This is a genomic window from Nocardia sp. NPDC050712 (genome assembly GCF_040654295.1).
GTDB lineage: Bacteria > Actinomycetota > Actinomycetes > Mycobacteriales > Mycobacteriaceae > Nocardia.
The window spans coordinates 1074948-1130461 of sequence record NZ_JBFAHT010000002.1 but is presented as its reverse complement, the minus strand read 5'-3'; the positions used below and the strand labels follow the sequence as shown (position 1 = coordinate 1130461).

58 protein-coding genes and 1 riboswitch (2 of these 59 cut by a window edge) are annotated in these 55514 nt (G+C 68.2%); of the genes, 30 read left to right on the top strand and 28 right to left on the bottom strand.

The window, feature by feature from the left end; all coding sequences use genetic code 11:
• The 3 genes in view from AB0H76_RS15935 to AB0H76_RS15925 are tightly spaced (at most 1 nt apart) and all read left to right on the top strand, a layout consistent with a single transcriptional unit that may run on beyond the window.
• Positions 1-712, top strand: the 3' portion of a protein-coding gene (locus AB0H76_RS15935) for a spirocyclase AveC family protein (protein WP_357323483.1). It extends 461 nt beyond the left edge of the window; only the last 712 of its 1173 coding nucleotides appear in the window; its start codon lies off the left edge, out of view; its stop codon occupies positions 710-712.
• Position 713: 1 nt separating this feature from the next.
• The gene (locus AB0H76_RS15930; RefSeq protein ID WP_357323480.1) at positions 714-1538 is read left to right on the top strand and encodes an AAA family ATPase; all 825 of its coding nucleotides are present in this window, start codon (positions 714-716) and stop codon (positions 1536-1538) included.
• Complete coding sequence (locus tag AB0H76_RS15925; protein ID WP_357323477.1) at positions 1535-3217, top strand: VWA domain-containing protein; 1683 nt, start codon at positions 1535-1537, stop codon at positions 3215-3217. Before AB0H76_RS15930 ends, AB0H76_RS15925 begins: the two co-directional genes overlap by 4 nt.
• A gap of 8 nt (positions 3218-3225) precedes the next feature.
• Here the strand turns inward: AB0H76_RS15925 and AB0H76_RS15920 are convergent, their stop codons facing one another.
• On the bottom strand, positions 3226-4509 hold the full coding sequence (locus tag AB0H76_RS15920; protein ID WP_357323474.1) for a lipase family protein: 1284 nt from the start codon (positions 4507-4509) through the stop codon (positions 3226-3228).
• A 282-nt stretch (positions 4510-4791) separates the two neighbouring features.
• Here AB0H76_RS15920 and AB0H76_RS15915 point away from each other — a divergent pair, with 282 nt between their 5' ends.
• Positions 4792-6309: an aldehyde dehydrogenase (NADP(+)) gene (locus tag AB0H76_RS15915; RefSeq protein WP_357323471.1), complete on the top strand. Its 1518-nt coding sequence runs from the start codon at positions 4792-4794 to the stop codon at positions 6307-6309.
• Between the two features lie 123 nt (positions 6310-6432).
• Positions 6433-6993 (top strand): hypothetical protein, encoded by a 561-nt coding sequence (locus AB0H76_RS15910; protein WP_357323469.1) that lies wholly within the window; start codon positions 6433-6435, stop codon positions 6991-6993.
• A gap of 4 nt (positions 6994-6997) precedes the next feature.
• Here the strand turns inward: AB0H76_RS15910 and AB0H76_RS15905 are convergent, their stop codons facing one another.
• Positions 6998-7570, bottom strand: coding sequence for a helix-turn-helix domain-containing protein (locus tag AB0H76_RS15905; RefSeq protein WP_357323466.1), 573 nt, complete (start codon positions 7568-7570; stop codon positions 6998-7000).
• An 86-nt stretch (positions 7571-7656) separates the two neighbouring features.
• Between AB0H76_RS15905 and AB0H76_RS15900 the strand changes: the two genes are divergently transcribed.
• The 3 genes from AB0H76_RS15900 to AB0H76_RS15890 all read left to right on the top strand — a co-directional run bounded on the left by AB0H76_RS15900 (position 7657) and on the right by AB0H76_RS15890 (position 10077).
• Positions 7657-8538, top strand: coding sequence for an SDR family oxidoreductase (locus AB0H76_RS15900; RefSeq protein WP_357323463.1), 882 nt, complete (start codon positions 7657-7659; stop codon positions 8536-8538).
• 154 nt (positions 8539-8692) lie between these two features.
• Entirely contained in the window at positions 8693-9109 is a 417-nt protein-coding gene (locus AB0H76_RS15895) for a transcriptional regulator (RefSeq protein ID WP_357323460.1), read from the top strand.
• A 17-nt stretch (positions 9110-9126) separates the two neighbouring features.
• Complete coding sequence (locus AB0H76_RS15890) at positions 9127-10077, top strand: carbon-nitrogen hydrolase family protein (protein ID WP_357323458.1); 951 nt, start codon at positions 9127-9129, stop codon at positions 10075-10077.
• Between the two features lie 63 nt (positions 10078-10140).
• Here AB0H76_RS15890 and AB0H76_RS15885 read toward each other — a convergent pair whose 3' ends face one another.
• The 10 genes from AB0H76_RS15885 to AB0H76_RS15840 form a co-directional block, all read right to left on the bottom strand.
• Entirely contained in the window at positions 10141-11175 is a 1035-nt protein-coding gene (locus AB0H76_RS15885; RefSeq protein WP_357323455.1) for an MFS transporter, read from the bottom strand.
• Between the two features lie 24 nt (positions 11176-11199).
• Positions 11200-11784, bottom strand: coding sequence for a GNAT family N-acetyltransferase (locus tag AB0H76_RS15880; protein WP_357323452.1), 585 nt, complete (start codon positions 11782-11784; stop codon positions 11200-11202).
• Positions 11781-12104, bottom strand: coding sequence for a DUF1330 domain-containing protein (locus AB0H76_RS15875; protein ID WP_357323449.1), 324 nt, complete (start codon positions 12102-12104; stop codon positions 11781-11783). The genes AB0H76_RS15880 and AB0H76_RS15875 overlap by 4 nt, the downstream gene beginning before the upstream one ends.
• Positions 12105-12119: 15 nt before the next feature.
• Positions 12120-12419, bottom strand: a complete 300-nt coding sequence (locus tag AB0H76_RS15870) for a hypothetical protein (protein WP_357323446.1) — start codon at positions 12417-12419, stop codon at positions 12120-12122.
• A gap of 150 nt (positions 12420-12569) precedes the next feature.
• Entirely contained in the window at positions 12570-13409 is an 840-nt protein-coding gene (locus AB0H76_RS15865) for an ABC transporter permease (protein WP_357323443.1), read from the bottom strand.
• The gene (locus AB0H76_RS15860) at positions 13406-14332 is read right to left on the bottom strand and encodes an ABC transporter ATP-binding protein (RefSeq protein WP_357323440.1); all 927 of its coding nucleotides are present in this window, start codon (positions 14330-14332) and stop codon (positions 13406-13408) included. The genes AB0H76_RS15865 and AB0H76_RS15860 overlap by 4 nt, the downstream gene beginning before the upstream one ends.
• 131 nt (positions 14333-14463) lie before the next feature.
• The gene (locus AB0H76_RS15855) at positions 14464-15903 is read right to left on the bottom strand and encodes an ATP-binding cassette domain-containing protein (RefSeq protein ID WP_357323437.1); all 1440 of its coding nucleotides are present in this window, start codon (positions 15901-15903) and stop codon (positions 14464-14466) included.
• Positions 15900-16706, bottom strand: coding sequence for an ABC transporter permease subunit (locus AB0H76_RS15850; protein ID WP_357323434.1), 807 nt, complete (start codon positions 16704-16706; stop codon positions 15900-15902). The genes AB0H76_RS15855 and AB0H76_RS15850 overlap by 4 nt, the downstream gene beginning before the upstream one ends.
• On the bottom strand, positions 16703-17644 hold the full coding sequence (locus tag AB0H76_RS15845; protein ID WP_357323431.1) for an ABC transporter permease: 942 nt from the start codon (positions 17642-17644) through the stop codon (positions 16703-16705). Before AB0H76_RS15845 ends, AB0H76_RS15850 begins: the two co-directional genes overlap by 4 nt.
• The gene (locus AB0H76_RS15840) at positions 17629-19152 is read right to left on the bottom strand and encodes an ABC transporter substrate-binding protein (RefSeq protein WP_357323428.1); all 1524 of its coding nucleotides are present in this window, start codon (positions 19150-19152) and stop codon (positions 17629-17631) included. Before AB0H76_RS15840 ends, AB0H76_RS15845 begins: the two co-directional genes overlap by 16 nt.
• A 242-nt stretch (positions 19153-19394) precedes the next feature.
• Here AB0H76_RS15840 and AB0H76_RS15835 point away from each other — a divergent pair, with 242 nt between their 5' ends.
• The 3 genes from AB0H76_RS15835 to thrS all read left to right on the top strand — a co-directional run bounded on the left by AB0H76_RS15835 (position 19395) and on the right by thrS (position 22458).
• On the top strand, positions 19395-19736 hold the full coding sequence (locus AB0H76_RS15835) for a DUF5713 family protein (protein WP_357323425.1): 342 nt from the start codon (positions 19395-19397) through the stop codon (positions 19734-19736).
• A 142-nt stretch (positions 19737-19878) separates the two neighbouring features.
• Positions 19879-21045: a lipase family protein gene (locus tag AB0H76_RS15830; protein ID WP_357323422.1), complete on the top strand. Its 1167-nt coding sequence runs from the start codon at positions 19879-19881 to the stop codon at positions 21043-21045.
• Positions 21046-21243: 198 nt separating this feature from the next.
• Positions 21244-22458 (top strand): threonine--tRNA ligase, encoded by a 1215-nt coding sequence (gene thrS / locus AB0H76_RS15825; RefSeq protein WP_357323419.1) that lies wholly within the window; start codon positions 21244-21246, stop codon positions 22456-22458.
• A 19-nt stretch (positions 22459-22477) separates the two neighbouring features.
• Here thrS and AB0H76_RS15820 read toward each other — a convergent pair whose 3' ends face one another.
• Together AB0H76_RS15820 and AB0H76_RS15815 are read right to left on the bottom strand one after the other, a co-directional pair.
• Complete coding sequence (locus AB0H76_RS15820; protein ID WP_357323416.1) at positions 22478-23122, bottom strand: hypothetical protein; 645 nt, start codon at positions 23120-23122, stop codon at positions 22478-22480.
• Positions 23123-23169: 47 nt separating this feature from the next.
• Positions 23170-23757, bottom strand: a complete 588-nt coding sequence (locus AB0H76_RS15815; protein ID WP_357323413.1) for a TetR/AcrR family transcriptional regulator — start codon at positions 23755-23757, stop codon at positions 23170-23172.
• 105 nt (positions 23758-23862) lie between these two features.
• Here AB0H76_RS15815 and AB0H76_RS15810 point away from each other — a divergent pair, with 105 nt between their 5' ends.
• The 3 genes from AB0H76_RS15810 (at position 23863) to AB0H76_RS15800 (ending at position 26506) form a co-directional block, all read left to right on the top strand.
• A complete protein-coding gene (locus tag AB0H76_RS15810) occupies positions 23863-24831 on the top strand; it encodes a chlorophyllase (RefSeq protein ID WP_357323410.1) in 969 nt (322 codons plus the stop codon).
• Positions 24832-25013: 182 nt separating this feature from the next.
• Positions 25014-25742, top strand: a complete 729-nt coding sequence (locus tag AB0H76_RS15805) for a hypothetical protein (RefSeq protein ID WP_357323408.1) — start codon at positions 25014-25016, stop codon at positions 25740-25742.
• A gap of 152 nt (positions 25743-25894) precedes the next feature.
• A complete protein-coding gene (locus AB0H76_RS15800) occupies positions 25895-26506 on the top strand; it encodes a dihydrofolate reductase family protein (protein ID WP_357323406.1) in 612 nt (203 codons plus the stop codon).
• Between the two features lie 11 nt (positions 26507-26517).
• Here the strand turns inward: AB0H76_RS15800 and AB0H76_RS15795 are convergent, their stop codons facing one another.
• Entirely contained in the window at positions 26518-27375 is an 858-nt protein-coding gene (locus AB0H76_RS15795) for a helix-turn-helix transcriptional regulator (protein ID WP_357326197.1), read from the bottom strand.
• A gap of 116 nt (positions 27376-27491) precedes the next feature.
• On the opposite strand from AB0H76_RS15795, the gene AB0H76_RS15790 reads away from it, so the two are divergent.
• The gene (locus AB0H76_RS15790; RefSeq protein WP_357323403.1) at positions 27492-28256 is read left to right on the top strand and encodes an SDR family NAD(P)-dependent oxidoreductase; all 765 of its coding nucleotides are present in this window, start codon (positions 27492-27494) and stop codon (positions 28254-28256) included.
• Here AB0H76_RS15790 and AB0H76_RS15785 read toward each other — a convergent pair.
• Both AB0H76_RS15785 and AB0H76_RS15780 read right to left on the bottom strand, forming a co-directional pair.
• A complete protein-coding gene (locus tag AB0H76_RS15785; RefSeq protein ID WP_357323400.1) occupies positions 28228-28905 on the bottom strand; it encodes a DUF998 domain-containing protein in 678 nt (225 codons plus the stop codon). The two genes, AB0H76_RS15790 and AB0H76_RS15785, sit on opposite strands and share 29 nt — an antisense overlap.
• A gap of 65 nt (positions 28906-28970) precedes the next feature.
• Positions 28971-29888 (bottom strand): hypothetical protein, encoded by a 918-nt coding sequence (locus AB0H76_RS15780; protein WP_357323397.1) that lies wholly within the window; start codon positions 29886-29888, stop codon positions 28971-28973.
• A 193-nt stretch (positions 29889-30081) separates the two neighbouring features.
• On the opposite strand from AB0H76_RS15780, the gene AB0H76_RS15775 reads away from it, so the two are divergent.
• Positions 30082-30732 carry a TetR/AcrR family transcriptional regulator gene (locus tag AB0H76_RS15775; protein ID WP_357323395.1) on the top strand — a complete coding sequence of 217 codons (651 nt, stop codon included), beginning with the start codon at positions 30082-30084 and terminating at the stop codon, positions 30730-30732.
• A 16-nt stretch (positions 30733-30748) separates the two neighbouring features.
• Here the strand turns inward: AB0H76_RS15775 and AB0H76_RS15770 are convergent, their stop codons facing one another.
• Positions 30749-31717, bottom strand: coding sequence for a LacI family DNA-binding transcriptional regulator (locus AB0H76_RS15770; RefSeq protein WP_357323392.1), 969 nt, complete (start codon positions 31715-31717; stop codon positions 30749-30751).
• Positions 31718-31840: 123 nt separating this feature from the next.
• On the opposite strand from AB0H76_RS15770, the gene AB0H76_RS15765 reads away from it, so the two are divergent.
• Positions 31841-32929 carry an alpha/beta hydrolase-fold protein gene (locus tag AB0H76_RS15765; protein WP_357323389.1) on the top strand — a complete coding sequence of 363 codons (1089 nt, stop codon included), beginning with the start codon at positions 31841-31843 and terminating at the stop codon, positions 32927-32929.
• Between the two features lie 43 nt (positions 32930-32972).
• Here the strand turns inward: AB0H76_RS15765 and AB0H76_RS15760 are convergent, their stop codons facing one another.
• The 3 genes from AB0H76_RS15760 to AB0H76_RS15750 are packed head-to-tail and all read right to left on the bottom strand — an operon-like array spanning position 32973 to position 35438.
• Positions 32973-33971: a hypothetical protein gene (locus AB0H76_RS15760; protein ID WP_357323387.1), complete on the bottom strand. Its 999-nt coding sequence runs from the start codon at positions 33969-33971 to the stop codon at positions 32973-32975.
• On the bottom strand, positions 33968-34276 hold the full coding sequence (locus tag AB0H76_RS15755; protein WP_357323384.1) for a hypothetical protein: 309 nt from the start codon (positions 34274-34276) through the stop codon (positions 33968-33970). The genes AB0H76_RS15760 and AB0H76_RS15755 overlap by 4 nt, the downstream gene beginning before the upstream one ends.
• A gap of 58 nt (positions 34277-34334) precedes the next feature.
• Complete coding sequence (locus tag AB0H76_RS15750) at positions 34335-35438, bottom strand: YncE family protein (RefSeq protein ID WP_357323381.1); 1104 nt, start codon at positions 35436-35438, stop codon at positions 34335-34337.
• A 194-nt stretch (positions 35439-35632) separates the two neighbouring features.
• On the opposite strand from AB0H76_RS15750, the gene AB0H76_RS15745 reads away from it, so the two are divergent.
• Together AB0H76_RS15745 and AB0H76_RS15740 are read left to right on the top strand one after the other, a co-directional pair.
• Entirely contained in the window at positions 35633-35962 is a 330-nt protein-coding gene (locus tag AB0H76_RS15745) for a CHAT domain-containing protein (RefSeq protein WP_357323378.1), read from the top strand.
• A gap of 306 nt (positions 35963-36268) precedes the next feature.
• Positions 36269-36736 (top strand): hypothetical protein, encoded by a 468-nt coding sequence (locus AB0H76_RS15740; RefSeq protein WP_357323375.1) that lies wholly within the window; start codon positions 36269-36271, stop codon positions 36734-36736.
• Positions 36737-37215: 479 nt separating this feature from the next.
• Here the strand turns inward: AB0H76_RS15740 and AB0H76_RS15735 are convergent, their stop codons facing one another.
• Entirely contained in the window at positions 37216-37434 is a 219-nt protein-coding gene (locus tag AB0H76_RS15735; RefSeq protein ID WP_357323372.1) for a DUF5708 family protein, read from the bottom strand.
• A 72-nt stretch (positions 37435-37506) separates the two neighbouring features.
• Here AB0H76_RS15735 and AB0H76_RS15730 point away from each other — a divergent pair, with 72 nt between their 5' ends.
• Entirely contained in the window at positions 37507-38091 is a 585-nt protein-coding gene (locus tag AB0H76_RS15730; protein ID WP_357323369.1) for a TetR family transcriptional regulator C-terminal domain-containing protein, read from the top strand.
• Positions 38092-38354: 263 nt separating this feature from the next.
• On the opposite strand, the gene AB0H76_RS15725 is transcribed toward AB0H76_RS15730, so the two are convergent.
• Entirely contained in the window at positions 38355-40532 is a 2178-nt protein-coding gene (locus tag AB0H76_RS15725; RefSeq protein ID WP_357323366.1) for a malate synthase G, read from the bottom strand.
• Positions 40533-40760: 228 nt separating this feature from the next.
• Between AB0H76_RS15725 and AB0H76_RS15720 the strand changes: the two genes are divergently transcribed.
• The 10 genes from AB0H76_RS15720 to AB0H76_RS15675 all read left to right on the top strand — a co-directional run bounded on the left by AB0H76_RS15720 (position 40761) and on the right by AB0H76_RS15675 (position 49930).
• Positions 40761-41510, top strand: coding sequence for a glucose 1-dehydrogenase (locus AB0H76_RS15720; protein ID WP_357323363.1), 750 nt, complete (start codon positions 40761-40763; stop codon positions 41508-41510).
• The gene (locus AB0H76_RS15715; protein ID WP_357323360.1) at positions 41507-42556 is read left to right on the top strand and encodes an alcohol dehydrogenase catalytic domain-containing protein; all 1050 of its coding nucleotides are present in this window, start codon (positions 41507-41509) and stop codon (positions 42554-42556) included. Before AB0H76_RS15720 ends, AB0H76_RS15715 begins: the two co-directional genes overlap by 4 nt.
• Positions 42553-43179, top strand: coding sequence for a TetR/AcrR family transcriptional regulator (locus tag AB0H76_RS15710; protein ID WP_357326194.1), 627 nt, complete (start codon positions 42553-42555; stop codon positions 43177-43179). Before AB0H76_RS15715 ends, AB0H76_RS15710 begins: the two co-directional genes overlap by 4 nt.
• Before the next feature lie 20 nt (positions 43180-43199).
• Positions 43200-44489 (top strand): acyl-CoA dehydrogenase family protein, encoded by a 1290-nt coding sequence (locus AB0H76_RS15705; protein WP_357323358.1) that lies wholly within the window; start codon positions 43200-43202, stop codon positions 44487-44489.
• 111 nt (positions 44490-44600) lie between these two features.
• The gene (locus AB0H76_RS15700) at positions 44601-45737 is read left to right on the top strand and encodes an acyl-CoA dehydrogenase family protein (RefSeq protein WP_357323356.1); all 1137 of its coding nucleotides are present in this window, start codon (positions 44601-44603) and stop codon (positions 45735-45737) included.
• A gap of 44 nt (positions 45738-45781) precedes the next feature.
• Positions 45782-46321, top strand: coding sequence for a DM13 domain-containing protein (locus AB0H76_RS15695; RefSeq protein WP_357323353.1), 540 nt, complete (start codon positions 45782-45784; stop codon positions 46319-46321).
• A 279-nt stretch (positions 46322-46600) separates the two neighbouring features.
• A complete protein-coding gene (locus AB0H76_RS15690; RefSeq protein ID WP_357323350.1) occupies positions 46601-47146 on the top strand; it encodes an HNH endonuclease in 546 nt (181 codons plus the stop codon).
• Between the two features lie 17 nt (positions 47147-47163).
• Complete coding sequence (locus AB0H76_RS15685; RefSeq protein WP_357323347.1) at positions 47164-47451, top strand: WhiB family transcriptional regulator; 288 nt, start codon at positions 47164-47166, stop codon at positions 47449-47451.
• Positions 47452-47634: 183 nt separating this feature from the next.
• Positions 47635-49245 (top strand): VWA domain-containing protein, encoded by a 1611-nt coding sequence (locus AB0H76_RS15680; RefSeq protein ID WP_357323345.1) that lies wholly within the window; start codon positions 47635-47637, stop codon positions 49243-49245.
• A gap of 97 nt (positions 49246-49342) precedes the next feature.
• Positions 49343-49930, top strand: a complete 588-nt coding sequence (locus AB0H76_RS15675) for a TetR/AcrR family transcriptional regulator (protein ID WP_357323342.1) — start codon at positions 49343-49345, stop codon at positions 49928-49930.
• A gap of 39 nt (positions 49931-49969) precedes the next feature.
• Here the strand turns inward: AB0H76_RS15675 and gcvP are convergent, their stop codons facing one another.
• From gcvP to garA, 5 genes are all read right to left on the bottom strand, one after another.
• Entirely contained in the window at positions 49970-52810 is a 2841-nt protein-coding gene (gene gcvP / locus AB0H76_RS15670) for an aminomethyl-transferring glycine dehydrogenase (RefSeq protein WP_357323340.1), read from the bottom strand.
• A gap of 146 nt (positions 52811-52956) precedes the next feature.
• Positions 52957-53057: riboswitch (glycine riboswitch) on the bottom strand.
• A 77-nt stretch (positions 53058-53134) separates the two neighbouring features.
• Positions 53135-53695, bottom strand: coding sequence for a MerR family transcriptional regulator (locus tag AB0H76_RS15665; protein ID WP_357323337.1), 561 nt, complete (start codon positions 53693-53695; stop codon positions 53135-53137).
• A gap of 171 nt (positions 53696-53866) precedes the next feature.
• Complete coding sequence (locus tag AB0H76_RS15660) at positions 53867-54340, bottom strand: bifunctional nuclease family protein (protein WP_357323334.1); 474 nt, start codon at positions 54338-54340, stop codon at positions 53867-53869.
• 163 nt (positions 54341-54503) lie between these two features.
• Positions 54504-55253 carry a MerR family transcriptional regulator gene (locus tag AB0H76_RS15655; RefSeq protein WP_357326191.1) on the bottom strand — a complete coding sequence of 250 codons (750 nt, stop codon included), beginning with the start codon at positions 55251-55253 and terminating at the stop codon, positions 54504-54506.
• A gap of 70 nt (positions 55254-55323) precedes the next feature.
• A protein-coding gene (gene garA / locus AB0H76_RS15650; protein WP_357323332.1) for a glycogen accumulation regulator GarA crosses the window boundary here: on the bottom strand, positions 55324-55514 show its 3' end. Its footprint extends 295 nt past the window's final position; only the last 191 of its 486 coding nucleotides appear in the window; the start codon falls outside the window, past its right edge; it ends in the stop codon at positions 55324-55326.

The following is a 55514-nucleotide window of genomic DNA, read 5'->3' as shown; positions in this document are numbered from 1 at the left end:
GCGGTCCTTCGGCGAACCCGGCGCCATGATGGCCGAACCCGTCCTGATGAACGCGCCGGGATATTCGTACGGCATTCTGCTGTGCACCATCCTGGGCTGCTGGATCATGCGCAAAGCCAAGGCGAAATGGCCGAATATCAGTAACAAGGGCTTGATCGGTGTCCTGCTGGTGTGGACATTCTTCTTCGACTTCGTCATCGAGGGCCTGTTCCTGATGCCGATCGGGCTTTTCACCTACCCCGGTGCCATCCAATCCCTGTCGATCAACGCCGGCACCTACTACCAGTGGCCGCTCTATGAAGGGCTCATGTGGGGCGGTGTCCAGGCCGGGTTGTGCTCGCTGCGCTACTTCACCGACGATCGGGGCCGGACCTTCGTCGAACGCGGACTCGAACGCATCCAAGGCGGCTTCGTGCGCCAGCAGGGCACCCGCTTCCTCGCGATCTTCGCGGCATGCAGCATTTTCTTCTTCGTCTGCTACAACATTCCGGCGCAATGGTTCGCCATGCACGCCGACCCCTGGCCGGCCGATATCCAGAAGCGCTCGTACTTCGATATGGGCATCTGCGGGGAAGGGACCGGGCGGCTCTGCCCCGATCCCCATTTGCCGATACCCGGCAAGGACACCGGCTACATCAACCCGGAGGGACAACTCGTTCTGCCGGACGGTGTGGAGCTCCCGAAAGTCGTTCCCTTCGATCGAGGAAATTGAGATGCTGACCAGTCGAACCGAGACCACGCTCCCCGCCGACTGGGACGCGACGCCGTTCTACAAGGCCGTCGGCAACGAAGTGGAGGTCTTTCGCGCGGCGGCCCGCCGCGGTCTGCCGGTACTTCTCAAGGGCCCCACCGGATGTGGCAAAACGCGATTCGTGGAGGCGATGGCCGACGAACTCGGCCGGGAACTGATCACCGTCGCGGGCCACGAGGACATGACCTCCGCCGATCTCGTCGGCCGGTTCCTGCTCAAGGGCGGCGAAACGGTCTGGGTGGACGGGCCGCTGACCCGCGCCGTCCGCGAAGGCGCCATCTGCTATCTGGACGAGGTGGTGGAGGCGCGCCAGGACACCACCGTGGTGATCCATCCACTCGCCGATCATCGTCGTGAACTGCCCATCGATCGCCTCGGCACCACCCTGCGGGCGGCGTCGGGGTTCCAGCTGGTCATCTCCTACAACCCCGGCTATCAGAGCGTCCTGAAGAATCTCAAGGAATCCACTCGGCAGCGTTTCGTCGCCATCGAACTCGACTTCCCTTCGGCCGCAATAGAAACCGAGGTGGTGGCGCACGAGGCGGGCATCGACGCCGGCACCGCGAGCGCGCTGGTCACGCTCGGGAACGCCATCCGGAATCTGGAGGGTTCGCCGTTGCGGGAAGTGTCCTCCACTCGGATGCTGATCCTGGCCGGTGGGCTCGTGGCCGGTGGGCTGAGCCTGCGCAGCGCGGTCCAGTCGGCCGTGGTCCAGGCGCTGTCCGACGACCGGGATGTCGTGCGCGCGCTGGGCGAACTGGTCGACGCTGTGCTGCCGCAGCCATGATCGCCGCCGACCCGAACAGCCCCGAACGGTTTCGGTTGCTCGCCACCTGCATTGCCGGCCGGCCGGTGGAGGTCGCGGCGGCCACTGCCGCCCATACCGACGGTCGGATCGTCTTCGTCACGGCCGGTCGGCCGGTCGCGCAGCAGCGCCGCGAAATGCTGGTCCAGAGCGCACTGCTCGCGGCGGGAAGTCTGGATCAGCGGTGGGTCAAGGCTTTACGGGGCCGGCCCGCGATCGCGCGGCGCTACCTGACACTCGAAGGATGCCGGGCGCTGGCCGAACTCGCGCACCGTATTCCGCTCGCGGCCGCAGCGTTTCCCGAGTCCGTACCCCATTCGGCCGGCAGCGGTGAATCACTCGAAATAGCAAGGGGCCGAGTGGCAGTCGGCGACCCTCCGGCATGGTTCGGCGTCATCCGGCCGTCGGCGATGCTGGCACCGGTCGCCGGACCCGGCACGCGGGCCCGCGCCGAGGAGCTGCGGTTGGAGTTCGATCTCCTCGACGTGCCCGACGACGAAACCGACGGCGACAGCGAGCAGTCCGGGGAGAGCAAGATCCTCGCGCTGTTCGAGAACCCGCTGTTCAGTTCACAGGGGCTGTTGGACCAACTCCGGAAACGGTTCGGCAGTTCGCGGGCGGCCGGTGACGGCTCGGCGGGGGCCGAGGCGCGGATGCGCTCGGTCCGGCGGGCCCGGATGGTCGGTCCCGAGGCCCGGCCGCTGCCCACCCAGATCCGGTTCACCGATGACGGCAAACCCGGTGCCGCCGTGGGTGTCGGCGGTGCACTGCACCCGGAGTGGGATGTGCACAACAACCGGTATCGGCCGGAGTGGTGCCGGGTGCTCGATTTCCCGCTCACCGTCGCCGCGGATATCACCGCCGCCGGTATCGCGCACGACGATGTCCTCCGGCGGCGCCTGGCGCGGGTCGGGCTCGGCCCCAAGGTCTTACGGGGCCGCCCCGACGGCGACGACCTCGATATCGAGGCGCTCATCGGCCTGTTCGTCGATCTACGGTCCGGTTTCTCACCGCCGGAGAACGTGTACCTGGAGCACCGGAAACTCGCGCGCAACCTCGGAGTCCTCATCCTGCTCGACGCCTCCGGATCGGCCACCGATACCGATCCGGAGGGCCGCACCGTCCACGATCATCAGCGCCGGGCGGCCGCGACGCTGGCGCTCACGCTCGAAGAGCTCGGCGACCGCGTCGCCGTCTACGCGTTCCGGTCACAAGGCCGGCACGCGGTCCACCTGCCGGCGATCAAAACCTTCGACCAGCGTTTCGGCGCGGTCGGGCGCGCTCGGCTCAACCAGCTGGAACCGTCGAATTACACCCGGCTCGGCGCCGGTATCCGCGGTGCGGGCGAGATCCTGAAGTCCGAGGCCGGGACCCAGAATCGTTTGCTGATAGTGCTTTCCGACGGAGTTCCCTATGACGACGGCTACGAGGGCCGCTATGCCGAGGCCGACGCCCGCAAAGCGCTCGAAGAGCTCCGCGTCGACGGCGTTGCCTGCCTGTGCCTGTCCATCGGCGCGACCACCGGCACCGACGACCTCGAACGCGTCTTCGGCTCCGCCGGCTATGCCGGCGCTCCGGCCCTGTCCGACCTGAGCCCTCGAATGGACGAATTGTTCCTGGCTTCGCTACGCGAACTCAGCGCGCCGAAACCGGCGCGCTGAGACTGCGATCAATTGATAGCGCAACCGGTTACGGGTTTATCGGCGAGCCGATCGAGCAGATAGGTGATCGCGTTGTCGGGGCCGAATCCGTCGATGAGCTCGGGGCCGAAATGGTTGGGGATCGTCGCGCCGGGGAAGATCGGCGGCAGGTCGTTGGTGCGGAAAGTGACCGCCGCGCCTTTCGCGCACCATTCCTCGGCCAGCCGACGCGCCTGCCCGTAGGGCACGGTGTCGTCGTTGCGGCCGCTGGTGATCAGGACCGGGCTCGTCGGGGTCAGCCCGCCGACGTGCATATCGGCCAGTGCCCGCGCCGCTTCCGGCATGGCGTCGAGATGCTCGATGAGCGGGCGGCCGTCGCTGGTCAACGTGTTCGTTTTCAGGAAGGGCTGCCGGATGATGATATCGCCGACGCATTCGTTACTCAGCGTCTCGAGCATGGCGCGACCGCCAGGACTGGATACTCGGTCGATGGCCGTGTGCAGCTCCGGGTAGCGCGCCAGCAGTCCGTTGATCGCGAAGCCGATCGCGCCGCCGATGAGTGCGCCGTCGATACGTTGCAGGATCGCGGCCAGATCGGCGACCGGCCCACCGGCCCAGGTGCCCTTGAGGTTCAGCTCCGGCGCGTACACCGGCTGCATCTCGGCGGCACCCGCCGTCGCCCCGCCGCCCTGCGAATACCCCCAGAACACCACGGGGGTTTCAGGTCCGGCATTACCCAGCCGATGCGCCGCGCGCGCACCGTCGAGGACGGCGTGGGCGCCTTCGATCCGGTTGGCGAAGGTGTGGATACCCGGCGTTCCGAGACCGATGTAGTCGGTCACCAGCACCCGCGCACCGAGGGCGCTCCAGACCGCGGCGGCCGGGGCTTCCTGATTCGCCGACAGCGACACCGACGGATCCGCGGTGACGGTGAGGCCGGTCGAGAACGCCACCGACATGGCGCATTGATCACCCTGACCGGCGGTGCCGGGCCCGATGACGATGGTCGGCCGCGGTCCCGGTCCCTGCCAGGGTCCGGGCGGCTCGATATAGGTGCCGGTCACCGCGGCCGGCGAACCGTCCTGGTACTGCGTGGTGTACATGACGTGCTGAGCCTGAATCGGCCAGCCGGTCGCGCCGGGCGGTGCCGCGAACACGGTCATCGGGGCGGTCTTGATCACCGCGCCCGGCTCCGCGGAGAACTGCGCGGGCGGGGTATAGAACGCGCTCACCGGCGCGGCCGCCGCTTCCGGTGCAGGCCCGGACCCCACCGCGACCACCGTCGCACCGGCCACCGCCGCCGCGATCGCCATCCGCCCCACGGGTGTCGCCCAACTCCGGGTAGCACGCCGAAAATACCGCTGCATAGCCAACTCTCTTCGATTCCATCCGGGCGCCTGGGTGTTCTGAACCACATGCCACAAGCCGGAGCGGCCCCCGTCACAGCCGAGCCACCTGACAGTAACACGGTTACTGACGGTTCCGGCCGCGCCCTGGTTACGCGTTGAGGCCGGACCCTGGTAGGCAGGATCGTGCCGCCCGGTTCGTTTGCCCGGACGTGCCATGGATCGAGGAATACGAGCAGGAGTGACGCGATGACGGCAGTGACGGTCTGGAGCATCGATCCACGCACCGGCGAACGCCGGGGCGAAATCGCCACGGAGGCACAGCCGTCCGACGTCGACCGCGTCGTGCGCGCCGCGCAGGCGACCTCCCCCGCGCTCGAAGATCGCGGCCGCCGAGCGCTTTTCCTGCGCACGGCCGCCCGCGAACTCACCGCCGACTCCGCCGCACTGGCCGAATTGGCCGATGCCGAAACCGCTTTGGGCCGGATCCGACTCGTCGGCGAGATCGGCCGAACCGCCGGACAGCTGCTGGCCTTCGCCGACGTGGTCGAGGCCGGGGCGTTCCTCGACATCGCCGTCGATCACGCCGACCCGCACGCGACACCGCCCACACCGGATCTGCGCCGCTACAAGATTCCGCTGGGCGTCGTCGCCGTCTACGCGGCCTCGAATTTCCCGTTCGCGTTCTCGGTGGCCGGCGGCGATACCGCCAGCGCCCTGGCCGCGGGGTGCCCGGTCGTGGTCAAAGCGCATCCCGGGCATCCGGCGACCTCGGAGGCCACCGTCGCGATCATGCGCCGGGCCGCGCAGGCGTGCGGCCTTCCGGTCGAGGTGATCGGGCTCGTGCACGGATTCGACGCGGGACTCGACCTGATCCGCCACCCCGTTGTCGCCGCCGCGGGATTCACCGGCTCCGTGCGCGGTGGACGTGCGCTCTACAACGAGGCCGCGGCCCGGCCCACACCCATCCCGTTCCACGGCGAGCTGGGGTCGATCAACCCGGTGGTGATCACCGAGGCGGCGGCCGCCGAGCGCGCCGAGGCGATCGGCGCGGGGCTGGCGGCGTCGATGACGCTCGGCAACGGCCAGTTCTGTGTCAAACCCGGTCTGGTCCTGATCCCCGCCGGGCTGGACGGTGATCGCGTGGTCGAGGGACTGCGCGGTGCGCTGTCGCACTCGAAACCCGGTGTGCTGCTAGATCATCGAATGCGAGACGCCTACCTGCACGGCGTTTCCGGGCGGCGCGAGCTCAGCGGAGTCCGCGCGCTGACCGAGACTTTCGCGCCCGACGAGCACCAGGTTGTTCCGACCGCGCTGATGGTCGCGGCGGAGACCGTCCTGACCGATCCCACCCACGAACTGCTGCTCGAGGAATGCTTCGGCCCGACCACCGTCGTCGTCCGCTACAGCGCGCCGAGCGAAATCAGTGCTGTCCTGACCGGAGTCGGCGGCAGCCTGACCGCCACGGTCCACCTCGGCGCACAGGAAACCACCGACCCGGCCGGCCTGCTGAAAGAACTGACCCGCATCGCGGGCCGCATCGTCGTCGACGACTGGCCGACCGGCGTCGCGGTGAAACCCGCACAGCACCACGGCGGCCCGTACCCGGCCTCGACCTCCACGTCCACGTCGGTGGGCGCGACCGCGATCGAGCGCTGGTTGCGGCCGATCGTCTACCAGAACACGCCCGAATCGCTACTGCCACAGGAACTTCGCGAGGCGAATCCGCTCGCGCTGCCGCGCCGGGTCGACGGGCAACGCGGGTAGCCAGGCAGGTGGTCTCGGGCTGACAGCGTTTGCAGCGTGTCGTGGCCGGGATCGAGGCAGAATTCGGGCGGTGACCGATCGGCCGCGACGCCGACGACCGGGTTCGAGTGGATGAGGCAAGCCATGGAGATCAGTGAGTTCGCGGCCCGCAAGCTGGCGCGGCGGTTCGAGACGTTCGATTTCGACGGGGACGGGCGGATCGAGCGCGACGATTTCGAGAGTTCGGCGCGGGCGGTGGCCGCGGAGTTCGGCTGTGAACCGGATTCGCCTGCCGCGCAACGATTGCTGCACCTGAGCATGCAGCTGTGGGGGCGGCTGGCCTCGGCCGGCGATGTGAACATCGACAGGTCGGTCGATCTGGCGGAGTACAAGGACGCGTTCGCCGAGGGGCTGCTGGTGACCGAGGAGACCTTCGAGCAGGGTTACCGGCCGTTCCTGTCGGCCATCATGACGATCGCCGACAGCGACGGCGACGGCAAACTGAACGTCGAGGAGCACATCCGGTGGACGGGCGCTCTCATGCACCTGCCCGCCGAGGACGCCCGCGAGATCCACCGCAGGCTCGACGCCGACGGCGACGGCTTCATCAACACCGACGATCTACTCCAAGCCATCCACGACTTCTACTTCGACGAGGATCCGGACGGCGTCGGGAGCTGGCTGCTCGGCAAACTTCCCGACTGAACACTCAGGTGAGCGCCTGGCTCGCCGCCCGTAGTTCTTCGAGGGCGGCCAGCGTGTACGGCGCCAGCGCCGCGTCCGGCCCGGCTCGCAGCCATCGGGCGTAGCCCTGTTTGAACGCGAGAACACCCAACTCGCCCGCGAGGTGCGCGGTCGCCTCCGGCACGTCGCGGGCCCGGAGCGCGTCGGTCATCGCCGCGGCCAGGCCGACGCTCTTGAGCGCGTCGCGTTCCTGGAGTTCACTGTTCGCGGCGATCGCGGCTTGCAGGCGTGGTGCCAGCTCACGATTCATCGGACCCATTGCGCTAGAGGCCCGTTCGAGGCCTGCCGCTACCACTTGGAGCGGAGTCGCGTCCTCGGGCGCCTCGGCGATCCCCTGGGTCAGCAGCTGACTCAGCGCCTGCTGCCCGGCCGCCAGCACCTCTCGCTTGTCGGGAAAGTGCCGGAAGAAGGTGCTCCTGGTGACACCCGCGCGTTCGGCGATCTGCGCCACCGTCGTGGCGTCGTAGCCCAGCTCGGTGAACAGATCCACGGCAGCCAGCACGAGCCGTTCCCGTGCGCCGGGTTCCCATCGAGCCATCCGGCCATCATAGGTGATGGGACTGTTGTCTCATCGCGAGTACTATGGTGATGAGACAACAGTCCCATCACTTCCGAGGGAGAGACATGCAGGTATTCGTCACCGGCGGCACCGGGCTGATCGGCTCGACCGTTGTCGCCGAGTTGCTCGGCAACGGTCACACCGTCCTCGCGCTCGCCCGTTCCGAGGCGTCCGAGGCGGCGCTGCGCGCGGCCGGCGCCGAACCGATGCGTGGTGACCTCGCCGATCTGGACGCGCTGCGCGCCGGTGCCGCCCGCGCCGACGGCGTGATCCACCTGGCCTTCGCCAACGACTTCAGCTCCCCCGCCGCGCTGGCCGCGGGGATCGCCGAGGAGAGTGCCGCGATGGCGGCGCTGGGCACCGAACTTCTCGGCAGCGACCGGCCGTTCATCACGGTCTCGGGCACCCCGAACGCGCCCGGCCGCGCGTCCACCGAAGCCGATCCCCTGCCTACCGACGGTCCGGTCGGCGGTCGCAGTCACTCCGTCGCGGCGGTCCTGGACCTGGCCGCACGCGGTGTGCGCAGTGCGGCCGTGCGGCTGCCGCGCACCGTGCACAACGACGGCGGCGGCGGATTCGCCGGCCTCCTGACCGATTCCGCACGCCGAAGCGGGACTTCCGGCTACCCCGGCGACGGCACCCAGCGCTGGCCCGCCGTGCACGCCCTCGACGCCGCCGTACTCTTTCGCCTGGTTCTGGAAAAGGCCACGCCGGGGACCGCCTGGCACGCCGTGGCCGACGAGGGTGATGCCGTACGCGACATCGCCGAGGTCATCGGCCGCCGGCTGAGTCTCCCGGTAAAATCCTTGCCGGAGGAGAACTTCGGCCCGCTCGGCCCGATCTTCGCCACCGATCAGCCCGCCTCGAGCGCCCACACCCGCGCGGTGCTGGGCTGGCAACCCACGCACCCGAGTCTGCTCGAAGACCTGGAGAACATCGAGCCCTGAGCGCAGCGGAACACGTTCTCGGAGGCAAGATCGCGGGAACTCCGATCCGAGAAAACCCGACGCAACCGATCACCGCTGTTTAGTCTGGCAAAGCGCAGATCGTTGAACCAACAAGTTCGGGCGGTATGACGTGCGGAAGGACTGGACGACTTCAGTGGTCGACTTCGCGGAACGTTTGAACAAGCTGTTCGAGACCGTGCATCCGCCAGGGCGACCCGAGCACACCAACGCCGAGGTCGCCCGCGCGCTCACCGCCGCCGGGTTCCCGCTCTCGAAACCCTATCTCTCCCAGCTACGCGGCGGTCGGCGCAGCAAGCCCTCCGCCGACACCGTCGCCGCGCTGGCGAAGTTCTTCAAGGTGAAACCCGAGTACTTCACCGACGATATCTACGCCGCCCGGATCGACCACGACCTCGCACTGCTCGCCCAGTTGCAAGGCCACAAATTGCGCCGCCTGTCCAGCCGGGCCTTCGACCTGTCCGAGGAGTCGCAGAATCTGCTCACCGCGATGGCCGCGAAGCTCCGCGATGTCGAGGGCCTGCCCGCGATACCGCCCGAACCCGCCGAATGACCGAGGTGGAGCGCGAGATGCGGAATCAGACGCGGGTGGCGGCCCTGCAATTGGCGGCCGAGGTCGGCAACATCGATGCCAACCTGCAGATGTGCGCGGAGTTGACGACCCGGGCAGTGCGCGACGGAGCCGAATGGGTGGTGCTGCCCGAGTTCTTCTCCACCGGCGTGGCGAACCGCCCCGACCTGGCCCAGAACGCCCCGCCACCGGACGGCGCGCCGACCGTGCTCCTGCAAGACCTCGCGCGCACCCACGGCATCCACACCGCGGGTTCGACCCTGGTCCGCGACGCCGACGGACACGTGCGCAACGCTTACTTCCTGGTCGGCCCGGACGGTGTGATCAAGGGCAGGCACGACAAGGACCTGCCCACCGCGTGGGAAAGCGCCCTCTACATCGGCGGCACCGACGCGGGCCGAATCTCGCTCGGGGACAAGACCATCGGCATCGCCATGTGCTGGGAGCTGATGCGCACCCAGACCGCGGCCCGGCTGGCCGGACAGGTCGACCTGGTACTCGGCGGCTCCGGCTGGTGGAGCATCCCGACCCTGCCGCCACGCCCGCTGACCCGATGGCTGGAGCGCCGCAACAACATTCGAGCGGTCAACGCGCCATCGGTGTTCGCGGCCTACTGCGGCGCCCCGATGGTCCACGCCGCCCACTCCGGAGCCGTGAGCTGCCCACTGCCACTGGCGGGCATGGTCTACGGCGGCCACTTCGCGGGCGGAGCATCGGTGACCGCGGCCGACGGCACCGTACTCGCCGTGCGCCGCAGGCCGGAAGGACCCGGCTTCGCCATCGCGAACATCACCCCGGGCCGCCAGCAGCCCCGTCCACTGCCGGACCGATTCTGGCTACAGCAGCGTGGGGCGGTGGCCACGCTGGCGTGGGCGTATCAGAACCCGTGGGGGCGGGCCCAGTATCGGCGCAGCCATGGGCAGCAACCGTTTTCGCGTGCGTCCGGATAGTGCCAGTCAGGCGCGCGACCGACGAACACGAATCGTCCGTTCGGAGCTGAGAGCCCGACTGCCTCAACCCCGCGCCGAACCGGCCAGCACCAGAAGAAGTGCGAACGGCAGCGCGAGAGCCGCCAAGGCGAGCAGCACCGGACGCGGGCCGACCGCACCGATCAACCCACCTGCACCGGCGAGGCCGAGCATGCGGACGGTGGCCGTAGCCGCCGTGCTCGCGGCGAACACCCTGCCGCGCAACGCATCCGGCGTGACGCGCTGCCGCGTCGTCGCCACGACAATGAACCCGAGCGCTGACGCTCCATCGAGCACCAGCACGGTCGCTGCCAGCCACAGCGCAGCGTCGAACAACGCGAGCATGCCGGCCGCGCCGCCGTTGACCGAGAGCACCACGGCCAGCAGCAGCGGCCATCGGAGGATGTCGCCGAAGCGGGCAAGCACAAAGCTGCTCACCGGCCCGCCGAGACCTGCCGCGGACACGATCAGCCCCGTCGTGAGCGGTGTCAGACCCAGCTCCTCGTCGGCGCGTACCAGTAACGGCAGCAACGTAGCCGCCGCGAGCAGATGCAGATAGCACGCGCCCGCCAGCAGCACGGCTTGCGCCCGCTCCCGTCGAACCAGCCGCAACCCCGCCAGCACAGACTCGTCCTCGTCGGACTCCTCCAGGGCTGGAACGTTTGTGGGCAACCGGGCCAGCAGCACGGCCGAGGCCACGAAACTCACCGCGTTGACCGCGAACGCCACCAACGGCCCCATCGACCCCAGCAGCCAGCCCCCGGCAGCCGGCCCCGTCATCGTCGCCGCGGCGTCGGAGCCCTCGACAAGCCCGTTGGCGCGCATCAGGTCTCGATCGCCGACCAAACTCGGGAGATACCTGCCCGCCGCCGCATGAAACACCGCGTCACCGGTCCCAGTCACCAGGGCGAGCAGCACCAGCGGCAACTGGGCCGCCGCCCCGACCGCACCCGCGGTGACCGCGGATCCGGAGGCCGCGAGCACTGCCAGCGGCAGCACAACATCGGTAACCCGGTCACCGAGGACGCTCAGCGCTCGTGCGGTGAGGAAATGCGGCAGCGGGTTGCGCTGCTCGGTCACCGTTCCCGCAGCCGGCGAATTTTGCTACTGCCAACGATTCTCGAGAACCAGGACGTCGAACTGCGGCGCCCCATTCTGCCCTGGACGGAGGTTGCCGACACGCTGTGCGCCCCAATGCCGGTAGATCGCATAAGCATTCGTATTCGCGGGGTCCACCCGCCACGTCACTCTCGGTTCGGAGCGGCCCGCGAGCAGTGCCCGAAAGAGGATGCCGCCGAGCCCCTGGCCATGACACTGTCTGTCGACCATCAGCTCACTCAGGGCAAACGTTCGAGTTCCGTCCTCCACGGTGAACTCATCGAACGGCGGCTGGCCGGGAGCAAGTGCCAGGCTCGTCCACCAGGGCGTGCCGGCGGCCAACGGCCAGCCGAAAGCCTGTCCCACGGCTTCGTCGTCGATAGTGCACAGGACCATCGAAAAGCCAGGATTCAGGCAGTATTCCTCGAACCGCTCCATGAAGGCGTTCGTGGAGTCGAACGAATTCCCGTTGGCGATCGAATCGGCGTAGCCGCGGGCTTGCACGTCCGCGATGGTGTCGCGGATATCTCTCGACTCGATTGCCGAGTACTTTTGCAGCGCAATCTTTTTCGACACTTCAACCTCGCTCACACGCGTGACGAGGTCGATCGTATAGCGGGCCGCGCCGGAGCCTTCAAGCGGCGGGATTGGTACTCAGGTACGTCGTACCAGCGATGGGCGGTGGTCAGGTCGGGGAATTCGATCAGTACCGGGTAGGTGAGGGTGCGGTCGCCCTCGACCGGGTCGACCGCAGCTTGACCCGGCGCCACATCCACAGCGCGCTGTCCCCAAGGAAATCGAAGCCATGACCGCGATCCTGCGGAAACTGCGCGATGCCAACCTGCCGACTTGATCTCCGCTAATGACAGCGGCCCCACACCGAATGTTCCGGTTGCGGGGCCTCTGCACATCGCGCCTTCGAAGCTTTACTGCTGCTTCGACAAGTCACCGACGATGGCCTCGCCGTACAGGTCGACCAGTTCGAAGCCCCCGCCGGCGCCCGGGTCCGCACCGGTCGACAACGATCCGGAAACCAGCTGTGCCGAATAAACCGCCACGGGCACGCCGGTCTCGTCGACGGCGGTGATGCTCGCGGGTAGCAGAGTTCCCTCGCCGGCAACGAGGGCGAGCACACCATTCGCCTCACGCAGGCTCAGCGTGGCGAGGTCCGGGCGCCGGTCCGTGCCGGCCTCGGGTGCGGTGTCCGCGCCCGGTGCTTCGGACACGGAAAGCGGAGCGGATACGTGCTGCTCGTCAGACAAGATAGTGCCTCCTCCGGGCCGATCAGGTACCGACCTGGACAGGATCTTCCCTTTTCGATTGTGATGAAACCGTATGTGGCCCAATGAAGTTTTCGGGCTGGTCACAGCCGTGGGTCAGACCACGTCTCGGCGGCGGATCAGCCAGAGGGACGCGGTCACGAACACCGCTAGATAGGCGGCCAGGGCGAGAATCGCCGCCGATCCCGAAATAGTGTTCAGCACACCCGGCGTCGTCTCACCGCCCAAGGTGCGTAAGGATCCGGCCAGGGATCCGGCCGCGGTTCCGGGCAGGTAATCCATCATCACCCCCGCGCCGCCGAGCATGCTTCCGAAGAATCGGAGCACGTTCTCCAGGACCAGCACCCACACGAGGCCGAGGCCGACGGCGAGGGCGGGTCCGCGTGCCGCGATCCCGATCAGCACCCCCAGCATCGACCACATCCCGAGAATCGCTATGCCGCTACCGATCCCGGTCAGCGACCGTCCGATCGACGGCAACACGATCGGCTGCGACTCGACCCAGGCAATCACCGTGGCCACGCTCAGATCGACGACGAATGCGCCGACGACCACGGCGACCACCACCGCGAGTACGCCGACGATCGTTCCGGTCAGCGCCGAGGTTCGCGAAGGGCCTTGTGCGAAGACGGTTTTCCACGTCCCCCACCCGTAGCCGCTGCCGGTGGCCAGCGCGCCGAAGATCAGCATGAGCGCACCGCCGAACACCACCATGCCGCCGGCGAACTCCTCCGGCACCGCGGCGGGCATGATCTGAGCCAGCAGCTCTTCGCGGGGCTGGCCCTCGGTGACGTTGCTGGAATCGCCTGCGGCGTAGCCGATGTAGTTCAAGGCGTACATGAACGTCAGGTTCAGGCCGAACCAGACTCCGATCAGCACCCACAGTGTGGGCCATCCCCGCAGCCGGACCAGCTCGGCCCGAATACTCGCGATCATCGCGCCACCTGCGCCGTCATCTCGAAGAACACTTCTTCCAAAGACCTTTCATCGGTACGCAATTCGTGCAATTGCGCCCCGGCTTCGACAATCGCGCGAGCGATCAGCGGCGCGGCCTCCGCGCCCGCGTCGATCCGGATCCCGCCCGGAGCCGGAGTCGCGGTCCCACCCGCCGCACGAACAGCCTCCAACACGACCGTCGCCGGCTCCGCTCGCACGAACAACGTGGCGTGCCCGCGCATCTCGGCCACGGTCGACTCGGCGAGCAGCTTACCGCCGCTGATCACCCCGACCCGATCGCAGATCTCCTGCACCTCGCCCAGCAGGTGACTCGACAGCAGGATGGTGTGCCCGGCGGCGGCGAGATCGGTGATCAGTTCCCGCATCTCGGCCATCCCCGCCGGGTCGAAGCCGTTCGTCGGTTCGTCCAGGATCAGCAGATCCGGGCTGCCCAGCAACGCGCAGCCGACCCCGAGGCGCTGCTTCATGCCGTGGGAGTAGGTGCGGAACTTGTCCGCACCGCGTGCCCTGAGACCGACCCGCTCCAGCGCCTCCTCCACCGCCGAGTCGGGCAACCGCCGGTAGCGGGCCATGGCACGCAGATTGTCGCGCCCGGACAGGTAGGGAAAGAAGCCCGGGCTCTCGATCAGGACACCCAGGCGTGCCAGCGCTTCGGGATCGCCTGGGGCACGGCCGAATACGCGCGCACTCCCGCTCGTCGGCTTGATCAACCCGACCAGCATCCGCAGCGTCGTCGTCTTGCCCGCACCGTTCGGGCCGAGGAATCCGTAGATCTCCCCGGCGCGGACGGTGAGCCCGACAGCGTCGACGGCGAGGTTGTCGCCGAACTTCTTAGTCAGCGCGTCGGTGCGCACGATTTCTGTTGTGGTGGTGGCCGGCGGTTCACTAATCGAGGCAATCATGCGGGCTCCAGACGTTCTCTTCGATCCTGGAAACAACAGTAAATTCCCTGGCCAGCCCATACATCCCGCACGAGAGCGATCTTTCACGGTCACTCTCGAGAGGGACTGTCGAGCGTCGCGAACGTGCTGACTCAGACGAGCAGTGCCATCGTCTGCGCCGCGCTCGGTTCGGCCAGCACGCGAGCGGTCTCGCCGCTCTCCACCACCGCACCGTCGGCGAGGACCAGAATCCGGCGGCAGTATCGCGCGACCACGTCCATGTCGTGACTGATCACCAAGACCCCGATACCGCGGGCGATCCGGGTCCGTTCCACCAGATCCATGATCGCGACCGCGGTGGCGGCGTCCAGGGCCGAGGTGATCTCGTCGCAGATCAGCACCTCCGGTTCGGCGGCCAGTGCGCGAGCGATCGCGACACGTTGGCGCTGTCCACCGGACAGCTCGTCCGGGAACCGGTCGAGCAGCTCGCGATCCAGATCGACATCGGCCAGCAGAGCCGCGGCGCGTTCGGCGATCTCGGCTCGCGCTGTGACCCCGTTCAGCTTCAAAGGCCGCGACAAAGCCTGCCGCACTGTGTGTTTCGGATTTAGCGTGGACAACGGGTTCTGCGGGATCAGCTGCACGCGCCGCCGGTCGCGGCGGGATCGGCGGCCCAGGCCCAACGCGCGCCCGTCCACTTCGAGGCGGCCCGAGGCCTCGGTGTGGATTCCGGCCAAGACGCGCGACAGCGTGGTCTTCCCCGCCCCCGAGGGCCCCACCACCGCAACCGATTCGCCCGCGGCGATATCCAGATCGACCGACTCCAGCAGCGTCTTGCGGCCGGCTTGCGCGCTGATCGCGCGGGCCGTCAGCACGGCGGGCGCCGCGGTGACCGGGCCGGCGAGCCGCACCGCCAAGTCGGCCAGTGACTCCGGCGGCGGGCCCAAGGTGACCACGTCGTCAGCGAGGCGATGCAGGGTCTTGGTGTCATGGCCGGACACCACCACCGCGACGTTCTCCTGACCGGCCAGCGACCGCAGCAGGTCCGCGATCTCGGTGCGCAACTGTCCGTGCAGCCCGGCCAGCGGCTCGTCGACCACCAGCACGCCGACCTCGCGGACCAGGGCGAGCGCCAGCGCGATCCGCCGCTGTTCCCCGCCGGAGAGCTCACCCGGGTAGCGGCGCAGGCACTGCGCGCCGAGCCCGACCCGGTCGAGTACCGCCGCCGGATCGGCCTCGACGGTGGGATGCGCGGCTTCCCGCAACAGCGCATCGACCCGCATTCTCGGGTTCAGCGCGGCACCGGGATCCTGGCTGACGAAAGCGATGTGCTCGCGCCGGAACCGTTGCAGGTCAACACTGTTCAACGCGAACATGTCGGTGGCGGCGACGTGCACGGATCCGCCGACCCGGGTGACGCCGGCGGGCAGATGGCCGAGCACGGCGCGCATGAGGGTGGTCTTGCCGGATCCGGAGGGGCCTACCAGCGCGGTCACGGTGCCGCTGGGCACCCGCAGCGTGGTCGGAGCGAGCAGCAGTGCGCCGGAAGCGGATTCGATCGCGAGGTCCTCGATTACCACACCGCGGTTCATGCGTTGCGCCGTCCTTTCCCGAAGGCCACCACGGCGGTGTTCACGCCGACGGCGAGCACGCCGATCGCGAGGCTGGGCGCGAGCACCGCAGCGGGGTTGAGCAGGATCCCGGAGGCGTTCTCGCGCACCATGACCGCCCAGTTGGCCGCGCCGAGTGTGGTGGGTAGTTGCAGGAAGGCCGCGGTGCTCACCAAGTACATGGCTTCCACGAAGCGCAGACCGAGCTGGGTCAGCAGGGTTTCGCGCAGGTTGGGCAGCAGCTCACGAAACACGAGGTAGCTCAACCGTTCTCCGCGCGCCTGCGCCGCCTCGATGAAGCCGGATCGCGCTACCCCGCTGGCCGCGGCGGCGAACACGCGCGCCGAATACGGCGTACCGGCGATGACCGAGATAGCGACCAGCCCCGCGGCCCCGGATTCGGGCCAGGACAGCATGAACAGCAGGATCGCCAGCACCGGCGGGAGCAGCATGCCCAGGTCGGCGGCGCGTTCGATCCACGCGCCGGTGCGCGGCCGCAGCGCCGCGAGCGAGCCGAGCACGGCCGCGAGCCCGGTGACCAGTCCGGCGATAACCGCGGCGAGCAGCAGCAGACCCCAGCCGCCGTGCAGCAGCTGGCTCCACACGTCCCGGCCGAGTCGATCCCCGCCCAGCCACGCGCCGTCGCCCGGTGCCTGAAAGCTGATGCCGACCGCGTGGTCGACCGAGTGCGGCGCCAGCGCGGGCCCGGCGATCGCGATCACGACGATGACCAAGGCGGGCAATACAGCCGGCCACAGTCGCCGGGAGCTGGTCGCGGTCGTCATCGCCGGCCTCGATTCGCCCACACGCGGATAGCGTCCGCGACCAGCAACACAGCCATGATCGTCGTCGCGGTCATCGCCACGACCGCCGCGACGAGCGCGGTGTCGCGGTCGGACACCGAGCCGGCCACCAGCGCCCCCATTCCCGGATAGTTGAAGACGGTCTCCACGACGAGCGCGCCGCCGAACAGGGTGCCGACCGAGGTCGCGAACGAGGTCGCGATGGTCGGCAACGCGAACGGCAGCACATGGCGCAGCAGCACCGTGCGCTCCGGAAGCCCGTTCAGGGTGGCGCTTTCCACGTGCGGGGCGGTGGCGGCGTCGAGCATCGCGCCGCGCACCACCCGCAGATTCCACGCGGCCTGCGGGATCGCCAGCGCGGCCACCGGCAGGATCAGCATCTGCGCACTGGTCGGATATCCGGAGCGATCGATGAACGTCACCGCGGGCAACCAGTCCAGCGACAGCGAGAAGACCAGCACCAGCAGGGTGGCCACGACGAATTCCGGGACGGCGATGACGAAGGCGGAGCCCGGTTGCAGCACGCGCGCCGCCACACCGGTGGGCCGCGCGGCCCACCACAGCCCGCACAGCAGTGCGATCACCACGGTCAGGGCCATCGCGATCGAGGCGAGCAGCAGGGTTTGGGGAAACTTGGCCGCGAGCAGGTCGTTCACCGACTGTCCCCGGGCCGTGGTGCCGAAGTCACCGGTGGCGACCCCGCGGAACCAGTCCCAGAACCGGACCGGCAGCGGCCGGTCCAAGCCCAGTTCGTGTTCCTTCGCCGCGATCTTGTCCGGCGTCGCGTCCCGGCCGAGGACCGCGCGGGCCGCGTTGCCGGGCAGCAGATCCACCACCACGAACACCGAGGCCAGTAGCGCGATCAGCAGTCCGAGCCGCCGCGCTACCAGTCCGGCGAAGGCGATCAATTCGACAACCACACTCGTTCGAGTTGCACGCGACCGTAGCCGCCGAGCTTCGGCAGATCCCGCACCGACTTCGAGGCGACGTCGATGCCGTCGGCCGTGCCCCACACGATGTAGCCGCCACGCTCGTATTGGATCTTCTGCAGTGTCCGGCTGGCCTCGGTGAACTTCGCGCCCGCCGGCGCGGCGAGCGCGTCGGTGTAGGCCTGGTCGAACGCCGCGTCCTTGAAGCCGGTTTCGTTCCACTTGGTCCGCGAGGTCAGCACCTTGCTCGCGAAGAACATCACCGAGTCGTTGGTGCCCCAATTCACCGTGTACAGCGGCGCTTTCAGCCAGGTGTCGTCGTAGAAGGCGTTGGCCTCCTGCACCACGACCTCGAGATTCACGCCGATGTCCTTGGCCTGGCCGGCGAATACCTTGGCCGATTCCACCTCGCCGGCGGCTTCCTGCTTGGTCACCAGCGGGTAGGTCTTGCCGGTGTCGAACTTCGCGTCCGCGAGCAACTGCTTGGCGCGGGTGATGTCGCGCTTACGCTGGGTGATCGTCTTGTCGATGGTCGGGTCGGCGGTGCCGAGGATGTCGTTGGCGACGGTGCCGTAGCCCGAAAGGACCTGCGCCACCATCGCCTCGCGATCCACCGCCAGGCGCAGCGCCTCGCGCACGCGCGGGTCGGCGAAGGGGCCGTCGCCCGTGCGCATCGCGATCGCGACCGCGACGTCGTTCGGCCGCCGGATGACTTGCAGGCCACGGCCTTCGGCGGTCCGCCCGGCGATCGCGCCGACGCTCGAGGCGACATCGATCTGCCCGGCGATGACCGCGTTCGACATCGCCTCCGGGCTTTCGAACAGGGTGACCTCGACGGCGTCGAGCAGCGGCGGCCCGGCGTGCCAGTTGTCGTTGCGCACCAGCCGGGCGTTGCCGTTGGCGTAGCTCTCGAGCTTGAACGGGCCGGAGCCGATGGCCTTGGTGAAATCGGTGGTGCCCTCGGGCACCACGAAGGTCATCAGTCGCAGCAGCATCGGCAGCTGGCTGTTGGGGCTCGGGCAGGTCAGCACGACCGCGTTCGGGCCCGCGACCTTGATGTCCTCGACCGAGGCCACGGGAACCTTGGTCTCCCCGGCGATCTCGCGCAGCCGCCGCAGCGACCACACGACATCCTCGGCGGTCACCGGGGCGCCGTCGTGGAAGGTGGCCTTCTCGGCGATGGTGAAGGTCCAATTGCGCTGGTCCGCATCGGATTCCCACTTCGAGGCCAGGCGCGGCGCGACGTTGGGATCGTTGCCCGGGACCGTCAGCGGGTCGTAGACGAGCGAGGTGATGAGGAAGTCGCTGTCGTTGCTGAGCGTGGCGTGCGGGTCGCGTTCGGTCTTGGCGGATTTACCGATGGCGCCGATGCGCAGGGTGCCCCCGCGTTGCGGTGTGCCGCCGGAGCTTTCGGAGCCACCGTTACCGCACGCCGCGAGCGCCACTACCGCACTCAGCCCGAGGCCCGCTTTGAAGAGATGGCGCCTGTTCAAATCCACTGCTGACCTCACCCTTACGCAGACGTTTTAAATAGGTTAGCCTCCGCTAACTCGAAATACGCTAGTCCGGGGGCGTTCCGGAGGCAAACATTTCTACGGCAACGCGTGCAGCAGTTGCTGTTCGAGATCGCGGCGCGGTCGAGCACATGAGCGGACACAGGAGATGGCGGCTCGATGTCGGTGGGCTCCTGCATGATTCGTACAAAGTCCTCAACGACATCACATCTCGCGGATGGAGCGCCATGGCGATCACAAATAAGCGGGTTACCGCCCGTAGGTTCTTGCGGCCGCTGTACGCGGACCCGTATTTCCCCGATCACGTTCTCGACAAAGGCGCGGCGATCCTGCTGCGCCTGTGCGAGCGGATCGAGGCGGAGAAGCCGTCGGACCTGACTGCTCTGTACGCGCTCACCTGGGCGGCGACGGAGGAGTTCAATCTCTTGGAGGCGGAGTTCGAGGCGGCCGGCAGTGAGATCGAGACGGTGGCGCGGGAGGAGATCGGCGAGGACTTCTGGTTCGTGGCCTCGGCCTACGGGTTCACCGACGCGGACGCGGGGGAACTGATAGCCACCAGAGACTGGTGAGCGGCGTCCACGGCAGAGCAATTCGCCCAGGTTGATCGCCGCAGATTAGCCATTTCGACAAGCGGCAGCGGGTATCTATTGCGCATTCTGTACGATCGACCAGGTCATTCTGATTGTTGAGCTGGATTCGATGAGGTGTTCTATGCGATTGCTGGAGTCTGCGAGCCGGACCATGATGGCGGCTGCCGTGTCGGCGGGTGCGGGGCTGGTCGTGACCAGCGCGCCCGCGTCGGCGGCCGCTGCCGGCGCTGTGATCTCGGTAGAAGCGCAGGCAGACGGCTGGCGTGGAATGTCGGGCGGTTCGGTGGTCGAGTACTGGATGGCCGGGTCGGACGGGGCTCCGCGCCGGGCGAGTGGGGCGATGTTCGTCCCCGCGGGCGTGGCGCCGGCGGCCGGTTGGCCGATCATGGCCGTCGACCATGGTTCGACGGGGCTCGGCGCGGGCTGCGGTGGGCAGTCGAATCCGCAGGGCTATCCGTTCCCGGGCGCGCAGGCGCAGGAAGACAAGATCATCGGCCGGCTGCTGTCGAAGGGCTTCGCGGTAGTCGCGCCCGACCTGCTGGGTCTGGGCCGCTTCGACACCGGACCGCACCCGTACCTGGAGACCCGCACCGAGGCCACCGCCACCATCGATCTGGTGCGCGCGGCCCGCGAGGCGCGATCCGATCTGTCGCGGACCTGGGGTGTGGTCGGCGTATCCCAGGGTGGGCACGCCGCACTGGGCACCGGACATCTGCAGGCCGGCTACGCACCCGACCTCGATTTCCGGGGCACCATCGCCGCCGATCCGGCCTCCGACGTCGAGAAGGTGCTCCCGGTCGCCGGTCCGGCTGTGCCGGACCTGCCGGGTCTGGACGGTGTGGACGGATTCGTGGTGAGCATCCTGGCCGGGATGCGTGCGGCCCGCCCCGACCTGGATATCGACAGCTACCTCAGCCCGCGGGGCCGCGAGGTCGTCGACGGCGCGAACGGCAAGTGCCTCGACACGATCATCGAGGAGATGGACGGTATCGGAGTGGGCGACCTGCTCGCGCGCCCGCTGTCCGACGACCGCTTCCGGGCCGCGCTCGCCGACTACATGGCGCTGCCCACCAACGGTTACGACGCCCCGATCCTGTTGCTGCTCAACGCCGCCGACACCGTGGTCCCGTCGCCGCTGCACGCCGCCCTGGCGGCGCAATTCGCCGCGAATGGCGTGGACTTCCAAGCGGTCCCCGGAGTCGGCGGCCACGGCCAGCTCGATTCGCGGATGTGGGCCGCCATCGATGCCTTCCTGGACCGCATCCAATCCACCCCGACGCAGCGCTGACCCGACCGTGGCCGACGCGCCGGAATCCGGTTGTCACGGGTATTCCGGCGAGGTAGCGTCCCCGTCATGCAGCGCGCTCATCTCACCACGACGCCGGACGACGTCCCGGCGCGCTGATGCTGTTCTGATCGAAGCCCCGGGCGGATGCCCGGGGCTTTCGCACGTGGTCATCCGCCTTCGACGAGAAGGAAGATCCCCGTGTACGACCATCGGAAGCTGGGCCGCGAACTCGGCCTGTTCGACACCGACCCGCTGATCGGGGCCGGACTCCCGTACTGGCTGCCCGACGGCGCGGTCGTGCGCCACAGTCTCGAGGACTACATTCGAACTGTCGAACGCCGGGCGGGCTATCAGCACGTGTACTCCCCTGCGCTCGGCAAACGCGCACTCTACGAAATATCCGGGCACTGGGCGCATTACGACGAGGACATGTATCCGCCGATGGACGTCGGTGGTGAGCAGGTGGTGCTGCGTCCCAGCCTGTGCCCGCATCACGCGGTGATGTACCGGTCCCGGTCGCACAGCTACCGTGAACTGCCGCTGCGGATGGCCGAACTCGGGGCCATGTATCGCTCGGAGCTGTCCGGTGTGCTCGGCGGCTTGACCCGGGTGCGCTGTATTCACCTCAATGACGCGCACATCTTCTGCACCCTCGATCAGGTCGCCGACGAAGCCGCCGCCGCGCTGGCGCTGATCGGGTCGGCCTACCGGGCCATGGGGATCACCGATGCGCGCTACCGGCTCTCCTTGCCGGGAGCCGGTGGGAAATACGTTGCGGCACCGGATATGTGGGCGCGGGCGAGCAAGATCCTGGGCGAGGTCCTCGACCGAGCCGGTGTGCCGTACGAGGCGGTCGAGGGGGAAGCGGCGTTCTACGGCCCGAAGATCGACATCCAGGTCGGCGATCATGCCGGGCGCGAATCGACCCTGTCCACCGTGCAGGTCGATTTTCATCAGCCCGAGCAGTTCGACCTGCACTACATCGGGGCCGACGGGGCCCGGCACCGGCCGGTTATGGTGCACCGCAGCATCATCGGTAGCGTCGAGCGCGCGGTCGCGCACCTGATCGAACAGCACGGCGGCGCCTTCCCGGCCTGGCTGGCTCCGGTTCAGGTCGCGGTGCTGCCGATCTCCGACGCTCAGGAAGCCACCGCCGCGCGCCTGCGCGATCGATGCTTGGATGCGGACCTGCGAGTCCGGATCCTCAGCGCGCAGGACGGCAGCCTGGGCGCACGGGTGCGCGAAACCCGGCTGGTGCCATACCAATTCGTCATCGGCCCGGCCGAAGCCGACGACGACGCGGTGGCGGTGCGATTGCGCGACGGACGTCGGCTGCCCGCCCTGCCCGCTGGGGACGTCATCGCCCGCGTCCGGGCACTGGTCCAAGCGCACGACACCCGACTGTGGGATTGACCGAGTATCCGGATCGATCTCAGCCGAAGGAGATGAGCGTCTTGTTCGCGACCGAGATGCGCGCGCTCTCGAACAGCGCCAGCCACACTTCACGTTCCCGCTGGAAAGGATGGTCCTCGTCATAGCTGTTCAGGGCGGTCGCCGCGGCATCGGCGAGGTCACCGTTCTCGAGCTCGATGCCGAGATACGGGGCGACATAGCGCAGTTCGCGCAGCAGAGCCACCGACGATCCGAGGAGGCCGCCCGCAAGCTTGATACTCGGATCTTGCGGAACCAGGACCTCGCCGAAATCGATAGGGACATAAAAGCCTTCGGCGTCCGAATGGCAGATGAGGTGGCATTCGAACATGTACATCACCTCTTCGATCAACGGATCGCCGGTGGGCTGCTTCCCTTCAGCCACAGGCGTGAGGGGCTGACCGGGATTGATGTAGGCATGCGCGTAGGCGCGACGCAGGTAATGCACGAAGCTGTAGGGAAAACTGCCCGCGTGCGCGCGCATACTCACCGGGCCCTCGGTGCCCGACTCCTCGTGTAGCGGCAGACCGTTCTCGGCCAGTACACGATTGATGGTGTCGAGCTCCTTCCGGAGGTACTCGACGGACTCGAGATCCGAATGCGTCAGCGCGTATGCGTAGGAATGAACTGAAATCGCTAGCCCCATGGGGCGAGAGCGTACGGATGCCCGGTGACACGGTTTGCGGGTCGCAGTCAGGCACCGGTGGATCCGGAGTCCGTCAGTCCGCGCAGGAGCAGGTCGATCAGGCGACGGGGGTCGTAGCGGGGATCGTGGTCGGGGGCGATGCAGAGGTTGCCGATGCCGCGCATGAGCTCGTACGGCTCGATGTCGGACCTGACTTGGTTCGCGTGGGCCGCGGCGGTGAGCAGTTGCTCGGCGACGGGCAGTAGCCGGTCGAGGAAGTAGGTGTGCAGGGTGGCGCCGCCGTCGGTCTGCGGGATGGCGGCCAGGCCGTGCTTGGTGACGAGGAAGTCGACGAACTGGTCGATCCACTGGCGCAGTGCGGTCAGCGGCGAGTCGGCCTCGGCCAGCAGTCGCGGCCCGGCGTCGGCGAGCTCCTCGACCTGGTGGCGGAAGACGGCCACCACGAGATCCGCGCGCGTCGGGAAGTGGCGGTAGAGCGTCCCCATGCCGACGCCCGCCTTGGCCGCGACCTCGCGGACCGGCGCGTCGACGCCGGAGCTGATGAACACCTCCGCGGCGGCGGCGAGCAGTTTGCTCTGGTTGCGCACCACGTCCGAGCGCTTGGCGGCGCTCTTGGACTGCTCTGCTTCGGACACCCGTCCACCTTTCGGTTGCGAAACGGAACAACGCTCCGTATCGTAAATGGAGCAAGGTTCCGTTTTGTTCCAGATTAGCCGAAACCATCGAAGGACAGATACCGCATGAGCCAATGGACCGCTATCGCCGATACCTACCTCCACCCCGCCACCCCACCCGTGCAGTCGGTCAGCCCGGTGCGGCTGTCCGTTCCCGGGCGGCCACTGGATCTCGAAGTCCGCGTTTCCGCGCCAGTGACCGGCACCGATCTGCCGATCATCCTTTTCTCACACGGCCACGGCGGGGCGTACGGGCTCTCCTCGCTCGACGGGTACCTCCCGCTCGCCAAGGTCTGGGCCGCCCACGGCTTCGTCGTGATCCAGCCGAACCATCTCAGCGCTCCCCGGCTGAGCCATCAGGTCGCCGATGAGCCCGGGGCGCCGCTGTTCTGGCGTTCCCGGATCCAGGACATGAGCGTGATCCTCGACCGGCTCGACGAGATCGAGCAGGCCGTGCCGCAGCTCGCCGGGCGCATGGACCGTGGCAAGGTCGCCGTGGCCGGACATTCCCTGGGCTCCTTGACCGGCGAACTCCTGCTCGGCGCACGGGTCACCGACCCCGACACGGGCGAGGAGATCAACGCTATCGACCCCCGGATCACCCAGGGCGTGCTGCTCGGCGCCATCGGCCGGGGCGGCGACACCTTCAACGGGTTCCGGTCCGCCACGGTGCCGCTCCTGCGCACCACCGACCTCACCACGATGACCACCCCCACCCTGGTGGTCGCCGGCGACAAGGACGACTCCCAGCACTGGACCACCATGGGACCGGACTGGCACGCCGACGCCTACCACCTCGCCCCCGGGCCCAAAACCCTGCTCACCGTCTTCGGTGGCGAACACCTCCTGGGCGGCATCCAGGGTCACGACAGCATCGAGACCAGCGACGAGAGCCCCGACCGGGTCGCCGCCGTCGCCGAGCTCACCGCGGCCTACCTCCGCACCGCCTTCCATCCCGGCGACAATGCCTGGCAGACAGCGCAAGACGCGCTGACCACAGGCCCCGACGCCTTCGGACGCGTCGAATCCAAATAGCTCAGCTCTTGGGATGGACGAACGCAGCACTGCCACAGCGGTAGCGGTCCATGCCCCGGCCAGGGGTGACAATTCTCCGGCAATTTCGATCCGGCATCGCTCGGTTGTCTTCTCGGCGCGGGCACGTGACACAACCTGAAAGATCGGTGGGTCAGATCACCACTGAAAGCAGGGAGTACGGCATGAAGCTCAGACAGGCCGTCGTCGCGATGGTCGCTCTCTCCGCGCTCGGTATATCGACACCACCGGCCATGGCCGCCCCCGAGGATGTGAAGGTCACCGCCGATGTCGTCGACAACACCGGCAAGGTCGCCCTCGGCAACGGCAGCGCCGCGGTACAGGACGGCAATCTCGTCATCAAGGACCCCACCGGCGCGGTGGTGCGGACCCTGGCCCTGTCCTACACGATCGACAACCTCAGGTTCCCGATCGACGCCGACATCCAGGACAACTCCGTCACCCTGACCCCCGGCGGGGACGTGGGGCAAGCCACCTACGAGGCGCCCCCGGGCGCCGCGCCCGATGCCGAACAGGCCGAACGGGACCGGGTCGCCACCACGATCGCCGAGGGCGCGGCGATCGGTGCCGTGGTCGGCGGCATTCCCGGTGCCGCTGCGGGCTGCTTCCTGGGCGCGGGCCCCGGCGCCATCGCCGGCGGAGTGCTCGGTTTCATCATCGGCGGCATCACCGCGGCCTTGGTCTCGCCGCTCATTCTCGACGCCCCCGTACCGGTCGATCCGACCATCGGTGAAGTGCTGGGCGTGGTCGGTGGCGTCGTCGCCGGAGCCGCGGCGGGCTGCGTCCTGACCGCCGCGATCATCGGCGGGACCACGGCCGTGGTCGGTGCGCTGACCGGTGCCGCGATCGGCGCGGTGGTCGCCGCGTTCACCACCAACCCACCGCCGCAGTAGCGGAACGCGTCGATACCGGATGCCTTGCGCGGCAACCGGTATCGACGTATTTCATCCTCGCCGCCGGTGCCGAGCACCAGGGACCGATGAGTTTCCGGTTGCCACGTCGTCAGATCAGGCAACACAGGCACTACTGATCCAGGAGATGGGCAATGAGGAAGATCACCGCAGGATTGTTCGCAGCGGTCGACGGCGTCGTCGCGGACCCGCAGGACTGGCACTTCCCGTACTTCAACGACGAGATGGGTGCGGCCGTCGGCGCGCAGATGGGGACCGCCGACACGCTGCTGCTCGGTCGCGTCACCTACGAGGGCTTCGCCGCGGCATGGCCGGACCGCGAGCACGCGGGCGGCGAGGACGCGGCCATGGCCAAGTCGTTCGGCGATGCCCGCAAGATCGTCGTCACGCATCAGGACCTCGACCTGACCTGGCGTAATTCCGAGACGCTGCAGGGTGATTTCCTCGAGGCGGTGACCGCGCTGAAGAACGAGCCAGGCGGCGACATCGCCATGAGCGGCTCGGTCTCGGTCGTGCGTCAGCTGCTGGAGGCCGGGCTGCTGGACGAGTTGCATCTGCTGGTGCACCCGATCGTGGTGGGCAAGGGCCTGCGGCTGTTCGAGGATCGCGACACCACGCTGCCGCTGCGGCTGCTGTCCTCGGCGACCTTCACCACCGGCGTCCTGCACCTCGTCTACACCAAAGACGACGCCGCGCCGACCGGTGATTACGAGACGGCGAAAGCCAGTCTCGGAGCGGAGCAGTAGGCCCGTTCGGACTATCGCTCCGGCTGTGGGTCCGCGAATTGCTGATGTCCGAGGACGGCGGCGAGCTGGAGCTTGTCGGCGTCTTCGGTGTCGGGTGCGGCGGTCAGCACCAGCAGGGCCTGGGATTGATCCTCGGTGAACAGCACCTGGCAGTCGACCTCGATCGGCCCGATCTGCGGATGCACGATCGTCTTGTGGTCGGTGAACCGGACGGCGACCTCGTATTGTTCCCACAGCGCGCGGAATTCCGCACTGCGCGAATGCAACTCGTGCACGATCCGGTCGGCGGACCCGCCCGGGCCCTGGGCGGCGTGCGCGGCCCGCAACCCGGCGACGTGCGCCCGGCTCTGCCGGTCATGGTCGGATTCGGGATACCAGCGGCGTTCGGTGCCGGGATGGGCGAACCAGCGGTAGATGTCGCTGCGATCGAGCCCGCTGTAGTGCATCCGCTCGCCCAACAAGGCTCGGGCCGGATGGTTCTGCACCAGCACCTCCCCGACCTGGGTGAGGATCATCGCCGGTGTGTCGGCGAGGCGATCGAAGACGCGCAGCAGCGCCGGTGCGACGTAGGCGGCGCTCCCGGTGCGCGGCGGCGGGTTGTGCCCGGCGACGCGGTGCAGATAGTCGCGCTCGTCGGCGGTCAGGCGCAGCGCGCGGGCGAGCGCGTCGAGCATCTGGGTGCTGGGTTGGGGGCCGCGGCGTTGTTCGAGCCGGGCGTAGTAGTCCGGCGACATGCCCGCCAGCCCGGCGACCTCTTCGCGGCGCAGGCCCGGCGTGCGGCGGCGCGGGCCCACCGGCAGCCCGGCGTCGGCGGGTTGCAGGCCTTCTCGGCGGCGGCGCAGAAACGCGGCCAGCTGTGCGCGATCCACCTGCTCATGATGCATGTATCCACCATGACCCGTCGGCACCTCGGTAACCAGGGATCGGCGATCCCTGGGTGCGGAGTCCTCTTTTCGCCCGCCGGTGCCGGTGTGAGGCTGGGTGCATGGACATCGACGGAAACACCCTCTTCATTCCCGGCGCCACCAGTGGCATCGGTCTGGCTCTGGCGCTGCGCTGGCAGGCCGCGGGCAACACTGTGATCGTCGGCGGTCGACGGCAAGAGTTGCTAGACAAGATCGCCAGCGAGCATCCGGGCATCGGCACCGTGCGGATCGACACCACCGACGCGGTCAGTATCACCGAGGCCGCGGGCAAGGTCTTGGCGGAGTATCCCGATCTCAACGTCCTCGTCGCCATGGCGGGGATCATGCGCATCGAGGATTGGCACACCGCCGCGGGCTTCCTCGACACCGCCGAGGCCACCGTCACCACGAACCTGCTCGGCCCCATCCGGCTCATCGCCGCCTTCGTGGAACACCTTGCCACCCGGCCGGATTCGACCATCGTCACCGTCTCCTCCGGGTTGGCCTTCGCCCCGCTGAAGGTCACACCGACCTATAACGCGACCAAGGCGGCCATCCACATGCTCAGCGAATCACTGCGCCTGCAACTGGCCGACACCTCCGTCAAGATCGTCGAACTCGAGCCGCCGGCCGTGCGCACCGCACTGCTGCCGGGCCAGCAGGACAGCCCGTGGGCGATGCCGCTGGACGAGTTCGCCGACGAGGTGATGCACCTGTTCGCCACCGAGCCCGACGCCACCGAAATCCAGGTCGAGAACGTCAAATTCCTGCGCTACGGCGAGGCGCGCGGCGAGTACGACCAGGTGGTGGCGGTCCTCAACGCCAACGACCCGCACGGTCGATGAGAATTCGCAGGCCGCACACGATCGCGTAGAGCAGGACCGGGAACGCGGCGATGCGCTCCCAGAGACCGAAGTGGGCCGCGCCCCCGACCCGGGCGAGCATCAGTATCAACCCGACGACGGCCACGACTCCGGCCCCGACGCCGAGCAGGCCTAGACCGCGCAGGCGGTCGGCCCGCAGCAGCGCGAACCCGAGCACGATCATCGCCACTTCCCCACCGACGATGGCCGCCACCGCGCCGGCGACATGCCAACCGGCCCGGACGTCTTCAGGGTTGAGAGCGACCACCATCAAACCCACGCCCGCGAGCGCGTACAGACCCAGGCCGGTCCGTGCGATGCCCGACGCCGACCATCCCCGCATCAGCAGTAGCGCACCGGCGGTCAGACACAGTCCGGCGAGGAACCACGACACATTCGCGGCCCGATGCCACGGCGAACACACCCACGTCTCAACGGAATCGGAGTATCGGCAGGTTGCCGCGCCGAGGTCGCTGATCGCGTTGCGGACCCAGCTGTAGGGGGTGGTCCAGCGGTTCTGGACGACCAGCAGCAGTACGAAGTACTGGAGCACCGCGACCCACAGCACCGCGCCGATTTGCACCAAGCGGCCGCTACCCGAGGCGGCTGGTCGAGACTCTGTCGTGCGCATCGCTCTCCTCACTGTCCGGGACTATCGGAGTCGTGCGGTATAGCCGGGACCGGTCGCTAGCGCCGCTACCTGCGGGCTTTCGCTGGCTTACCCCTCGGGCTCTCCGAGGCGCGAGCGCGCAGCAAGAGTGCGACCCAGCTGCGATAGGGCCGCCAGCGCTCGGCGATCGCGGCGAGCTGGTCGATATCGTCGGTGCCGGCGAGCCCGTATTCGGTGGCGATGGCCTGGTGGACGCGTGGTTCGTTGCGGGGGAACACATCTGGGTACCCGGCCCCGCGGATGAGGATCAGCTCGGCGGAGAACGGTCCGATACCGGGCAGCTCCCGCAACGCGGCGAGGGCCTGGTCGACGGGCAGCGAACGCAGCGTGGCGGCATCCAGCTTGCCGTCGAGCGCGGCGTCGGCGAGGGCGTTGAGGCGTTCGACCTTGATATCGGTCAGGCCGGGCACCCGGTGCAGGTCGCGCAACACACCCGGTGCGGGAAAAGCATGCTCGGTCTGTCCGGCCACGTCGACGGCCTCGCCGTGTTCCCGGGCCAGGCTTGCCTTGATGGCGGCGGCCTGGGTCATCCGGATCCGGTTGCCGATGATCGTCCAGGCGGCCGCTTCATAGGGCGAATAGAAGCAGACCGGACGCAATCCCGGGTAGTCGGCCTGCAAGCTCGCCACCACCGGGTCGCCCGAGGCGAGAGCGGGAAACCCGGTGCCGTCCACGTCCAGGGACAGGATCCGGGCGATCTGCGCGGTGACGACCTCGGATTCCACGGCCGGCCCGCGCACGGTGAAATCGGCGTGCACGGCCTGGCCGACTGCCGCCTGCCGGACCGCGGCTCCGATGACGGAGACACCGTTGTCGGCGGGAAAGGCCAGGCGCAGGATCGCGTCGTCGGCGTGGTCATATCCGGCCGGGGTGAAGCCCTCCAGGAAACGCATCGACGAGGCGAGTGCGAACGGCCCGGCCGGGGTGAGCGAGACGGCGGTCATGGTCAGCTCCTTGTTCCGGATGTGACGCCAGGACTCGTACACCTGAACACTATGCGAACCCACGCACAGCACGGCCGCATCGCGAACCCGACAGATTTCTCACATCTCGTTGACATGTCGCCAATAGGGTCGCCACGCTGAGGGGAGCGCCGGTAGGAGTAGTCGGCGCGTTGCGGAATCAGGTGAGGGCGGCATGACACAGGCAGTGTGGAAAGAGCGTGCTGATGCCCTTTGGGAACTGCCCGATCGCGGTGTGGAGCTACGGTCGGAGCGCGCGGCGCAACGTCAGCGGGTGCTGAGGGCAGCCGCTGATGCCTTCGGGCATTCCGGTTATCACGCGGCCCAGATGCGTGAGATCGCCGAACGCGCGGGCATGAGCAAACCGACCATGTACAAACACTTTTCGAGCAAACTCGCCCTGTACCTGGCGGTGCTCCAGCCTCCCTTGGACCGATTGACCGCGGGGGTCCGGCAGGCGTTGAACGCCGGCGGCGACAACCCGGCCCGGGCCGCGGTCGAGGTCTGCTTCGACTTCATCGACAGCGATCCCGACGGGTTCCGGCTCGTCTTCGAAACCGAGGTGCCGAGCGAACCGGCCGTGCGCCTGCGCATCGACCGCGCGATCGAGGACTGCGTCCGCACCCTGGCCGGCCTGCTGGCCCGGGATGTCGAGGCCGACCCGTTCCGAGTCCGGTTGCTCGCCGCCGGCCTGGTGGGAATCTGCCGATTCACCGCCCGGCAATGGCTCGATTCCGGCCGGCCGATCGCCAAGGATCAGGCGATCACCGCGACAGTAATGCTGTGTGCGCGAGGACTTTCCGGAGTCCCGCTCGTGCACCACTGACGGACCCGCGGGCGAATCAGGTCGAGTCGCGTTCGATCAGCCGCAGCGCCGATCCCCCGGGTTCGCCACCGGGCCCGGGCATTCCGGCCGCAACGACGACGTGGCCGGCGACCGCGGCGGCGAGGACGAGCGGATCGATGGCTACCGTGCTCAGCTGCGGGGAAACCAGCGAGGAGATCGGAAGGTCGTCCACGCCCACGACGGCCAAGTCCGCGGGCACCTCGAGACCGGCATCGCGGGCTCCCGCCAGCACCGCCAAGCCGGCGAGATCGTTGAAGGCCGCGACCGCGGTGACCCCTTCCTCGGCCCAGTGCCGTGCGGCGGCGCGGCCGCCGCCGCGGGTGTAGTCGACCGGAAACTCCACCGGCGCAAGCAGTCCGAGGCTGCGGCACGCCGCGGCCGCACCGCGCAGGCGTGGCACACAGAAGACGGCTTCGCGCGGATCTTCGACGGCGCCGAATCCGATCCGGGTGTGCCCGCGGGCCGCGAGATGGCGCACCTGGAGTTCGCCGATCTGGGTCTGGTCGAGGCCGGTCATCGCCATCCCGGAGGTGCCGAGCAGATCCTCGATGAGGGCGACACCCGTCCGCCGGATATGGTCGGCGTCCTTCCGGCCGAGGGTGCCGAAGGACAACACCACGACCGGATCGACGTGTGACCACAGGTCGGTGAGCCGGGCGCCTTCCTCGGTGTGCAGGAAGGCGCAGGTCAACCCGGATGCGGCGAGCGCTCGGCTCAGTCCCCTCCGGAACACCTCCATCACCTCGGTGACCGGAATATCGGGGATCACGCACAGCACCACATTGCTGCGTCCGCGGCGCAGGCTCCGGGCCGCGCCGGAGGGAACGTAGTCCAGTTTGCGGGCGGCATTCAGCACCGCCCGCCGGGTGCTTTCCGAAATCGACTGGTCCGGGCGATCGTTGAGCACGAAGCTCACCGTCGTCTGCGAAACGCCCGCCGCCACAGCGACATCGCGTGCTGTCACCCGCGCCACACCACACCTCAACTCCCTGCCACTTGCGGGCAGTCTATTGCGCGCCGACGCCGCTCTCACTACAGTCCGAGCGAACTAATACGAATTAGTATCCATGAACAGCGCGGAGACATCATGATCGACAAGGAACTCGGGCCTCGACCGGCAATGGTTGCCCCGGCACGGCGTGCCCGCTTGGCCGCGGTCATCGCCCCGATGCTGCTGACCGGGCTGCTCAGCGCGGGACCCGCGACCGCGCAGGACACCCCGCAGTGCCTGCCCCGCACCACACCGCCGGTGGCCCACCTCGAGCAGGTCTCGGCGACACCGGTGGACGCCCGGACCACGCTCTACGCCTTCCGGTCGGCCGCGGCGGGCCGGGTCGCACCGGACGGGCTGGTCCGAGTTCGGGTGACGCTGCCCGTCGGGTACGAGGAGGAAACCACCCGCTACCCCGTCCTGGTCCACTTGCACGGGGCGCGGAACTCGCCGACCACCTGGCCCGCCGCCGAGGTCGAGCAGGTCATCGGGGACACGCCCGTCATCGTCGTGCAGCCCGACGGCGGCCCGGTCGGTTTCTACTCCGACTGGTACGGCACGCCGGTCAGCGGATCGGATCCGTTCAACGGCCCCATCGCGTTCCCGCCTCCGGCGTGGGAGACCTTCCACCTCCGGGAACTGCTCCCCTGGGTGGATTCCACCTTCAGCACCACCGGCCATCGCGCGGTCGCGGGCAGCTCGATGGGCGGCTTCGGCGCCATGTCCTACGCTGCCCGCAATCCCGGCGTCTTCGACGCGGCCGCCGCGTTCTCGGGGGCGGTCAACGTCGACGCCCTCTCCCCCGCGGTGTCATCGCTGCTCCAACTCGCCGAACCCTGCATCTGGGGCGATCGCACCCAGCAGGCCGCGAACTGGGACGCCCGCAACCCCACCGCCTTGGCCGGCGAACTCCACGGCACCTCGCTCTATGTCACCGCCGGTGACGGCAGGCCCGGGGTGCACGACGACGCCACCACCGCCATATCGCCGCTAGCCGGGGTCGAGGTGCTCATGCGGCAACTCTCCGACGACTTCGTCGCCGCCCTGGACCGGAACGGCGTACCGGTCACCACCGAATTCCATCACGGCACCCACCCCGGGCCCATCGAGCTCAGCCGCCACTACGACTTCGACGCACTGCGGGCGTTCCTGCCGCAGGCGATGACGGCGATGACTCGTCGGTGACGTCCGCGAAACTTGTGCGCTGCCGACCGTTCCGGGCACCCGCCTACTCGAGAAGGAAGATCAAGTCCCGTCCCGCGGTGCTGGTCTCGGGCATGTGGTCGATGTGCGCCCGCTGGGCCGCGTTGGTCAACGTCACACACTCCGCGATGATGGCTGCGGTGTTGTCCTCGTTCCGGAGCCCGACTCGGATGCCCGTCTCGTTGTTGTAGCGGTCCATCTTCTCGGCCGCGACCGCGTACCGCCGCTTGTCCGGGTCGTTGGACTCGGCATCGGGATGCTGGTGATCGCGTTCGTGCGCCTCGCCGACGCAACGCGCGAAGGTCTCTGTCCCCCACGAGGTCAACATCGCCGGGAAGATGCAGTGCCGGCAGGCATCCTGCCGGGTTTCGCCGCCACCACCCGGAAAGTATTTCTTCGATTCGTCCTCCGCGACGCTGTCCGCATTGTTGCGGGTCACGGCGTTGAGACAGTCGATGGGAAAGGCCGCGCAGCACTTCTTTTCGTTTCCGCCCGCGCCGTCGGAAACCGTCATCGGCAGATCGCTGAACGCCGCACGGATCTCCGCTGCCCCGACAGCGTCCGCGGTTGCGAGATTCGCGAGTGCCGATTGGATTCGGGCGGTATGTTCGGCGCCGCTCACCGTTGCCTCGGTACCTTCGGCGATTGCCGAGGCACGCGGTGCCCCCGACGCGGCCGCGACACCGGCATCGCTGACCCGGAACCCGGCCTTCTCGGCGTCGTCGACCGCCTGCAGCACCGTCTGGCGCGCAGCCGACACCGAGGCGTAGGCGCGTTGGGCGGCGCCGGATCCGCGCTCCAGGGACACCGATGTCGTCGCGGCATCCGCCTGCGCCCTCTGGTGCCGGACCAGCATTGCCTCGGCGGCACGTCCTTGCCACGCGTCGCGTGCCTGATCGACGGCGTGCGTAGCGCTGCCATCCCCTACGGTCAGCGCGTCGCGTTTGCTACGCCATTCGTCGGCCTGGGCCAGCAGCGTCTCCGGTCTCCAGTCCTTGGCCTGGCCGACGGTAGGAATGGTCACCACAACTCCTTGGTGATTTCGGAGATTCGCTGTCCGTAGTCGGCGTCGAGTTCGGTGTAGGCCTTGGAGCTCGCGATCGCGCCCTCGCCGAGCACCCGCCAGTGATCGGCGATCGTGGACATCATGCCGCCGGCGCGGATTACGCCATCGGCGCACGCCTGCGCACAGGCCGATGTGCTGAGGCTTGCTATCACGTTGTCGATTTCGCGGTCACCCGACGTGCTGTCGATGGATGTATTCGCGGCGCTGAATTTCTGGCCGAGTTCCAGAATCCGCTCCGGATCGGCTTTGAAAAGGTCGTTCAACTCTCCCCCTCGATTTGTCCCGGAGTCAGCCCATGGCGTGCCGCTACGGCACAGCGACTCATTGCGGGTCGAGCACCGAGACCATGTCGGTGCCGTTCTTGACGACATACGTTGCGCCGGAAGCGGAGTCGACCGCGATCGCGATCGGTTTCGCGCCGACATCGAGGCGTTTGGTCACCGTGCCCGTGGAAAGGTCGACGACAGACACGCGGTTGCCACCGCCTCGGTCGGCCACATACACCGTCCGCCCGGTGCCGTCGAAGGCGAGAGCGCCGACCACGTGGCCGACGTCGATGCCGGCGATCCGGGCATTCGAGGTGCTGTCGACACAGTGCACCTTGGTGTTGTCGTTGGGCGGCAAGTCGGAATACGTCGAATAGCACGCGGCATGCCCCTCGGTGCTGACCACCAGGTCCATCGGGGACTCGTCGACCGGGATGGTCGATGTCACCGCGCGGGTGTCGGCGTTGACGACCGACAGGGACCCCCCGTAGTTCGCGACATACGCCACGCGCGCCCGGGTATCGATTCCGATACCGCGCGGCCGGGTGCCCACCAGGATCGTCGCGACGACGGAAGCGCTGTCGACATCGATGACCGAAACGGTATCGGCCATGGTGTTCACCACCCAGACCGTGCTGGTTACCGGGTCAACCGCGAGACCGCCGGGATCACGCCCAACGGCAACGGTGGCGCGAACCGATCGATCGTGAAGGTCGAGAACGGCGATGTTGTCCGAATCGGCGTACGTGATGAACACTCGGCCGAGTCCGATCGCAATGGCGATCGGGACGCCGTCCAGAGCGATCGACGCCAGAACCGACCTGTCGGCCGTGTCGACAACGGAAACGGAGCGATCGAAACCGATCCACGCTGTTCGGGTTTCGGAGTCGACCGCGATCGCCGTCGGTGCTCCGGGAAGGGTGATCGTCGCGGCGGTTCCCGCGGGCACGACACTCGTACAGCCGCCGAAAACGAGTGCGCACAACGCGAACCCGCAAAACCGCACGCGCCGTGAGGCCCCCCTGATCATCGGCTGAATCCTCCCCCGAGCCGGTCGGCCGGCCGACTTCCATCGCCCTGCGAGAGGGCGGTCAGCGAGGGCGCTGCTCCGGTCGTCATGCTGTGCGGCTCCCGGCGAGACTACCCGACCACGGGCCACCGAGCCCGGTCGCTTCCTACGGCGGCAAGGATCCGCCGGCCTTCACGACGGAGGTTCGGATACTCGATCGAATTCCGGATCCGATAGAGAGCACTCCACCGTGCAGGATCGATGCGAACCGCTTCAGGGAGCACCGTCCACAAGCGGGGCCAGATGATGTCCACATCGATGCGGTATCGCTGGTCGAGGTCGGCGTGCTCAACAAACAACGACTCGACACCGAACTCGCCTACCTGTCGGCCTGCGAAACCTCGATCAGCAGCGACGCACTGGTTGATGAAGCCGTGCACCTCTCCGGCGCACTCCACTTGGCCGGCTATCGGCAGGTGATCGGAACCCTATGGCCCATCGGCGAATTCGCCTCTCAGCGGATGGCCGTCGACTTCTACTACGGTATCGCCCGCGACAATGCCATCGACGTCACCGATGCGGCGTTCGCACTACACACCGCGACCGTTAGCTTCCGCGACGAATTCCCCAGCACCTTCTCTGCCTGGGCCGCCCACCTCCATATCGGCCCCTGATCATCACTCGCCCGGTGCCGTACACGGCGGATAAGTAGACGGAGGTGCCACCACTCTGCCGTTGTGGTCGCACAGGCTGCCGGAATCAGCATCACCTGGCGGGCGATCCTCGCCAGGCCACGAACGTCGACCACTGCACTCACTTCGGCGTGAGCGAATATCCGTTCGGCAGAGCGAAAAGCTGCCAGCACGCGCGGGCCGCGGCATGGCGGGACTCAGTCCTCGGGCCAGAGCAGTTGTGGCTGCGTAGCCCCGCCTACCGGCCGGGACTGCTGGCCGACTTCCAGTCCAAGACCGACCGGGCCCGTGCCACTGGTCGTGTTGCGAACTCAGAACTATGCGATGCCACCGCTCAGGCTGGACGAACCGCTGATCAAGGCTTTCAGCAGGTCACCGAAAGGGTCACAGGGCAGTGAACTCGAGTTGAAACAGCCGACCGGGGTGGCCGGTTCGGTGGATGCGTGGGCGGCGGCCACGGGGGCCAGCATTAGCCCACCGGCCAGGACTGCGGCGGCGAGTGATGGTTTCATCGCAACTTCCTTCTTCAACGTCTCAGGCTGCCCGAAACGCCCGGAGCAGCGACGGCTACACTATGCCACAGCATCGACCGTGGATGCCAAGGCAAAGGCGAAGGATTGGATTACACAATCACTCTCGCAAGTATTGGCACTCCTTGTAGCCGCAACGGATTGTGCGGAAATCCGCGACAAAGACCTGGAAGTGCAGCAGCACAAGGCATTTCGCCCCGCGGCGAGCACGTTAGACTCAGGATGATCCGCCCGTCCCACGCACCATCGCTGATCGCGATCGTGGTCCGCTCTTCGACCGGGGAAACCTGCGCGGTCACCGGTCTCTCCTCGGGTGTGCGCACGCTGCTTTCGGTTGCGCCCGTGGAGTTGTCGTCGCCTATCGCGCACCCGACCGCCATCGCGGCTGCGACAATGACGGTCACGCTCGCGAGTACTGCCGCTCGCCGACGCTGCGCCGCCCCTCGTGCTGCGGCGTTCGGCGCGAGCTCGAGATCCCCCCGTGCAGTGACTGGAAGTCCCTGCGGCGCTGCGTTGTCCGATGAATCCCGCTCGTTGGCCCTGTGCATCGTTCCCCTCCACCTCGATCCTGAATCGCGTGCAGGAGTTTAATGTCCGGCCCTTCGCTGGCTTGCACTTCGACCGCGGTGCGAACGGTACTTGTCGCTTGCCGAACCACCTGGGACAACATTCCCCAAGGGTCCTGTTCGAGGTTCGTGAGATCGACTATGCCGACCGGCTCGATGTGTCGGGGTTCCAGTACCGCCGCTTGACCATGGCGAACACGGAACTCGCGACGTCGAGGCCGCCGATGATCGCCACCACCACGCCTATCTTGTGCAACGAAATCACAGGCGTCTCGATGTCGCGGGCGAACAACCACAGCGCCAAACCGATAGCCAACAATGCGACGCCGATGAGGATCGAAATGACGTGGTTGCGCATGCTTCTCCTTCGAATCCGGGCGACCGGCCCGCCGAGCCGCCTTTGCTAGTACGACTGTACTACCATAGCTAGGTGCCCAAACTCATCGACCATGCGCAGCGACAGCAGGAGATTGCCGAGGCGGTCTGGCGGGTGATCCAGCGCGACGGGGTGAGCGCGGTGTCGGTCCGGGATGTAGCAGCGGAGGCCGGGATTTCGACCGGGTCCCTGCGCCACGTGTTCGCCAGTAAGACAGAACTGCTGGCTTATTCGATGCGACTGGTGCAGAAGCGAGTTCGCGAACGAGCCGAGGCGCACGTGACGATCACCGCCCCCTGGGAACGAGCCCTCGCGGTCATCGCCGAGTTTCTGCCGCTCGACGCCGATCGGCGCTGCGAGATGGACGTCAATCTCGCCCTGGTCGCCGAAAGTCCGGCGCACCCGCTCCTGAAGGAAATTGCGCTGGACGCCTACCGGGAACTGCGCGCTGGCTGCGTGACGGTGCTGACCCGGCTGGCCGAATACGGGCTGATCAGGCCCGCTCTCGACATCGAGGCCGAGGCGATCCGGCTGCACGCACTGATCGACGGAATAGCTCTGCACTCACTGCTCGGCGATGCCAGCGCGGCGCACACGGCCGAAGACGTCATCGTCCAACACCTGCGAAGTCTCGCCTGAGGGCCGAATCCTTTGAAGATCCAATCGACACGCCCGCCTCTGCACGAGCGGCTCTCCGCGGAGGCCTGAGCCGCTGGTAGACAACCTCTGCCGGACGATGACCGCTCCCCCGCATGTGGCCGTTTTTATGGCTGTTTTGAGCGTGACACGCCAGTATTCGAGCTGATCTCCAGTTATGCAAGAGGCCCCGCGCCGGGTTCTCCGGTGCGGGGCCTCGCGCGAAAAGAGCTGCTACAAGCTACTTTTCAACTACTGAACAGCACTCACTTGAAGGCGGCCTTCGCCTCACGACGACGACGGTGCAGGATCGGCTCCGTGTAACCGTTGGGCTGCTTGGTGCCCTCGAACACCAGCTCCTTGGCGGCCTGGAAGGCGATGCTGCCGGCGAAGTCCGGCGAGAGCGGGCGGTAGTTCGAGTCGCCGGTGTTCTGGCCGTCGACGACCGGGGCCATGCGCTCCAGGCTGGCCAGCACCTCGTCCTCGGTGACGACGCCGTGGCGCAGCCAGTTGGCGACCTGCTGGCTCGAGATGCGCAGGGTGGCACGGTCTTCCATCAGGCCGACGTCGCGGATGTCGGGGACCTTGGAGCAGCCGACGCCCTGGTCGATCCAGCGCACCACGTAGCCGAGGATGCCCTGGGAGTTGTTGTCCAGCTCCTGCTGCTTCTCCTCGGCGGTCCAGTTGGTGTCCTGGGCGAGCGGGATCTCGAGGATCTCGTCGACGGTGGCGCGGGGGCCGCCCTTGGCGAGCTGAGCCTGCTGCTTGAAGACGTCCACCTGGTGGTAGTGGGTGGCGTGCAGGGTGGCGGCGGTCGGCGAGGGGACCCACGCGGTGTTGGCGCCGGCCTTGGGGTGGCCGATCTTCTGGACGAGCATGTCGGCCATCAGGTCGGGCATGGCCCACATGCCCTTGCCGATCTGCGCCTTGCCGGGCAGACCGGTCGCCAGGCCGGTGTCGACGTTCCAGTCCTCGTAGGACTTGATCCACTGCTGGGACTTCATGTCGGCCTTGCGGACCATCGGCCCGGCCTCCATGGAGGTGTGGATCTCGTCGCCGGTGCGGTCCAGGAAGCCGGTGTTGATGAACACCACACGCTCGGACGCGGCGTTGATGCACGCCTTGAGGTTCACCGTGGTGCGGCGCTCCTCGTCCATGATGCCGACCTTGAGGGTGTTGGCGGGCACGCCGATGACCTCTTCGACGCGGCCGAACAGCTCGTTGGTGAAGGCGACCTCGTCGGGGCCGTGCATCTTCGGCTTCACGATGTAGACCGAGCCCTTGCGGGTGTTCTTCAACTCGGTGTCGCCGTTGAGCGCGTGCTTGGCGATCAGCGAGGTGATCAGGCCGTCGAGGATGCCCTCGGGCACCTCGTTGCCTTCGGCATCGATGATCGCGTCGGAGGTCATCAGGTGACCCACGTTGCGCACGAACAGCAGCGACCGGCCGTGCAGCACGAGATCGCTGCCGTCCAGCGCGGTGTAGACGCGGTCCGGGTTCATGGTGCGGGTGAAGGTCTTGCCGCCCTTGCTGACCTCTTCGGCCAGGGTGCCGCGCATCAGGCCGAGCCAGTTGCGGTAGCAGACGGTCTTGTCCTCGGCGTCGACGGCGGCGACCGAGTCCTCGAAGTCCATGATCGTGGTGATCGCGGACTCCAGCACGATGTCCTTGACGCCGGCGGTGTCGGTGGACCCGATGGGCGACTCGGCGTCGATCTGGATCTCGATGTGCAGCCCGTTGTGCTTGAGCAGGATCGAGGTGGGCGCGGCCGGATCACCGAGGTAGCCGACGAGCAGCGACGGATCGGCCAGGCCGATGGTGGTGCCGTCTTCCAGGCCGACCTCGAGCTCGTCGTCGACGATGCTGTAGCTGGTCGAGCCCAGGTGCGAGCTGGTGATCAGGGTGGCGACGTCGTCGAGGAAGTTGCGGCCCCACTCGATGACCTTGTCGCCGCGCACCTTGTTGTAGCCGGTGCCCTTCTCCGCGCCGTTGTCCTCGGAGATCACATCGGTGCCGTACAGCGCGTCGTAGAGCGAGCCCCAGCGCGCGTTGGCGGCGTTGATCGCGAAGCGCGCGTTCATCACCGGCACGACCAACTGCGGGCCGGCCTGCACGGCGATCTCGTCGTCGACGTTCTGGGTGCTGATCTGGAAATCGGCCGGCTCGGGGCGCAGGTAGCCGATCTCGGTCAGGAAGGTCTTGTAGGCAGCCTTGTCGTAGCCGGTGCCGGGGTTCGCGGCGTGCCACGCGTCGAGCTTGGCCTGGATCTCGTCGCGCTCGGCCAGCAGGGCGCGATTGCGCGGGGCGAGATCGTTGATGACCTGCTCGGCGCCCGTCCAGAACGCCGCGGAATCTACGCCGGTGCCGGGAAGGGCCTCGTTCTCGACGAAATCGTGGAGAACACTGGCCACCTGAAGGCCACCGACTTGAATCCGCTCTGTCATCTCATGCCTCACTTGTCGAGAAGAACCGGGTTAAATAAGACGCTCGTAATGTTACCCGCCGGTAGACGCTGGTCCGTGCGTCGGGTCAACACAAACTGCACGCAATCTGTTCCGGTGATGTCCGGCTGCGGCCTGGGCGATGCCGGCGGTCGGCCGGTCAGCCTCTTGATTCTAACCCGTGCCCGATTTAATGTACTGATCGGAACATTACGTGGCGCAGGAGGCCGGATGCCCGATCAACCCTTGCTCGACCAGATCGCCCTGGTGACGGGCGGCAGCCGCGGGCTGGGCCGCGAAATGGTGCTGGCATTCGCGGCGGCGGGCGCGGATGTCGTGATCGCGGGCCGCAAGCTCGACGGCGCTGTCGCGCTGGCCGAGGAGGTCAAGGCCACCTACGGGCGGCGCGCGCTGCCGGTGGCCTGCAATGTCAGCGACTGGGACCAGTGCGGCGCGCTGGTCGAGACGGCCTACGCGGAGTTCGGCCAGGTCGACGTGCTGGTCAACAACGCGGGCATGTCGCTGCTCTACCCGAGCCTGGACGAGGTGACCGAGGCCGTGTTCGACAAGGTCATCGGCGTCAATCTCAAAGGGCCGTTCCGGCTTTCGGCGCTGATCGGGTCGCGGATGGCGGCGGGCGCGGGCGGGCGCATCATCAACATCTCCTCGATCGAGGCCACCCACCCCGAACCACTGGCCCTGCCCTACGCGGCGGCCAAGGCGGCGCTGAACAACCTGACCGCCGGGCTCGCCCAGACCTACGGGCCGAAGGTGCGGGTCAACGCCATCCAGTGCGGGCCGTTCGCCACCGACATCGCCAAGGCCTGGTCCGAGGAGATGGTCGGCTACCTGAGTAGCCACAACGCCCTGCGGCGGATCGGGCAACCGGCCGATGTCGTCGGGGCCGCACTGTATTTCGCGACCGAGGCGTCGGCGTTCGCCACCGGATCCACGCTCGCACTCGATGGAGGATGGCGATGAAAGCGCTCACTTACGCGGGGCCACAGCAGATCTCCTACAGCGAGGTGCCCGATCCGGTGCTGCCCGGCGCCGACGGCGCGATCGTGCGGGTGACCGCGGCCGGGATCTGCGGCAGCGATCTGCACATCTACGGCGGGCACGGCTTCGTGCCGGGCACGGGCTACGGCGTCGGGCACGAAGCGGCGGGCGAGATCGTCGAACTCGGGCCCGGCGCACACGGTTTCGCGATCGGCGACCGGGTGCTGGTGCCCGCCTCCGCCGGGTGCGACCGCTGCGCGAACTGCCGCCAGGGTCTGGTGAGCGGGTGCGAGCGGCATCCGCTGCCGATCGATGTCTGCTACGGGCTCGGCGGCGCGCTGGCCGGTGCGCAGGCCCAGTATCTCGCGGTGCCGCACGCGACCGGAAACCTGGTGCGCCTGCCCGATTCGGTCTCCGACGAGGCGGCCATCGTGCTCACCGACAACGCGCCCACCGCCTGGTACGGGGCGCGCCGGGCCCGAATCACACCCGGTGACCATGTGGTGGTGATCGGCCTGGGGCCGGTCGGGCTGATGGCCGTGCAGTCGGCGTTCGCGATGGGCGCGGCGCGGGTGCTGGGCGTGGACCTGGTCGCCGAACGCCGGGCGCGCGCCGCCGAACTCGGCGCGGAGCCGGTCGAGTCCGACGATCCCAAAGTCGCGATCCGCGACCTGCTCGACGGTGGCGCGGACGTCGCGATCGAGGCGGTCGGGGCGGACGCCACCATCAAGCTGGCGACGAGCGCGGTGCGCCCGCGTGGACGGGTCAGTGTGATCGGCGTCAGCCAGAACGCCGCCTACCCGATGCACATGCCGCTCGCGCAGGTGAAGGAACTCGAGTTCCATATCGGGCTGTGCTCGATCCAGTACGAGCTGCCCGCGCTGCTGCGGCTCACCGCGGCCGGGCGGCTACGGCCGGAAGCCGTTGTCACCCACCGGATGCCGATGTCGGAGGGCGAGGCGGGCTACAAGCTGTTCGCGGACCGGGCCGACGGCGTCAGCAAGATCATCCTGGACCCGTGGACATGAGCGCGCCCGCCCGGCGGCGCGGCCGCCCACCCGCCTCCGAGTCCACCGCCGGGGACACCCGCGAGCGGATCGTCGAGGCGGCGGTGGAGTTGTTCGCGGACAAGGGTTTCCACGGCACCGGCGTCGCCGAGATCGGCGATCGCGCCAATGTGCAGCGCGGCGCGCTCTACTACCACATCGGCTCCAAGGAGGAACTGCTCTGGCAGATCCTGCGCGACTACATCCAGCTCATGCGCACCGACGCCGAGACCATCGCCGCCTCCGGACACGACCCGATCACCAAGCTACACAAGCTGATTCACAGCTATGTGGGCCTGATCATCGCGCACCGGCGCGAGGTCGCGATCCAGCTGCGCGATGTCACCGCGCTGACCGGCGAACGGGCCGTGCAACTGCAGGACCTGCGCGACGACGTGCAGGACTGCTGGCAGCGGGTGCTCGACGACGGCCACGCGGCCGGCCTGCTGCGCACCGCCGATCACGTCATCACCAACAGCCTGCTCGGCATGTTGAACATGGTGACCGTCTGGTACCGCCCGGACGGCAACCACTCCCCCGGCGAGATCGCCGATTTGCTCGCCGAAACCTTCCTCGACGGCATCACCACCGACAAGACGCTGTAACTTCACACGAAAGGCTGATCATGGCTTGGGATTTCGAGACCGACCCGGAGTACCAGCGGAAGCTGGACTGGGTGGCGGAGTTCGTCAAGGCCGAGGTGGAACCCCTCGACCTGATCTACCCCGAACCCTACGACCGCAAGAACACCGAGGTCCGAGCGCTGATGAAGCCGCTGCAGGACAAGGTCAAGGAGCAGGGCCTGTGGGCCTGCCACCTCGGCCCCGAGCTCGGCGGTCCCGGCTACGGGCAGGTGAAGCTGGCGCTGCTCAACGAGGTGATCGGCACGTCCAAGTGGGCGCCGCTGGTCTTCGGTTGTCAGGCACCGGATTCCGGCAACGCCGAGATTCTGGCCCACTTCGGCACGCCCGAGCAGAAGGCGAAGTACCTGCAGCCGCTGCTCGACGGTGAGATCGGGTCCTGCTACGTCATGACCGAGCCCACCGGCGGCTCGGATCCGACCGCGTTCAAGACCCTGGCGGTGCGCGACGGTGACGACTGGGTCATCAACGGCGAGAAGTGGTTCAACTCCGCCGCCGAATTCGCCTCCTTCCACATCGTCATGGTCGTCACCGATCCGGAGGCGGCCCCGCACCAGCGCCTGTCGATGTTCATCGTCCCGGCGGACGCGCCCGGCCTGGAGATCGTCAAGAACTTCACCGTGCCCGGCTTCTCCGAGAACGAGGGCCACCTGCGCTTCACCGATGTCCGGGTGCCCGCCGACGCGCTGCTCGGCGCCGAAGGGCTCGGCTTCATCGTCGCCCAGACCCGCCTGGGCGGTGGTCGGGTCCACCACGCCATGCGCACGGTCGCCATGGTGCGCAAGGCTTTCGACATGATGTGCGAGCGCGCGGTGTCGCGGCCCATGCGCAAGGGCGTGCTCGGCGGCTTCCAGATGACCCAGGACAAGATCGCCGAGTCCTGGATCGAGATGGAGCAGTTCCGGCTGCTCGTGCTGCGCACCGCTTGGCGCATCGACAAGGAGCAGGACTACCGCAAGGTCCGCCACGACATCGCCGCCATCAAGGTGGCCATGCCCAAGGTGATGCACGACATCGCGCAGCGGGCCATGCACCTGCACGGCGCCATCGGCGTCAGCACCGACCTGCCCTTCGTCGACATGATGAACTACGCCCAGATCATGGCCATCGCCGACGGGCCGACCGAGGTGCACAAGATCACCTTGGCCAAGGAGGTCCTCAAGAACTACGCGGCGGGCGACCCGGTCTACCCCTCCGGCTACCGCCCGGCGCTGCGCGAGGCCGCGCGCGAGCTGGTCGCGCAGCGCCTGGAACACGCCGTCGGCAACCTCTGAGGCCCGCGGGGTCCGGGCACAGGGTGCGCCGGACCCCACCCCAGGGGTGAATCTCGGCCGCGATGATCGCGCAGGTGAACCGGGGCGCGGAGGGGCCCGTAGCTCTCGGGCATGACGACAACTACTGCCGATTCCCGGACCACCACCGACTGGGTCGCCCTGGCCCGGACCGTTGGGGCCACGCTGGCCCCCGAGGTCGCCGAGCGCGACCGCACCGGTGAGATCAATCTCGCCGCCTTCGATCAGTTGCGCGAGGCCGGGCTGACCGCGGCGCTGGTGCCGGTGGAGTTCGGCGGCGGCGGCGCGACGCATGCCGAAATGGGTGCCGTGCTGCGCGAATTGGGCCGTCACGACGCCTCCACCGCGGTCGCCTTCGCGATGCACTCGCATCTGGTCGCCACCCAGGTGTGGCGGCATCACAGCGGCCAGGACGCGAGCGCGGTGTTCGGCAAGGTCGCGGCCGGGGCGATCCTGGTGAGCACCGGCGCCTCGGACTGGGTCGGCTCCAACGGGCGCGCGGTCCGGGTCGAGGGCGGCTACCGGGTGCACGCCCGCAAGGCGCCGGCCAGCGGCTGCGAGGCGGGCACCGTGCTGGTGACCAGCTTCCGCTGGGACGACGCGCCCGGCGGCGCACAGGCCCTGCACTGCGCCATCCCGCTGTCCGCGCCCGGCGTCCGCGTCGAACGGACCTGGAACACCCTGGGCCTGCGGGCCAGCGGTTCGCACACCGTGGTGCTCGAGGACGTCTTCGTGCCCGACGCCGCGATCTCGCTGGCCCGCCCGGCCGATGTCTGGCCGCCGCTGCTCAACGTGGTGATCGGCGCGGCGCTGCCGCTGGTGCTGGCCGCCTACCTCGGGGTCGCCGACAGCGCGGTCGAACTGGCCGCCGGGCTGGCGCACGGGCGCACCGAACCGCACGCCTTCCAGCTGGCCGGCGAGATGATGAACGCCTACACCACGGCAGCGGACCTGATCGAGGCCATGTTCGCCGGGTCGGAGAACCTGCGCTTCGCCAATACCGACGACTACGCGGCGCGCACCCTGAGCCGCAAGACCGTCGCCTCGGACAAACTGATCGAAACCGTCCGCCTGGCCATCGAAACCGTTGGCGGCCTGGGCTATTCGCGCACCTGCGCACTGGAGATGCACTACCGCGACATCCACGGCTGCCAGTTCCATCCGCTGCCGCGCGCCAAGCAGCTCCAGTTCACCGGGCGGGTGACGCTGGGCCAGAGCCCCCTGGGCTGAGCGCGCCACGGGCGTGTCGGGCGGCCGCGCGGTTGAATGGTGCCATGCCGTTCCCGCGCAGCACGCCCCGCACGAAGAAGATCGCGCTCGCGGTGGCCGCCGCGCTGGTCCTGGCGCTCGGGGCCGGTGTGGCGGTCTTCCAGCCGTGGAAGCTGTTCACCGATTCGACGGTCGACGAGGCCGCGCCCACCCCGGTCCCCGGCCCGTCGGCGGGCGCCGCGCCGCGGGTGCCGATACCGCTGTCCATCGGCCATTTCATCTCCCACGAGCACGACACCACCGGCAGCCTGGTGATCTTGCGGCTGCCCGACGGCGGGCAGGTGCTGCGCTTGGACGACCTCGACACCTCCGACGGCCCCGACCTGCACGTCTGGCTCACCGACGCGCCCGTGCGCGCGGGCCGCGACGGCTGGGGCGTCTTCGACGACGGCGCCCACCTGGACCTGGGCCGGCTCAAAGGCAACAAGGGCAGCCAGAACTACGCCATTCCCGCCGGAACCGATCTGTCGCAGTACACCAGCGTGTCCATCTGGTGCGACCGGTTCAACGTCTCCTTCGGTGCGGCGGCGCTGGAAAAGGCCTGACCACAACGTAATTCGCTGCGGTACCGGCCGGTCGGCCGAAAATGGGCCGACAACGGCGGGTGCCGTGTGCCACCATGGAATCAGACGACGAACACGGAAGGAGGAGACGGCCTGTGCACCCACACGAGATGAAGAATTCGGCGAATTCGCCCGATGATCAGCGGCCTGCGCTCCTCCGAGCCGGTCGCTAGCCCCGGCCCTCCGTCCGCAGCTCCGCCGTCGTCCACGGCAGTGCTTTCCCGCATTCGTCCATTTCCTTCACGAAACATGGTGAGCCCCATGCCGTTCCGACGTGCCACCGACACGGTGGTGTTGACCGCAGACAACTGGATACACACCCCGGTACTGGTCCTGAACGCCTCCTTCGAGGCGCTCGACGAGATCAGCGCCGACCGTGCCGTGGTGCTGCTGATGAGCGGGGCCGCCGAAACCGTCGCCGACCGCGCGCCGCACTTCCCGATTCGCTCCAAGCAGCTGGAACTCCCACTGCCGGAAACGATTCGGCTGCTGCGGTACGTGTACATCGAGCACCGCGTGCTGGTGCACGACGAAAGCCGCGCCACCCTGGCCGGCGTGCTGCGACGCGACAACCACCGCTGCGGCTACTGCGCCGGCTGGGCCCGCACCGTGGACCACATCCGGCCCCGCAGCCGCGGCGGCCCGAACACCTGGAGCAACCTCGTCGCCTGCTGCGGCCCGTGCAACTCGGTCAAGGCCGACCGCACCCCGGAGGAAGCGGGCATGCGGCTGCTGTGGGTGCCCAAGGCGCCGAACCACCTGGCCAAGCGCCAACGACAGGTCTGGAAGAACCTGGCCACCGCCTGAGAGAAAGGAGCAAGGACATGACCGTCCGAACCGAGCTGAGACGTGCGGCCGACGACGTCACCGAACCGACCCTGGCGGACCTGCTCCCACTCTCGGACGCCCGGGACTGGCTGCGCGCCGCCTGCCGCGGCGACGCGAACCACGACGCGTGGTTCCCGTACCCGTCGGAGGACTTCGAGTACGCCCGCGGCATCTGCGCCGGCTGCCCCATCCGGCGGGCCTGCGCCGAATTCGCCACCGACACCGGTCAATCCGGCGTCTGGGGTGGCCACGAGTTCGATCGTGGCCGGATGATCCGCGAGTGAGGGGGCGCCCGTGGCCGCACGGACTGCCGGGCTGCACCGAGTGCGGAACGGCAGTTCGTGCCGGGCGGTGAATAGGCCTGACCGGTCGCTCGAGAAAACGGACGTGACCATACACTGTGCGCCGTGGGCACACATCGCAGCGGAGCCAGATCCCGGGGCGTCAGCAAAGGTCCGGTTATCGCAGTGGTGGCCGTGTTGTTGCTGGCCGGGGCAATTTTCGCGTGGTTTCAGGTCAGTGACAGAGCGGCGCAGGACGACAGCGCGGCGGCCTCGGGCTGCGTCGAGGGTGAGGCGACACTGTTCGTCACCGTCGATCCGGACATCGAGGCGCCGGTGCGCGCCGTCGCCGACAAGTACAACGCCGGCAAACCACAGGTGCGTGATCACTGCGCGAAGGTCGTGGTGACCGCGCGGCCCTCGGCCGACATGGTCGCCGGGCTGACCGCGGGCGGCGCCTGGAACGGCGTGCTCGGGCCGCAGCCCGCGCTCTGGATTCCGAGTTCGTCGCGGTCCATCGAGGCCGCCCGGGTACCCGGCCTGATCGAGGGCGAGCCGACGCCGATCGCGGCCAGCCCGATCGTGCTCGCCGTCCCCGAGGAGCTCCGGGTGGCACTGGAGCAGGCCAGGACCACGTGGGCCGATCTGCCCGGCCTGCAACAGGGTTCGCTCAGCGCCGTCGGCCTGGCGAACTGGGGCGGGTTGCAGATGGCGCTGCCCGCCGGTGACGCCACCCTGGCGGCGGCGACCGCCGTCGCCGCCGCGACCTCGGGCACCGACCCGCTCACCGATCAGGCCGTGCAGACCGGCCAGGTCGTCTCCGCGGTATCGGGGCTGGCCGCCGGCGCGCCCGAGGCCGATACCACCACCGCACTCACCAAGATCGGCACGCCGGAACCCGTCAAGGCCACCGTGCACGCCGTGCCCGCGACCGAACAGCAGATGCAGGCGCACGGCGGGGTCGCGATCTTCCGCCCGGTCGGCACCGCACCGGTCGCCGACCATCCGGCCGCCCTGATGTCGGGATCGTGGGTGGACCAGACGCAGAACCTGCTCGCCAGCGTCTTCGCCGAATACCTGCGGGCGCCCGAGCAGGCCCAGACCTTCACCATGGCCGGCTTCGCGGCCGCGCCGCCCGCCGCCGGCGCCGGGGCCACCCGCGGCGCACTGGAGAAGGTGCAGGCGACACTGGACAACCCCGTGCTGGGCGTGCACTCCACGATCCTGCTCGACACCTCCTCGTCCATGTCGTCCATCGACGGCTCGGCGACCCGCCTGGCCACCGTGATCGGCGCGCTGAAGTCGACCATGAACGTGATGCCCCCGGATTTCGGCCTCGGACTGTGGGCCTTCGCCAAAAACCTCGACGGCACCGCCCCCTACGAGGTGCTGGCGCCCGCCAAGGCGCTGTCCGACGCTCAGCGCACCGCGGTGAGCACGGCGCTCGATGAGGTAGCGGCCTCCCCGTCCCGCACCGATCAGGCCTACCCCACGCTGCTGGCCGCCTACCGCAGTGCCGTCGCCAATTATGTTGCGGGCAAAACCAATTCGATCCTGCTGCTCACCGACGGCCCGGACGACGACTCCACGATCACCGGCGCGAAACTGCTCGCCGACATCAGCGCCGGCATCGACAAATCCAAGCCGGTGCGCATCGACATCATCGTCGTCGGCGGCCCGGGCACCCAGACGTTGCAGGCGCTGGCCCAGCAGACCGGGGGTACCTACAGCCGGTTCGCCACATCCAACGACCTCGCCTTCGGCACCGCCATGGTGCAGGCGCTCACCGCTCCTTAACCCCCGGTTGAGCTAGCGTTCGACTGGGGAGCGAGAATTGCCACCGACGAAGGGTTAAACCTTCGATGGGAGTTCGGATCTCGAGCGGGAGTTGTTTGTGGAGACCCAGCGCCGCCCCGGTGGACGTAGTGCACGAGTCCGGGATGCGGTCCGGCAGGCGACGCTGGTCGAGGTGACCCAGCGCGGCTATCAGGGCCTGACGGTCGAGAACGTCGCCAAACGCTCCGGCGTGCACAAGACCTCGATCTACCGGCGCTGGGGCAGTCCCGAGGGCTTGGTCGCCGACGCGCTGGAATTGGCTGCCGCCGAACCGATTCCGATCCCCGACACCGGCAGCCTGGACGGCGATCTGCGGGCCATCACCGAGGCGGTCCGGGCCGGCTTCGCCAGCCCGCACGGCGGCGCGATCGGCTGCGCGTTCATTCTCGCGGGCATGCAGAATCCCGCCGCCGCGGCCGCGCTGCAGAATTTCACGGCCGCCCGCCGCAAACAATCGGTCGTGGTGGTGGAGCGCGCGGTGGCCCGCGGGGAAGTATCGGAGAGCATCGACGCCGAGGAGCTGATCCGTTTCGCGCTGGCCCCGATCTACTACCGGATCTTCGTCACCCACGAGCCGGTGACCGCGGCCGACGCGGTCAAGGCCGCCGACGCGGCGCTGACCGCGGCCCGCGCCGGCATCCTCTGACCGCGAGGCCCGCCCCGGTGATCGGGGCGGGCACCGCGCTCAGTCCTCGTAGTCCGACAGCGGCGGGCAGGAGCACACCAGATTGCGGTCGCCGTAGGCGCCGTCGATCCGGCGCACCGACGGCCAGACCTTGGCCCGCGGGTGGCCGACGCCGCGCGGGTAGACCGCGGTCTCCCGGCTGTAGGGGTGGTTCCACTCGCCCACCAGGCATTCCGCGGTGTGCGGCGCGCCCCGCAGCGGGTTGTCCTCGACCGGCCACACGCCGGCCGCGACCTGATCGATCTCGCCCTTGATCGCGATCATCGCCGCGCAGAACGCGTCGATCTCCTCGAGATTCTCCGACTCGGTCGGCTCCACCATCAGCGTGCCCGCCACCGGGAAGCTCATGGTCGGCGCGTGGAAGCCGTAGTCCGCCAACCGCTTCGCCACATCGTCGACGGTGACGCCGGTGCGCTTGGTGATCTCGCGCAGATCCAGGATGCACTCGTGCGCGACCATCCCGTTGTCGCCGGTGTAGAGCACCGGGAAGTGCTCGTCGAGGCGCTTGGCGATGTAGTTGGCCGAGGCGATGGCGGTCAGGGTGGCCCGGCGCAGACCCTCGGCGCCCATCATCCGGATGTAGGCCCAGGTGATGGGAAGGATGGAGGCGGAACCGAATTCGGCCGCCGACACCGCGTAGGAACCGGCCTCCAGCGGGTTGCCGGGCAGGTACTTCGCCAGATGCTCGCGCACCGCGACCGGGCCGACGCCGGGCCCGCCGCCGCCGTGCGGGATGCAGAAGGTCTTGTGCAGGTTCAGGTGGCTGACATCGCCACCGAACTTGCCCGGCCGGGCCAGCCCGACCAGGGCGTTGAGGTTCGCACCGTCGACATAGACCTGCCCACCGGCCTCGTGCACCAGGGCGCACAGCTCGGCGACCTCGTGCTCGTACACGCCGTGCGTGGACGGGTAGGTGATCATGATGCAGGCCAGCCGCTCGGCGTGATCGGCGATCTTGGCGCGCAGGTCGTCGAGGTCGATGTCGCCGTTCTCGCGGCACTTCACCACCTCCACCCGCATGCCGACCATGGCGGCCGAGGCGGCGTTGGTGCCGTGCGCGCTGGACGGGATCAGGCAGGTGTCGCGGTGGGTGTCACCGCGGTCCAGGTGGTAGCGGCGGATCGCGAGCAGGCCCGCGTACTCGCCCTGGCTACCGGCGTTGGGCTGCAACGAAACCCGGTCGTAGCCGGTGACATCGCAGAGCCAGCCCTCCAGATCGGCGATCAGCTTGCGCAGGCCCGGCGCGTCCTCGACGGGCGCGTAGGGGTGCACCCGGCTGAACCCCGGCCAGGTGATGGGCTCCATCTCGGCGGTGGCGTTGAGCTTCATGGTGCAGGAACCCAGCGGGATCATGCTGCGGTCCAGCGCGATGTCCTTGTCCGAGAGCGAGCGCAGGTAGCGCAGCATCGCGGTCTCGGTGTGATACCGGGTGAACGCGGGCGCGGTCAGGAACTCCGAGGTGCGGTTCTCGATGTGCGGGCGCAGGTGGCCGTGGAACAGCGCGCCCTCCGGCCCGACCGGCACCTCGGCGCCGAAGCAGTCCAGCACGGCGACCACGTGGCCGTCGGTGGTCACCTCGTCGCAGGCGATGGCGACGTGGTCGGCGTCGACCAGGCGCAGGTTGATGCCCGCGCCCTTGGCCTTGGCCACGATCGACTCCGCGCCGCCCGGCACCCGGACCAGCACGGTGTCGAAGAAGCTCTGGTGCACGACGGCGTCGCCGAGCCCGGCGGCCAGCCACTGCGCGTGCCCGTGCACCCGGCGCGCGATGTTCCGCAGCCCCTCCGGACCGTGGTAGGAGGCGTACATGGCCGCCACGATGGCCAGCAGCACCTGGGCGGTGCAGATGTTGGAGGTCGCCTTCTCGCGGCGAATGTGCTGCTCGCGGGTCTGCAGCGCGAGCCGGTAGGCGGTGTTGCCGTCGGCGTCGACCGAGACGCCGACCAGGCGGCCCGGCAGCTGGCGGGCGTGCGCGGAATGCACCGCGAGATAGCCCGCGTGCGGCCCGCCGAAGCCGAGCGGCACACCGAAACGCTGCGTCGTGCCGAAGCAGACGTCCGCGCCCTGCTCGCCGGGCGAGGTGATCAACGTCATCGCCAGCAGATCCGCGCCCACCGCGACCAGCGCACCGCGCTCGTGCGCGGCGTCGATGATCGGCTTGCAGTCGATGATCCGGCCCGAGGCGCCCGGCTGCTGCAACAGCACACCGAAGTAATCCCCTTCCGGCACAACGCCTTCCGCGAGATCGGCTGCGACGAGCTCGATGCCCAGCGGCTCCGCGCGAGTCTGCAACAGGGTGCGAGTCTGCGGGAAGACATCGGCGTCGACCAGCAGCCGCACCGACTTGGACTTGCGGTTGGCGCGCTGCAGCAGCGTCATCGCCTCGGCCGCCGCCGTCGCCTCGTCCAGCATGGAGGCGTTGGCGACCTCCATGCCGGTCAGCTCCGAGACCATGGTCTGGAAATTGAGCAGCGCTTCCAGGCGGCCCTGCGAGATCTCCGGCTGGTACGGGGTGTAGGCGGTATACCAGGCCGGGTTCTCGAGCAGGTTGCGCACCAGCACGGGCGGGGTGAGGGTGTCGTAGTAGCCGAGCCCGATCATGGTGGTGGCCACGGTGTTCGACTGGGCCAGTTCGGCCAGCTCGGCCAGGGCCTCGTGCTCGGAGAGGGCCGGCGGCAGGCTCTCCAGCCCGTTGGTGGCGATCTCGTCGAGAATGCTCGCGGGCACGGCCCGAGCGGCCAGTTCGTCCAGGTTCCCGACGCCGACGACGGGCAGGATGGTGGCGAGTTCGCCCTGATCAGGGCCGATATGGCGGTCGGCGAAGGTACGAGTCGGGATCACGGCGGCTCCAAGGTCGGGGCGGGTCGACGGGTGCGGTCGACAATTACCTGCCCTCCCCCTCTGTCGTTGGAGCCTGAGAGATTCGGGAGTGGTGGTCCCTTTCCCCATCGGCGGGCGATACGAGATCACCACTTTCCAGAGGCGCCGAAGCCCGTACGGTCCCTGTTGCCTGAGAGATTGACGGGGAGGTGCTGCTCCTTCGGCGCCCGGTTTCGAATCGAGACCGGGACTCTCCCGCACGGCGGCGACGCACCGCCCAGTTTAGGTGGTGCGTCGCGAATTCCGTGTCACCAGGTCCCTGTTTGGTGCGTCACGGCCCGCCGATCAGCCGATCTTGCGGTTCATCCTGGCTTTACGCCGGAACGACAACTCGTCCTCGGGGCGCTCGGTGACGGTGGACGCGCGCTCGGCCGGGAAGTTCGCGATGGCCCCGGTGAGCTCCTTCATGGCCCCGCTGAGCGCGATACCGAACACGCCCTGTCCGCCCTGCAGTAAATCGACTACCTCCTCGGCCGAGGTGCACTCGTACACCGTGGTGCCGTCGGAGAACAGCGTGACTCCGGCCAGATCGGCGACCCCGCGGCTACGCAGGTGGTCGACGGCGATCCGGATGTTCTGTAGCGAGATCCCGGCGTCCAGCAGGCGCTTGACGATCTTGAGGACCAGGATGTCCTTGAAGGAGTACAACCGCTGTGAGCCCGAACCGGCCGCGCCCCGGATGGACGGTACGACCAGGCCGGTGCGTGCCCAGTAGTCGAGCTGCCGGTAGGTGATTCCGGCCACCTGGCACGCACTCGGGACGCGGTAGCCGAGCAGATCATCGGGCACCGAGTCGTCCGGGAACAGGCCAGGCTGTACGACATCATCCTGCGTTTGCTCTGCCACTGACCACTCCCTTACTTCGACGCCCAGCCCTCATCCGACGACTCGGCGGCCCGCCCAACTTTCGAGGTTACTCCCCCGATTGTCCAGGTAGCACCAGCATCGGACCAAGCGCGACGCGCGGTTAAAGTCTCGACCAGTGGTTCAGACTCTGGCCCCTACCGGGAGTATGCCCTAGCTGTCGGTCGCCTTGAAGTCGTCCGGAGAGACCGATTCGAGGAACTCTTTGAACTTCTCGACCTCGTCTTCTTTCTCGTCCGGCATGACCAGCCCGGCCTCCTCCAGCACCGGTTCCTCGGCGTAGATGGGGCAACCCACCCGCAAGGCGATGGCAACCGAATCCGAGGGCCGCGCCGAGATCCGCAGGCCGTTCTCGAAGACCAGATCCGCGTAGAACGTGCCCTCCTGCAGATCCACGATCCGCACCTCCTTGAGGGTGTGCCCCAGCTTGGCGATCAGCGTCTTGATCAGATCGTGGGTCAACGGCCGGATCGGGGTGACGCCCTCCTGCTCCAGCACGATCGCCGTCGCCTCCGCCTGACCGATCCAGATCGGTAGATAACGATCACCGGATACTTCGCGGAGCAGCAGCACGGGCTGATTCTGTGGCTGCTCGACACGAATGCCGATGACCCGCATTTCACTCATCGAACTGCCTCCCATACTCGCCGGCCGCCCGGCATGACCACCGCGGGGCTCGCCGTAACACCGAGTCTAAGCGAACCCGGAGCACCTCTGCGATTGGTGTGCACAGCCGAAATCGGCGTGTTGCCATGGTGGAATACAGGACCGGCGCCGGACCGAAACCCGTTCAGTTGCCGAGCGAGTTCCGGACCGAGGCTTTGACCAGGCAGGTGTGCAAGGTCAGCGACAGCGCCGCCAGCTCCCGGACGGTTTCCTCGGCCCGGGCGCGGGCCCCGGCATCGCGGCTCTTGGCGATCGGCGCGGCAATCTGCGCGACCAGCGCGGCCTCGCGGTCCGCGGCGAGCTTGAATGCCCGCAGATGCCGTGCCTCCAACCCGAATTCGGCCATCGCCCGCGCCGTGCGCGCCAGCGTGACCGCGTCGGCGTCGAAGTAACCCGCCGCACCGGGAACGATCAGATTCGCCCGGATCAGATCGTTCAGGAACGGCTCGTCGATCTCGGCCTGGGACAGCAAATCCGCTCGGGTGAGCCGGATTTCGTGATCGAAGCGCAACTCCTCCGGTGAGACCTCGCCCGGCACCACGCCCAGCGTGCGCGGCGGGGCGATCCGGACCTCGGGCACACCGGAGCCCGGGACGGCCGACGCCCGGGCGCGGGCTTCCCGCACACCGAGCGTCGCCGCACCTTTGTCGATCGCTTCGAGCTGTTCCTTGATCACCTTCAGGGGCAGATACTGATCACGCTGAGCGGTCAGCACGAATCTGAGCCGTTCGGTATCCGCGACCGAGAATCTGCGATAGCCCGACTGCGTGCGTTCGGGCCGGATCAAACCCTCGGCTTCGAGGAATCTGATCTTGGAGATGGTGATGTCCGGAAAATCCGGTCGCAGCAGGTCGAGCACGGAGCCGATCGACATCCCGCCGCGAGCCCACTGCGCCGCTCCCGTCACAGCGCCGATCCCGTCGAGATCGTCGGCGCTGCCGTTCTCATAACTGGCCCGCACCTGCCGAGGACTCGTTGACCTGCGCGCGCGGCCCGGTGAGGAACACGAGCCGGAACTTGCCGATCTGTACTTCGTCGCCGTTCTGCAGCTCCGAGGAGTCCACCGGTTCACGGTTGACGTAGGTGCCGTTCAGGCTGCCCACGTCGACCACCTGGAATGTGTCGTCGTCCTGCC

Excerpts from the sequence above, each read along its gene's own strand:
- AB0H76_RS15715 (WP_357323360.1), top strand. The coding sequence starts at position 41,507 with ATGAAAGCGCTCACTTACGCGGGGCCACAGCAGATCTCCTACAGCGAG.
- AB0H76_RS15765 (WP_357323389.1), top strand. The coding sequence starts at position 31,841 with ATGATCGACAAGGAACTCGGGCCTCGACCGGCAATGGTTGCCCCGGCA.
- AB0H76_RS15860 (WP_357323440.1), bottom strand. The coding sequence starts at position 14,332 with ATGATTGCCTCGATTAGTGAACCGCCGGCCACCACCACAACAGAAATC.
- AB0H76_RS15775 (WP_357323395.1), top strand. The coding sequence starts at position 30,082 with ATGACACAGGCAGTGTGGAAAGAGCGTGCTGATGCCCTTTGGGAACTG.
- AB0H76_RS15710 (WP_357326194.1), top strand. The coding sequence starts at position 42,553 with ATGAGCGCGCCCGCCCGGCGGCGCGGCCGCCCACCCGCCTCCGAGTCC.
- AB0H76_RS15865 (WP_357323443.1), bottom strand. The coding sequence starts at position 13,409 with ATGATCGCGAGTATTCGGGCCGAGCTGGTCCGGCTGCGGGGATGGCCC.
- AB0H76_RS15855 (WP_357323437.1), bottom strand. The coding sequence starts at position 15,903 with ATGAACCGCGGTGTGGTAATCGAGGACCTCGCGATCGAATCCGCTTCC.
- AB0H76_RS15655 (WP_357326191.1), bottom strand. The coding sequence starts at position 55,253 with ATGTCGATCGGCTCCGTGCTCGACCTGCTGCGACCGGATTTTCCGGAC.
- AB0H76_RS15705 (WP_357323358.1), top strand. The coding sequence starts at position 43,200 with ATGGCTTGGGATTTCGAGACCGACCCGGAGTACCAGCGGAAGCTGGAC.
- AB0H76_RS15685 (WP_357323347.1), top strand. The coding sequence starts at position 47,164 with ATGACCGTCCGAACCGAGCTGAGACGTGCGGCCGACGACGTCACCGAA.
- AB0H76_RS15875 (WP_357323449.1), bottom strand. The coding sequence starts at position 12,104 with ATGTGCAGAGGCCCCGCAACCGGAACATTCGGTGTGGGGCCGCTGTCA.
- AB0H76_RS15890 (WP_357323458.1), top strand. The coding sequence starts at position 9,127 with ATGCGGAATCAGACGCGGGTGGCGGCCCTGCAATTGGCGGCCGAGGTC.
- AB0H76_RS15790 (WP_357323403.1), top strand. The coding sequence starts at position 27,492 with ATGGACATCGACGGAAACACCCTCTTCATTCCCGGCGCCACCAGTGGC.
- AB0H76_RS15720 (WP_357323363.1), top strand. The coding sequence starts at position 40,761 with ATGCCCGATCAACCCTTGCTCGACCAGATCGCCCTGGTGACGGGCGGC.
- AB0H76_RS15830 (WP_357323422.1), top strand. The coding sequence starts at position 19,879 with ATGCGATTGCTGGAGTCTGCGAGCCGGACCATGATGGCGGCTGCCGTG.
- AB0H76_RS15800 (WP_357323406.1), top strand. The coding sequence starts at position 25,895 with ATGAGGAAGATCACCGCAGGATTGTTCGCAGCGGTCGACGGCGTCGTC.
- AB0H76_RS15930 (WP_357323480.1), top strand. The coding sequence starts at position 714 with ATGCTGACCAGTCGAACCGAGACCACGCTCCCCGCCGACTGGGACGCG.
- AB0H76_RS15835 (WP_357323425.1), top strand. The coding sequence starts at position 19,395 with ATGGCGATCACAAATAAGCGGGTTACCGCCCGTAGGTTCTTGCGGCCG.
- AB0H76_RS15850 (WP_357323434.1), bottom strand. The coding sequence starts at position 16,706 with ATGACGACCGCGACCAGCTCCCGGCGACTGTGGCCGGCTGTATTGCCC.
- AB0H76_RS15910 (WP_357323469.1), top strand. The coding sequence starts at position 6,433 with ATGGAGATCAGTGAGTTCGCGGCCCGCAAGCTGGCGCGGCGGTTCGAG.
- AB0H76_RS15915 (WP_357323471.1), top strand. The coding sequence starts at position 4,792 with ATGACGGCAGTGACGGTCTGGAGCATCGATCCACGCACCGGCGAACGC.
- AB0H76_RS15785 (WP_357323400.1), bottom strand. The coding sequence starts at position 28,905 with ATGCGCACGACAGAGTCTCGACCAGCCGCCTCGGGTAGCGGCCGCTTG.
- AB0H76_RS15920 (WP_357323474.1), bottom strand. The coding sequence starts at position 4,509 with ATGGCGATCGCGGCGGCGGTGGCCGGTGCGACGGTGGTCGCGGTGGGG.
- AB0H76_RS15905 (WP_357323466.1), bottom strand. The coding sequence starts at position 7,570 with ATGGCTCGATGGGAACCCGGCGCACGGGAACGGCTCGTGCTGGCTGCC.
- AB0H76_RS15725 (WP_357323366.1), bottom strand. The coding sequence starts at position 40,532 with ATGACAGAGCGGATTCAAGTCGGTGGCCTTCAGGTGGCCAGTGTTCTC.
- AB0H76_RS15660 (WP_357323334.1), bottom strand. The coding sequence starts at position 54,340 with ATGAGTGAAATGCGGGTCATCGGCATTCGTGTCGAGCAGCCACAGAAT.
- AB0H76_RS15925 (WP_357323477.1), top strand. The coding sequence starts at position 1,535 with ATGATCGCCGCCGACCCGAACAGCCCCGAACGGTTTCGGTTGCTCGCC.
- AB0H76_RS15735 (WP_357323372.1), bottom strand. The coding sequence starts at position 37,434 with ATGCGCAACCACGTCATTTCGATCCTCATCGGCGTCGCATTGTTGGCT.
- AB0H76_RS15690 (WP_357323350.1), top strand. The coding sequence starts at position 46,601 with ATGCCGTTCCGACGTGCCACCGACACGGTGGTGTTGACCGCAGACAAC.
- AB0H76_RS15700 (WP_357323356.1), top strand. The coding sequence starts at position 44,601 with ATGACGACAACTACTGCCGATTCCCGGACCACCACCGACTGGGTCGCC.
- AB0H76_RS15810 (WP_357323410.1), top strand. The coding sequence starts at position 23,863 with ATGAGCCAATGGACCGCTATCGCCGATACCTACCTCCACCCCGCCACC.
- AB0H76_RS15805 (WP_357323408.1), top strand. The coding sequence starts at position 25,014 with ATGAAGCTCAGACAGGCCGTCGTCGCGATGGTCGCTCTCTCCGCGCTC.
- AB0H76_RS15695 (WP_357323353.1), top strand. The coding sequence starts at position 45,782 with ATGCCGTTCCCGCGCAGCACGCCCCGCACGAAGAAGATCGCGCTCGCG.
- AB0H76_RS15780 (WP_357323397.1), bottom strand. The coding sequence starts at position 29,888 with ATGACCGCCGTCTCGCTCACCCCGGCCGGGCCGTTCGCACTCGCCTCG.
- AB0H76_RS15820 (WP_357323416.1), bottom strand. The coding sequence starts at position 23,122 with ATGGGGCTAGCGATTTCAGTTCATTCCTACGCATACGCGCTGACGCAT.
- AB0H76_RS15900 (WP_357323463.1), top strand. The coding sequence starts at position 7,657 with ATGCAGGTATTCGTCACCGGCGGCACCGGGCTGATCGGCTCGACCGTT.